This window comes from Rhizobium mesoamericanum STM3625 (genome assembly GCF_000312665.1).
Taxonomy (GTDB): Bacteria; Pseudomonadota; Alphaproteobacteria; order Rhizobiales; family Rhizobiaceae; genus Rhizobium; species Rhizobium mesoamericanum.
The window spans coordinates 464326-521996 of record NZ_HF536773.1; the positions used below are offsets into that span (position 1 = coordinate 464326).

Below are 57671 nucleotides of genomic sequence, written 5' to 3' on the forward strand. Positions count from 1 at the left end.
CTTTTCGCATCGGCTGACGGCGAGCCTCGGCGGCGCGCGTCTGCATGAGATGTTGCTGCGTGATGGGGATATCGCTGCCCTTCAGGCGCAAGGAATTGCCGCGTTACGCGAGTTGGAAGCGGGGCTCGTCGAACAGAAACTTCGCGGCAAGCCGTTCCTCGCTTCGGACCGTCCGACCGTGGCCGATATTGCCTGCTTCCCCTATGTGGCACTCGCGCCGGACGGTGGCGTTTCGCTCGATCCTTATCCAGCGATCCGTCTCTGGTCCCGCTCCATCCGCGCGCTCGATGCGTTCATCGAGATGCCAGGCATACACCGGCTGCACGAGTTGAAGTCCGAGCCAAATGTTCCAAAGGACGAGGAATGAAATGGCCGGCTACCTTTTTAAGAATTGCGCAGCCGTCATCGTGAACGAGGGAAAGGGACCAAAGGTTCATCGCAATGTCGATATTCTGACAGACGGCCCCGCCATAAAGGCCATCGGCGAAAATCTCAGCCTGGGCGAGCTACCGATCAGCACCACGGTGCAAGACGCTGCAGGCTGGTTTGTCTATCCAGGGCTCGTCAATACGCACCATCACTTCTTCCAGTGCTTCGTGCGCAATCGCGCAGATCTCGACTGGACAAAGCTGTCCGTTCTCGAATGGCTTGACCGCATCTATCCGATCTTCTCGCGGCTGAACGAGGATTGCTTCTATCATTCCTCGGTTACGGCGATGGCGGAGATGATCAAGCATGGTTGCACCACCGCCTTCGACCACCAGTATTGTTTCCCCCGGCATGCCGGAAAGCGGCTGATCGACCGCCAATTCGAGGCAGCTGACCTGCTCGCTATGCGCTTTCATGCCGGTCGCGGCGGCAACACCCTGCCAAAGTCCGAGGGCTCGACCATTCCGGATGCGATGCTGGAGACGACAGACGAATTCATTGCGGATTGCGCACGCCTGATTGACACCTACCACGACGCCAGCCCTTTTAGCATGCGCCAGGTCGTGGTGGCACCCTGCCAGCCGGTCAATTGCTACCGCGAGACGTTCGTCGAGTCCGTCGCACTGGCACGCGATCGTGGCGTCCAGATGCACACGCATGTTGGTGAGGGCGAAAGCGCGGTCATTGAAGCCCGCCACGGAATGCGCACGGTCGACTACTGCGCAGAACTCGGCTTTGCTGGTCCTGATACCTTCTACGCCCATTGCTGGGAATTGACGCAGGACGAACTGCGCAAGATGGCAAAAAGTGGCACCGGCGTCTCGCATTGCCCGGAACCGGTTTACCTCGTCGGTGCCGAGGTGACCGATATCCCTGCCATGGCTGCCCTTAACCTGCGGGTCGGGCTTGGCTGTGACGGAGCAGCGTCAAACGACAACTCGAACCTGATGCACTGCGTGCACTCGGCCTACATGCTGCAGTGCCTCTTCGCATCAAGTCGCGAGCGCCCTGTTCCACCTCCTGTCGACTTCCTCGGCTATGCAACAAGTGGCGGGGCGGCCTTGCTCGGGCGTCACGACATTGGTCGACTGGCGCCGGGTATGGCCGCAGACTTTTTTGCGATCGACACCCGGCGCATGGACTACGTCGGCACGCGACACGATCCGCTGAGCCTAATTGCCAAGGTGGGCATCGGCATGCCGACGGACCTGACCATGATCAACGGCCGCATCGTCTGGCAGAAGGGCGAATTTGTGGGGCTCGACGAAGCGCGGCTGTTTGCCGAGGCGGAGGCAGCTCTTGCGAGCTTGGAATTCTAAAACACCAAAAAGGGGAACCAAAACATGACAAAGATTACGCGCAGGACATTAATGCAGGGAGCCGCAGCCACCGGTCTCGTTGGCGCCTTTGGTGCTCGTGCAGCACTGGCGGCCGGCGAACCGCTGGGCATCACGCTTGTTGTTCCCTCTCCGATCGGTGACGTCGGTTGGGGGCACGCGCTGGCAGCTGGGCTCGATCCCATCAAGGCCGCCTACGGTGACAAGGTGAAAGTGACCGTCGTCGAAAATATTCCGGAAGGGCCAGACGCTGACCGGATCATGAACAAGACGGTCGCCGACGGCAACAAATTCCTCATCGCCGGCTCCTTTGGATATCAGAACGGCGCCCTGCAGATTGCCCGCCGCAATCCTCAGGTCAGCGTTCTACACGCCTCCGGATTCCAGGTGGCGCCTAATTTCTCGCCCTTTGCGGCCAAGTATTTCCAAGGAACCTATCTGCTTGGCATGGCGGCAGCCGCACTTTCGAAGACCGGCAAGCTCGGTTCTGTATCGGCCTTCGCCATCCCCGAACTCATCACCTCTATCAACGCCTTTACGCTCGGTGCCCAGGCTGTAAGGCCAGATATCGAGGTTTCGGTCGTCTGGGTGAATTCCTGGTTCGACCCGGCCAAGGAGCAGGAAGCGGCCAAGGCCCTGATTGCACAAAAATGCGACGTGATCTTCTCCAATGCCCAGGACACGCCTTCCGTCATTTCGGCCTGTGAAGAAGCCGGCGTCTATGCGTTCAACCTCAACTCCTCGATGAAGAGCTACGCCCCGAAAACCTATCTCGGTTGCGTTTCCACCGACTGGTCTCCGTTCTTCAAGGCCTCGGTCGATGCCCATCTCGCCGGAACCTTCAAGGGCACGAATGCCTTCCTTGGCGTTGTCGACAAGGTTGTGGAAGTGGTTGATTGGAACCCTGCCATTCCGGTCGACACGATGACCAGGATCAAGGCGGCAGAGGCAAAGATCGCCGAGGGAAGCCTTTCGCCCTTTACCGGGCCGATAACCAAGGCTGATGGCAGCGAAGGGGTAGCGTCCGGCAAAACCCTCGCGGATGCCGAGATCGTCGCTATGGACTGGCACGTCAAGGGTGTGACCACGCCCCTGCCGAAGTAACTCATGACCAGTCCGCTCCTGTCGCTTCGCGGTATTACCAAGAGCTACGGCCAGGTCCATGCCAATCAGGCCATCGATCTGGACGTGGCGCCGCGGTCGATCCATGCCATTCTCGGGGAAAACGGGGCGGGCAAATCGACGCTGATGAAGATGATCTACGGTGTCGAGCAGCCAGACGATGGTACCCTTGCATGGGAAGGTGAGCCCTTGACCTTCGCCTCGCCCGTGGAGGCGCGACGCAAGGGGATCGGCATGGTGTTCCAGCACTTTTCGCTGTTCGAAACGCTGACCGTCGTGGAAAATATTCAGCTGGTCGTCCCGGGCAAAAAGGCCGATCTCGTGGAGCGCATACGTACGCTTGGACGTGACTTCGGCCTCGAGGTCGACCCACTCGCTCACGTACACGTGCTTTCCGTCGGCGAACGGCAACGCGTGGAGATTATCCGCAGCCTCATGACCGATCCGAAGCTGCTGATCCTCGACGAGCCCACGTCTGTCCTGCCTCCACAGTTGGTCGAAAAGCTCTTCGACACCTTGCGCAGGCTGCGCGACGGCGGCGTGTCGATCCTCTTCATCTCCCACAAGCTCGAGGAAATACGCGCCATCTGCGACAGGGCGACGATTCTGCGCGGCGGGCGCGTTACCGGACATGTCGATCCGCGCGAACACGACGCACATGATCTTGCCCGCATGATGATCGGTCGGGACATGCCCGAACCCATGCCAGCGGCGCCGCTGTCTGGGGGTGAGAGGCGACTTGAGATCATCGGGCTGGACTATCGCCCTGAGGATCCCTTCGCCGTAGAACTGTCCGAGATCACGCTTTCGGTGCGTGCCGGCGAGATCCTCGGCATTGCAGGTATTTCGGGCAACGGGCAAAGCGAGCTCGCTTCGCTGATCTCCGGCGAAATTGTTCTGCCGAAGGATCAGCGCGATAGGATCTATATGATGGGGCAGGATGTGGGCAGGCTCGATGCAGCTGCCAGGCGAAAGCTTGGATTTGCATTCGTTCCGGAAGATCGCCTCGGGCGCGGCGCGGTCCCTGAAATGTCGCTTGTCCTCAACAGCTTGCTGACGGCTCATTCCTTGAATCTCGTGCGCCACGGCTTGATCGACAAGGACAAGGCAAAAGCCTTCACCGATGATTGCATTCGCCAGTACGATGTCCGTACGCCCGGCGCAGAAATTGAAGCCGGTGCCCTCTCAGGCGGCAATCTGCAGAAGTTCATCGTTGGGCGCGAGATCATGCTGGCGCCCAAACTGCTTTTCGTCGCGCAACCGACCTGGGGCGTCGACATCGGCGCCGCGTCGGCCGTGCGCAGACGGCTGGTCGAATTGCGCAATGAAGGCATGGCCATTCTCGTCATTTCCGAGGAGCTTGAGGAGCTTTTCGAGCTCTGTGATTTCATCCAGGTTCTGTACCGCGGCAGGCTCAGTCCGGCGCTGATTGCGCGCGATACCCGCTCCGAGGACATCGGTCGTTACATGATCGGCGCACAGCTCTCGCCCGAGAAAGGCACTGCATGAGCATCCTGTCCGTTGCCTTCCTGCCCACGCTTGTCCGCCGGCAGCGCGCTTCGCTTGCCGCAACCTTTGTCGCGCCTTTCGCTGCCTTGGCGGTGACCATCGGCCTCAATCTCGGCCTCTATGTGCTCATGGGCCGCAATCCGTTCGACATCGTCTACGCAATGCTTCTCGAACCGTTCCTCTCCTGGGCATCGTTTTCGGAAGTGCTGTTGAAAGCTGGCCCACTTCTGCTCATCGCGCAGGGCCTTGCGATCGGCTTTCGTGCGAAGGTCTTCAACATCGGCGCCGAGGGCCAGTTTATTCTGGGCGCGATCTTCGCCTCGGCAATTCCCATCTGGTTTCCGCAGGCGTCCGGGCAATGGATATGGCCCCTGATGTTGATCCTTGGCGTACTCGGTGGTGCCCTGTGGGCGTCGTTGACGGCATTCTGGCGCGTGAGGTTCAATGCAAACGAGATCCTCGTTTCGCTGATGCTCAGCCTCGTCGCTGCACAGCTTCTGAATTACCTGCTTCTTGGCCCCTGGAAGGACCCGAACGGCTTTAATTTTCCTCAATCGGTGATGTTCCAGTACGACGCGATGGTGCCGCTCTTGATTCCCGGCACACGGGTCAATGTCTCCCTCTTGATCACTATCGCCCTCTCCCTCGCCGCCTGGGTCTTCATGCAAAGAAGCTTTGTCGGATATAAGCTCCAGGTCGGCGGCCTGGCGCCGCGCGCAGCGGGCTACGCCGGGTTCAAGGAGAGCCGAGCAATATGGTGGTCCCTGTTGATCGGGGGTTGCGCAGCAGGCCTTGCCGGCGCAGCCGAGGTGGCGGGGCCCTTGGGGCAGCTGCAGCGATCAATTTCCACCGGTTACGGTTATTCGGCGATCATCGTCGCCTACCTCGGTGGTCTGCATCCGATCGGCATTGTCGTCTCTGCATTGTTCATGGCTGCTCTTTATATTGGCGGCGACAACGCCATGGTGTCGGCAAGTCTGCCGATCGCTGCGGTGCGCGTCTTTCAGGGAAGTCTCCTAATGGCCTACCTGGTTGCCATTGCCTTCGTTCGGTATCGCTTCGAGTGGCGACGAGCGGCCGCTCACAGAGGACAGCCATGAACGCCACCGAGTTCATTCTTGCGGGCATGCTTTCGGCCGCAACGCCGTTTCTCCTTGCCGCGCTCGGCGAGCTGGTGGTCGAACGTGCCGGGGTTCTCAATCTCGGCGTGGAAGGATTGATGGCCCTCGGTGCGGCTCTCGCCTTTATCGTTGTCTATCACGGCGGAGGTCACCTTCTCGGGTTCGTCGCGGCTGGGCTTGGCAGCGCCGTCCTTTCCCTGGCCTTTGCTGTGATTGCGCTCGGATTTCGGGCAAACCAGGTGGCCACTGGCCTGGCGATCGGCATCCTCGGCCAGGGGCTGTCTGCGCTCTTCGGCAAGACCTACGAGAGCTTGACGGTTAAGGGGCTTCCCAAACTCGCCCTCCCTTGGCTCTCCGAAATCCGCATCGTCGGGGGGCTGTTTGTGCAGGACATCGTCGTGTGGCTTTCGCTGGCGACAACCCTCGTCATTTGGGCGATGTTTGCCTATTCGAAGACCGGTCTCGTTGTGCGGGCTGTCGGCGAAAATCCCAAGGCTGCGCACGCTATCGGCTATCCCGTGATTGCCGTTCGCTTTGCTGCAGTCGCATTCGGCGGCGCGATGGCTGGCTTTGCGGGTGCCTATGCGGCCGTGGTCTACACGCCGCTCTGGGCAGACGGTATGATCGCGGGTCGCGGCTGGATCGCAATCGCTCTTGTCGTCTTCGGAACCTGGCTTACTGGTCGAATCTTCCTCGGCGCATGCCTTTTCGGAGCGGTATCCTTGATGGGCCTTGCCGCCCAGGCGAGCGGGATGAACGTTCCCTCCCAGCTGCTTGCAAGCTTGCCTTACCTCGTCACGATCATCGTGCTCGGCCTCATTTCAGCAGATAGTCGCCTGCTCAAGCTCAACGGCGTCGCCTCGCTCGGCGAACCCTTTGACCGGTAAGACTACAGCCTGTCGACTTTGTGCGTCGGCTTGCCGCAATGGGCTACTGCGAAAGAGAGCGCGGCCAGCGTGATCTCCGCAGCCACCAGTGTCGCGATGACGGTGGGCCGTTTGTCCCTTATCGCCGTGCCGCCGATAGGGCAGACGAGGCGATTAAGAAGTTCCGGCCTGCCCAAGTCGCGCGTCAGCCAGTTCTTGAAAGTTGCCCGCTTTGTTTTCGAACCGATCATCCCGACATAGGCGACATCGTCCCGCTGGAGAGCCTCCGCGGCGATCAGGAAATCGAGCGCGTGGTCATGCGTGAGAACAACGAAAGAACTGCCCGCTGGCGCACCGCGGACGATGGCCTCGGGCATCGCGGTCAGACAGGTTTCGACGCCACTGACGCGGGATGCCGCAAGCTCGTCTTCGCGGGTATCCACGAGGACCGTGTGCATTGGCGCGAGCGACAGTGCCCTGGCCAGCGCATTCCCTACGTGCCCGGCTCCAAAAATGTAGACATGCGGCCGTCGGGCAATCTCGGCATCGACGCGCGCAACCAGTTCGTCGGCGAGCTCGTGCGTTACCGCAGTGAAGGAAAGCCCAACCCGACCGCCGCAGCATTGACCGATCTCCGGCCCGAGGGGAATGCTCATTGCCGCGATCGACCGTGAATGACGAAGCGCCTGTCGCGCGTGGTCGATCGCCATGTACTCCAACTGCCCGCCGCCGATGGTTGAAAAAGAGCAGTTTTTGGAGACCACCATCCAGGCGTCGGTATCGCGCGGCGTCGAGCCGACTGCTCCCGTCACTTCGACGAGAATGCAATCCCGCTCTTCGCGCAGGAAGTCCCGCAAGTCCTCACGAGAGGCAAACATACCGGTCAATCTTTCCTTCAAAACGCATGCGTTCCATCGCCATCAGCGCGCACTCCGGCACAGCAGTCATATCGGAGGAACATAATAGTCCGCAATGGTTGCGGCGGCCATCAAGATCGTTTCAAGGGGCCACACGGCCCTCTCGTCGATACGCGTCAGGACTTTTCGACATCCATTTGCGAAAGGCGCGGAAGAAGGCGCTCGGCTCTGAATAGCCGAGCTGAACGGCGATATCGCCTGTCGTCTTCGACGTGTTAAGCAAAAGATCGACAGCAAGATCACGACGTACGTCGTCCTTGATGCCGGCATAGCTTTGCCCCTCATCCCGCAGCCGGTGACGCAAGGTCGAAGGCGGCATGCGCATTTCCGCAGCGAGCTCGGAGAAAGTCTTCCATGCGGCCGGTGGCGTCTTATCCAGCCGCCGCCTGACGCTGGAAGCGAGCCCCGCATCATAACGATAGCGCACCAGAATATTGGCTGGAGCCCCTCGCAAAAACTGCTTCAGCGCCTGCTCGCTGCGCATGACCGGCAGATCGAGCATCGCGCTATCAAAACCAAGGCGGCTGATCGGCTGCGAAAATCTCACCGGCGCACCAAAGAAGAGCCGGTAATCAGCCCCCTGCTTCGGTTCGCCGCAGCGGAAGTCGACCAGCCGGATCGGAATGCGTCGGCCCACCAGCCAGCAAGTGATCCCATGGATAAGGATCCAATAAGTGCGGTAGGCAAAGGCCGAACGTGGACCGCCGACATCCGTCAACTCGATCTTTGCAAGTCCATCCGCAACGACAAGTTGGCCGCGTGGATCGTCCAATACGACATCGAGGAACCGCAGAGCCCGGCGTAACGCATGGCCGAGCGTCGGCGCATGCAGCACGCAATGGCAAAGCAGCGTGAAGCTGCCGCTGCGCATCGGCCGCCCGCCCATGCCGAAAAACTCATCATCGAGTTCTTTGGCAATGGCAAGCCAGAGAGCGCCGTAGCTTTCTGCCGACACAGGTTGATCGATAACCGCCTGCAACCCGAGCGAAGAAAGAATTGGCGCTGTCGGCCGTCCCATACGCCGCAAGCTGTCCAGCGCCTCTTCGACGAATCCAGGTGCAATCATACGCCTTTCGATCTCAGCCACCCGCGCCTCCGACTATGGCAAAACTGTCCGAAACAATGCAGCACTTTTGTCATCGCTTGCAATAGAGCGACGGAATAGAATCCGGCGTTATTGGGTCGCGTAGGGAGGATGACGCAGTCCCAAGAGACGATCGCGAGGTGATGGGAGCAGACCGATGCTGATCCGTGGAGGAACCTTTATCGTCACCGGCGGCGGCTCTGGCCTCGGCGCCGCGACAGCGCACATGCTGGTTGAAAATGGCGCACGCGTGATCATCGCCGACCTAAATGATGCAGCCGGAGAGGCAGTTGCGGCAGAACTCGGCGCCGATGCCCGTTACGTCAGGGCCGACGTGACAAGCGCAGAGGACGGAGCCGCTGTGGTAGCGACTGCGCTTGGATCCTTCGGCGGTTTGAGCGGGCTCGTAAACTGCGCCGGCGTGGCGCCGGGCGAGAAAGTGATCGGTCGCGACGGCCCGCATAGTCTCGACAGTTTCGTGCGGACAATCGGCATCAACCTCGTCGGCACATTCAACATGATCCGCCTTGCGGCGTCGGCCATCCAGCATCAGCAGGCGGATGCAGAAGGCGAGCGCGGCGTTCTCATCAATACCGCCTCGATCGCGGCCTTCGACGGTCAGGTCGGACAAGCTGCATACGCTGCCTCCAAGGGCGGCATCGCCTCAATGACGCTTCCGATCGCCCGCGAGCTTGCCCGCCACGGCATTCGTGTGGTGTCGATCGCACCTGGCATTTTCGAGACGCCGATGATGGCTGGTATGCCGCATGACGTGCGGGAGGCGCTTGGTAAGAGCGTGCCCTTCCCGCCGCGCCTTGGCAAGCCAGCGGAATTTGCCGCGCTGGTGCGCCATATATGTGAAAACAGCATGCTGAACGGCGAGGTCATTCGCCTCGACGGCGCGTTGCGTATGAGTGCGCGCTAGAGCGTTCGGCACAGGAGGCTTGAACATGGCTTTGCAGGATCCTGTCGTCATCGTCGGAACGGCACGCACGCCGATCGGCGGTTTTCAAGGTGAGCTGAAGGAGGTAAAGGCGCCCGACCTCGGATCAGCCGCCATCCGCGCAGCACTTCAACGCGCTAAGGTGACCCCGGATGCCGTCGACGAGGTCGTCTTCGGCTGCGTGCTGCCAGCCGGCCAGGGGCAAGCGCCCGCCCGGCAGGCGGCGATCGGTGCAGGTCTGCCATTCTCCACCGGTGCAACCACCGTCAACAAGATGTGTGGCTCCGGCATGAAGGCCGTCATGCTGACACATGACCTCCTGGCGGCGGGAAGCGTCACCATTGGCGTCGCCGGCGGCATGGAAAGCATGACCAATGCGCCCTATCTTCTCGATCGTGCTCGCAGTGGCTATCGGCTAGGCCATGGTCGCGTCATCGATCATATGTTCCTCGACGGCCTGGAGGACGCTTATGACAAGGGACGGTTGATGGGCAACTTCGCAGAGGATTGCGCCGAAGCCTACCAGTTCACTCGCCAGGCGCAGGACCGCTATGCAGTGACGTCGCTGACACGAGCACAAAAGGCCATCGATGCCGGCTATTTCGACGCCGAGATCACGCCTGTCACTGTCGCTGCTGGAAAGGGCGAGCAGACGGTCAGCCAAGACGAACAACCCGGCAAGGCCAGGCTCGACAAGATTCCTCTCCTCAAACCGGCCTTCCGCGACGGCGGGACCGTGACGGCCGCCAACTCCAGCTCGATTTCCGATGGCGCGGCCGCTCTCGTCTTGATGCGTCGTTCTGAAGCCGAACGAAGGGGGCTCGCGCCTCTGGCGACAATTACCGGGCACACCACGCATTCGCAGGCCCCCAATCTCTTTGCGACGGCTCCGATCGGTGCCCTGCAGAAGCTTTCCGATCGAACCGGTTGGCCACTCGAAACCATCGACCTTTTTGAGATCAACGAGGCCTTTGCCGTCGTTGCGATGGCCGCAATGCGCGACCTCGCACTCCCCCATGAGAAGGTCAACGTGCACGGCGGAGCCTGCGCGCTAGGCCACCCCATTGGCGCGTCTGGCGCGCGGATTCTGGTTACGCTTCTTGCCGCACTCGAGCGCTACGGCATGAAGCGCGGCATGGCAGCTTTATGCATCGGCGGTGGCGAAGCAACCGCCGTTGCGATCGAGCGCCACTAGAGAAAGGAAGAAAGAGACAAGCATGATCCTTTCCGAACTGCAGCAGCAAATCCGCGATCTCGCCAGAGACTTCGCCCGCGAGCGACTTGGACCCGGAGCTGCTGCCCGCGATCGCGAGCACAGGTATCCAAAAGATGAACTCAACGAGATGGGTGAACTCGGCATGCTCGGCATGCTGGTTCCGGAGGAGTATGGCGGTTCAGAAACAGGCACGCTTGCCTATGCGGCCGCACTCGAAGAGATCGCAGTTGGCGACGGACCCTGCTCGACAATCATGAGCGTCCACAGCTCGGTCGCCTGCGTGCCGATCTTAAAGTTCGGCACTGAAGAGCAGAAGCAGCGTTTCCTGCCAAAGCTTGCCAGTGGAGAATGGATCGGCGGCTTTGCGTTGACGGAACCGCAGGCGGGCTCGGATGCATCCAATCTGCGCAGCCGCGCACGTCGCGATGGCGATCATTACGTCCTCGATGGCGTCAAGCAATTCATCACCTCGGGCAAGAACGGACAGATGATCATCGCCTTTGCGGTCACCGATCCGAGCGCTGGCAAGAAGGGGATTAGCGCCTTCATAGTACCGACCGACACACCGGGCTACGAAGTGATCCGCGTTGAGGAGAAACTTGGGCTACATTCGACGGATACCTGTCAGATCGCCTTCAACGCCATGCGGATCCCGGCCGAGTTGAGGCTTGGGGCAGAGGGAGAAGGCTACCGGATAGCGCTGGCGAACCTTGAAGGAGGCCGCATCGGCATCGGCGCTCAGGCTGTCGGCATGGCGCGCGCGGCGTTCGAGGCGGCGCGTGACTATGCGCGCGAACGTACAGCTTTCGGCAAGGCAATCATCGAGCATCAGGCGGTCGCCTTTCGTCTCGCCGACATGGCAACCCAGATCGAAGCTGCCCGTCAACTCGTCTTTCACGCGGCGGCGCTTCGCGACAATGGGGTGCCGTGCCTTTCGGAAGCATCGATGGCAAAGCTCTTTGCCTCGGAGATGGCAGAGCGCGTCTGCTCGGATGCGATACAAATACATGGGGGCTACGGCTATATGGCCGATTATCCAGTGGAGCGGATCTATCGGGATGTCCGCATCTGCCAGATTTACGAAGGAACAAGCGACGTGCAGCGGATGGTGATCGCGCGTAATCTATAACAAAAGAATGCGCTGGTCCGTTTCTAAAGGAGAGAAACGGACAAAGCGCAGCGGAGGGAAACACAATATGACGGACGCAGCTCAACTGAGCCTCCATGTTCCGGAACCTGCCGTCCGGCCAGGCGGCCAACCCGATTTCTCCAACGTCAAGATCGCCAAGGCCGGCCTTGTGCCGCGCCCCGAGATCGACGTTGCACCAGAGGACATCCGTGACCTCGCCTATTCCATCATCCGCGTACTCAATCGCGAAGGCGAGGCGGTCGGTCCATGGTCCGGTATGCTCTCCGATGAGGAGCTGCTGACTGGCCTACGCAACATGATGAAGCTTCGCGCCTTCGATGCGCGCATGCTGATGGCCCAACGCCAGGGCAAGACGTCCTTCTACATGCAGCATCTCGGCGAAGAGGCCGTCAGCTGCGCCTTCCGCAAGGCGCTGCGCAAAGGCGACATGAACTTCCCGACCTATCGCCAAGCAGGCCTCCTGATTGCGGACGATTATCCGATGGTCGAGATGATGAACCAGATCTTTTCGAACGAAAGCGATCCGTTGCACGGCCGCCAGCTGCCGATCATGTATTCGTCAAAGGAGCACGGTTTCTTCACGATCTCCGGCAACCTGGCAACGCAATATGTGCAGGCAGTCGGCTGGGCAATGGCTTCCGCTATCAAGAATGATCACAGAATTGCGGCTGGCTGGATCGGCGACGGCTCCACTGCCGAATCCGACTTCCACTCCGCACTGGTCTTTGCCTCCACGTACAAGGCACCCGTGATCCTCAATATCGTCAACAATCAGTGGGCAATTTCAACCTTCCAAGGCATTGCGCGAGGCGGCTCCGGCACGTTTGCCGCACGTGGGCTTGGCTTCGGTATCCCGGCGCTGCGTGTCGACGGCAACGATTACCTCGCCGTCTACGCCGTCGCCTGCTGGGCGGCCGAGCGTGCCAGGCAAAATCTCGGCCCGACGTTGATCGAATACGTCACGTACCGCGTCGGCGCCCATTCGACATCCGATGATCCGAGCGCCTATAGACCGAAGGCGGAGTCGGAAGCCTGGCCCCTCGGCGATCCCGTGCTGCGTTTGAAAAAGCATCTGATCGTCAGGGGTATCTGGTCGGAAGAGCGCCACGTCCAGGCCGAGGCCGAAATCATGGACGAGGTCATCGAGGCCCAGAAGCAAGCCGAGCATCACGGTACGCTGCATGCCGGCGGCAAGCCCTCGGTGCGCGACATCTTCGAAGGCGTCTATGCCGAAATGCCGCCGCACATTCGCCGCCAGCGGCAGAAGGCAGGTTTCTGACATGGCCAGAATGACGATGATCGAAGCGGTGCGTAGCGCCATGGACGTGTCAATGGCGCGCGACGACAACGTGGTGGTCTTCGGCGAGGACGTCGGATACTTCGGCGGCGTGTTTCGCTGCACCCAAGGACTGCAGGCGAAATACGGCAAGACACGCTGCTTCGACACGCCGATCAGTGAATCCGGCATTGTCGGTACCGCCATCGGCATGGCCGCCTACGGCCTGAAGCCCTGCGTCGAGATCCAGTTCGCCGACTACATGTACCCTGCCTATGATCAGATCACCCAGGAAGCGGCCCGCATCCGGTATCGTTCGAACGGCGACTTTACATGCCCGATCGTTCTTCGCATGCCGACAGGCGGCGGCATCTTCGGTGGCCAGACCCACAGCCAGAGCCCGGAGGCGCTGTTTACGCATGTCTGCGGCCTGAAGGTTGTCGTTCCCTCAAATCCCCATGACGCGAAGGGACTGCTGATTGCAGCGATCGAAGATCCGGACCCAGTGATGTTCCTGGAGCCGAAACGGCTCTACAACGGGCCGTTCGATGGCCATCACGAGCGCCCTGTGACGCCTTGGTCGAAGCACGAACTTGGTGAAGTGCCAGAAGGGCACTATTCCATTCCGATCGGCAGGGCCGCCATCCGGCGCTCGGGCTCCGCCGTGACCGTAATCGCCTATGGCACGATGGTCCATGTCGCGCTCGCAGCCGCCGAGGACATGGGCATCGACGCCGAAGTGATCGACCTGCGTAGTCTGCTGCCGCTCGATCTCGATACGATCGTACAATCCGTCAACAAGACTGGCCGCTGCGTCGTCGTTCACGAGGCAACGCTGACATCGGGATTTGGCGCTGAGATCGTTTCCCTTGTTCAGGAACATTGCTTTTATCGTCTGGAAGCCCCCGTCGTGCGCGTCGCCGGTTGGGATACGCCTTATCCACACGCACAGGAGTGGGACTACTTTCCCGGGCCCGCGCGTGTCGGGCGCGCACTTGCCGAAGTCATGGAGGCCTGACGCATGGGCGAATTCATAATCAAGATGCCCGATGTCGGCGAAGGCGTAGCCGAGGCCGAACTCGTGGAATGGCACGTCAAGGCGGGCGACCCGGTCAAGGAGGACATGGTGATCGCCGCCGTCATGACCGACAAGGCGACGGTCGAGATCCCATCGCCGGTGACTGGGACCGTCATCTGGCTAGGTGCTGAGATCGGCGACAAGATTGCCGTCAAGGCGCCGCTCGTCCGGATTGAGACGAGTGGTGGTGAGGCGAACAATCAGGTCGTCGAAGCGCCTCCTGCCAAGGCGCCCGCGAACGCTCTCGACGGTCCACCCGCCACCCTCGAGCCGGAGATTGCGCCTGCGACGAAGACCGTCAATGTCCAACGACCCGAGGCTCCGGTTCCAGCAGAAAAGCCACTGGCATCACCATCCGTACGGCTCTTTGCACGGGAAAATGGCGTCGATCTACGCCAGCTCAAGGGATCGGGGCCTGCTGGCCGCATCCTTCGCGAGGACGTCGAACAATTCATCGCACGTGGCGACAAGCCCTCTCTTCGACCGGCGATCGAGAAAAAGACCTCGACCGAGGAGGTCAAGCTCACGGGTTTGCGGCGTCGTATCGCCGAAAAGATGTCGCTCTCTACCTCCCGTATTCCGCACATCACCTATGTCGAGGAAGTCGACGTGACGGCATTGGAAGAACTGCGGGCCACGATGAACCGTGACCGCAAGCCGGAGCAACCGAAGCTTACCATTCTGCCCTTTTTGATGCGGACGATCGTGAAGGCGGTCGCCGAACAACCGAATGTGAACGCGACCTTCGACGACGAGAGGGGCATTCTCACCCGCCACGGCGCCGTCCATATCGGCATTGCCACGCAAACGCCCGCCGGGCTGGTGGTCCCGGTGGTGAAAAACGCCGAAGCGCGCGGCATCTGGGAATGTGCGGCCGAGCTGAACCGCCTGGCAGAGGCAGCACGCACCGGCACCGCGACCCGCGACGAGCTCGGCGGCTCAACCATCACCGTCAGTTCGCTTGGCGCCCTTGGTGGTATCGTCTCGACACCTGTCATCAACCATCCGGAAGTCGCGATCGTTGGCGTGAACAAGATTGCCGTGCGACCGGCCTTTGATGGCACGCAGTTCGTACCACGCAAGATGATGAATCTGTCATCGAGTTTCGACCATCGCATCATCGACGGATGGGATGCAGCAACCTTCGTCCAACGTGTCCGGGTTCTTCTCGAAACCCCCGCCCTCATCTTCATCGAAGGCTAGGATCCATGAAAGAGATCGTCTGCAAGCTTCTCGTCATCGGCGCCGGGCCGGGCGGCTACGTCTGCGCCATCAGGGCAGGACAACTCGGCCTCGACACCGTCATCGTTGAAGCCGACAAGCCAGGCGGCACCTGCCTGAACGTCGGCTGCATCCCGTCAAAGGCGTTCATTCACGCTGCCGAGGAATTTGGCGCCACAAGGCAGATGCTCGCCGGCAAGAACGCAATGGGCATCCATGTCGAGGCTGCCTCGATCGACCTTGCAAAAACCGTCAGTTGGAAGGACGGTATCGTTGGCCGGTTGAATGGAGGCGTCTCCGCCCTGCTGCAGAAGGCAAGGGTCAAGATCGTTCATGGCCGCGCAGCCTTCCGCGACGGTAAGACCGTCGAGGTCGAGACCGAAGTGGGCATACAAGTCATTCGCGCCGAAACCGTGGTTATCGCCACAGGCTCCGAACCCGTCGAACTCGCTACACTTCCCTTCGGAGGCCCAGTCATTTCATCCACCGAAGCGCTCTCGCTCGCAAAGCTGCCGAGGAAGCTGGTTGTTATTGGCGGCGGCTATATCGGCCTCGAACTTGGCACGGCCTTCGCCAAGTTGGGCTCGGAGGTAACGGTCATTGAGGCTACGCCGCAGATCCTGCCGCAATATGATGCCGACCTCGTGCGGCCGGTTGCGCGACGGCTTGGCGAACTCGGCATCCGCGTCCTGACGGAAGCCAAGGCGCAAGGCCTCTCGGACGACGGCAATGCCTTGGTGGTCGAGACCTCCGACGGGCAGCAACAACTGCTGCCTGCCGACCGCTTTCTGGTTACTGTCGGACGGCGACCGCGGTTCACCGGATCGGGTATCGAAGAACTCGACCTCGATCGCAACGGGCCGTACCTTCGCATCGACGATCGCTGTCGTACGTCGATGCGGGGCGTTTATGCGATCGGCGACATCACCGGCGAACCGATGCTCGCGCATCGCGCGATGGCACAGGGGGAGATGGTCGCCGAGATCCTGGGCGGCAGGAATCGTGCCTGGGACAAGCGCTGCATTCCGGCGATCTGCTTTACCGATCCGGAAATCGTGACGGCTGGGCTTGGCCCGGATGAGGCACGCGCTCAAGGCTACGCGATCCGCGTTGGACAATTTCCGTTCAGCGCAAATGGCCGCGCGATGACGATGCTGTCGGAGGAAGGCTTCGTTCGTGTTGTCGCGCGCGCTGATACCAATCTCGTCCTTGGCCTGCAAGCCGTCGGGGCCGGCGTTTCCGAGCTCTCGGCCGGCTTTGCGTTGGCAATCGAGATGGGAGCACGCCTTGAGGATCTCGCCGGCACGATCCATGCCCATCCCACGCGCAGCGAGGCTGTCCAGGAAGCAGCTTTGAAGGCGCTCGGGCATGCGCTGCATATCTGACGCCGATTTGAAACAAGATTTGCTGCAATAGAGCAATAGCTGTTTACATGCCGCTTTGTCTGCTAGCTAGCGCTGCAATGAAGACCGGAGCAATTGAGAATGGCCGCTGCATTCTACAAAGACTACATCGCCGACTTGAAAGCCAGGATCGACGACCTTCACGCCAACGCCGACCGCTACCAGACCTACGAGCTTACGATGGAACTTCTGGCACAGAAGAACCTCGTCAGCTACTCCGAAAAGAAGGCCAAAGGACTTCAAGAGGGCTTGTCCTACCGTCGCGACTTCACGACGGGGCAAGCCGTCCAGATGCAGCAGCAAAGTGCCTATCAGCTGTTCAACGGATTTTTCAAGCTCGGCCAGTTCCTGGCCTTTACCGGGCTTGGAGAGAAACCGGGTGCGAAGCAGTTTGCCGAGTCTCTCACGGACAACTGGCAGTACCCGACCTGCGCTGTACACTTCATCTGCCGCCAGAAGGGGCAACCAAAAACAGCATCGACCAGGATGCATTTTGTCGGATTGAATGGAGAGGCAGACGCCGCTGCCTACGAGCAGAAGATTGCTCAGGAAAAGAGCCTCGTGCAGCACCGCCCCTTCTCGTCCGATCTTTTCTGGGAATGGAAGCAATAGTTGCGGACGTGATGTTAGAGATCGGCCAATCCGCTGACCTATTTAGCCGCCCCGGATCGAGCCTCGCCATACCAGCTCGGCATGAAGTCTGATGGACTGCCCCTGACTGGTACTATCATCCTCCGGCTGGGGATGAGAAAGCCATTCGACCGCCTTCGAAGCAATTGCTGAAACCGGTTGGGCGAAGGTTGTCAGATTATAGGAGGACCATGAAGCCTGCTCAATATCGTCAAAGCCGGCGAGGCACAGCTGGTTCGGCACCGAGAGCGCGAACTGGTGGCGGGCGGTGTCCATGAAGCCGCAGGCCAGAAGATCCGTCGCGCAGAAAACCGCGTCGGGGCGTTCGGCGCGCGTCAACATTCGCTGTGCAATGGCTTTCCCGGCTTCATACCCTGTCCAGCCGTGGCGTTCGACAAAAACCTCGATCCCAAGGGCGCTGGCGGCTGCAACGAAACCGCGCTCTCGTGCCATCAGACTGGGCGTTCCCGCTTCCGAATTGGCAAAAGCAAGCCTTCGGCATCCGGCCCTGACAAACGCCGTCACGATACGTCCCGCCGCTTCGTAATCGTCAAGGTTGATCCGCAAAGGGCCGGGCTCCTCGTCGTCGCGATTGATGAGCACAAGCCGCTGCCCGCTGCGCAGGCAAAGTTGCGCGATGGATTTGTCCGGCATTCCCGAGAGGATGATTGAGGCATCGGCACGATAGCGGATCGCCTGGCGAAGCGCGCGATCAACACTCCCGTTCGAGCGATCTGTATTGATAAGCATCGCGACTTTGCCGGCGTTCTGAAGCAGCAGCGTCAACTCACACAGCAGATGAGAGCGATAGGGTGTTGCAACGTCAGACACGATGAGACAGACAATGCCGCTCTCGTTGCGCATAAGACCGCGAGCAAGCTCATTGACATGATAGCCAAGCGCCTCGGCTGCCTCTAATACCCGACGGCGGGTTTCCGCCGATACGCTTGCGCCGGGCGTGAAGGTTCTTGATACCGCCGACCGCGACACGCCTGCCCGCGCGGCGACTTCTTGGGCGCTCGCAAACACCTTTTCAGACACACGCAATCTCCGTTTCAATGCGTTTTGTGCACCTTGCTGCAACAGCGTGCAAGCCGGGTTGCTCTGCATTGCTCATGAAGTTTTTATGACGACGATCGCAAGTTTGCACGCGATTGCAGAGATCGAGCTATCCCTCCGCTTTCAGATCGCTGAAGTCACGTTTCGTGAGCCACGGAAGCTCCCGGTAACTGGCACATGAGCCCGTATGCTCCAACTTCTGCTGCAGCCACGGCTGACCCCGCGACCAAACACTCAGCAACTCGTGAAAGGTGCAGAACTGGAGGATGATCCCGGCGCTGCCCCCGCGCCACACGCGCTAGTAATCCTATCGGGGTATGTTCCACCGCATCGTATACTGCTGATTACTATCGTTTTCTCTCACAGCAAAGGTGACAGGATAGCGTCTCAAGAGATGTGCGCATTGCCATTGAGGGGCGTCTGTAATGTTAAGGATCCGCGTCAAGAACCGCGATTATTTAAGCGCTTACGGTGGCACATCGACTGTTTACAGCGCAGCGACAGCGGGCAGTGCTCTCCTCGTCACCGCGACAGTCGTCACTTCCCCTGGAGACCAGCCAGTTGCCGCTCTCAGCGCTGATGGGTCGGCGACCGGCTCACTCGCGGGATTTCAGACCACGACATCTGCTTTGATGGTTAACGCCACCGCGCCACAAATGTCGCCCGCGGCAGGTGCGGCCTCCCCTCTTGACTCAATCAGCGGCGCCAAATTCGCTTTGGCTGACGCAGCAACGTCGACGCCGACGACCGATTCACAAACGGAAGCAAAACCTCGTACTGTCCTGCCGCCCGACCCCTCCGCGACCATTGTCTCAACGTCCTTAGAGCCCGCTTTGTTGGACGCTCCCACTGCCACAGTGACAGCATCACCCGTCAGCGACACATCGACTACTCCGGTCTTGAGCTTTGCGACGATAAGTACCGCAACAGCAGGGGAAGATAGTTCATCCGCGTCGGCGCCGACGACCATGACAACAACAGCCTCTGCGGCGACCCTGACAACGACGACGACAGCGGCCGCAGTTGCCGTCCCCATTCTGAACATTATCGCCCTTGAAAACATGAAGAAGGGCAACCCAATTAGCGAATGGGGCCTCGATGGCGACGGCGGTGGCACCATTCAGGGCTTTGCAACCGACATCAGCACCGACGTCGGCCAGACGGTCAACTTCAAGATCGCCACAGACTCGACCCACTACCGTATCGACATCTATCGCCTTGGCTACTATGGCGGAGATGGAGCGCGCAAAGTCGCCTCGATCGACAAGTCGCTGACGACGGCGCAAATCCAGCCACACCCGATCGTTGATATGTCGCTTGGTCTGATCGACTGCGGCAACTGGTCGGTTTCGGCAAGCTGGGAGATTCCGGCGGACGCCGTATCCGGTGTTTACATAGCCAAGCTGGTCCGCGAAGACGGCGTCGAGGACGCCAGTATCATTCCGTTTGTTGTGCGCGACGATGCCTCAAAGAGTAACATCGTTTTCCAAACCTCAGATACGACCTGGCAGGCCTACAATGCATGGGGCGGCGCGAGCCTCTATTACGGAGAAGTTCCGGTCGATCCGGCGAACATGATCGGTTACCTGCCGCCCAACTGCAGTTGCGGTTTGACCGCGATCGGTCGTGCATCGGCGATCAGCTACAATCGTCCGATCATTACGAATACCAGCCCTGTCGGTGGCACGCACGACTTCATCTTCGGCGTCGAGCATTCCGCGATTCAGTGGCTCGAGCAGAACGGATATGACGTATCCTACATCTCCGGAGTCGACGCGGCCCGAAATGGCAATCTGTTGCTCAATCACCAGGCTTACCTCTCGGTCGGTCATGACGAATACTGGTCGGCAGAACAACGCGCCAATGTTGAGGCAGCTCGTGACAACGGCGTCAACCTTGCCTTCTGGAGCGGCAATGAGTGCTACTGGAAAGTGCGCTGGGAAAGTAGCATCGACGGCAATGGCCAGGCCTATCGGACAATGGTGTGCTACAAGGAGACTTGGGGAACGAGCACTGATCCGAGCAACATTGGAACTGGCACATGGCGCGATCCGCGCTATGCAGATCCGGGACAGCAGCCGGAGAACTCGCTAACCGGAACGATGTTTACGGTCGACAGTTATCGCTCCGATACGATTACCATTCCTTACGACTATTCGAATCTGCGCTTCTGGCGCAACACCGACGTTGCCAATCTGCAGCCGGGCCAAAGCTACAATCTCGTCCAGAATCTGCTCGGCTATGAATGGGACTCCGACGTTGAAAACGGCTTCAGACCGGCAGGCCTCATCGATCTGTCGCTCTCTTCCGTCGCCGTCAATACGTATCTCCGGGACTATGGCACCACTATTGGCGACGCTGTCGCAAGTCACAGCCTGACAATGTACCGAGCCGCAAGTGGCGCTCTGGTGTTCGGCGCTGGTACCGTCTTCTGGTCATGGGGTCTGAATGACCAGCACCTCGGCGCGCCCACCCCGACCGACCCGAACGTTCAGCAGGCGATGGTCAACATGTTTGCAGACATGGGAATCCTGCCAACGACGCTGGACGCTTCCCTCATCCTCGCGACGCAATCGACCGACAGCCTCAAACCGACATCAACAATTACGTCCCCAATCATCGGCGCAAGCTTTGTTGAAGGCCAGCACGTTACGATCACTGGCACCGCTCAGGACTTCGGCGGGGGCATCATCGCCGGGATCGAGGTATCTACGGACGGCGGGCAGCACTGGTTCAAGGCCACCGGCCGCGAAAACTGGAGCTACAATTGGGTCGTTCAGGCTAGTGGCACCTACACGATCATGTCGCGCGCTGTCGATGACAGCGTGAACATGGAGGCACCATCGGCCGGAAAGCAGGTCACCGTCGTCCTGCCATCGACATCAAGTCTCTGGACGCTGGCGTCCAAGCCGGCGCTCGAGACTGCGATTGACCGCGACGGCGTTGAACTCGGAGTGCGCTTCCAGTCCACGACCGGCGGCTCAATCGAAGGAATTCGTTTCTACAAGGGCTTCTACAACGTCGGAGACCACGCCGTCAGCCTATGGGATTCAAACGGAACGCTGCTTGCAACCGGTGTATCGACGGGCGAATCTCTTTCGGGGTGGCAAACCGTCATGTTTTCCTCGCCCATTCATATCTCGGCTGGAACGACCTATGTCGCCTCCTATCACAGCAATGGCTATTACTCTGTCACCGAGAACTATTTTACCTCGGGGTCAACCTACAGCAACGGCGCGCTGAAGGCAGTCGATGGTGGCGGTGTCTATGCCTATGGCTCGACCAGCACTTTTCCGGGCAACAATCCAGGCGGGTCCAATTACTGGGTCGACGTCGTATTCGACGCAGGCCCGAACAGCGCCCCCGTTGCCACCGATGACAGTGGTTTTACAATCTCGCGCAATGGCACGCTGGCGATTTCCATCGCCTCCCTTGTTGCCAACGACGTCGATCCGAACGGTGACGCGCTCACCATCTCGGCTGTCGGCAATGCCACAAATGGCACCGTCGCGCTCGATGCGCAGACTGGCAATGTCATTTTCACGCCCAACGCGAACTACACGGGTCCGGCGAGTTTCAGCTACACACTTTCTGATGGGCGTGGCGGCACTGACCAAGGTGACGTCAGCCTGACCGTAGACGAGGGACCAGTCGGCCAGACGCTGTTCCAGGCCGGAGAGGGCCCGAGCGGCGCCGGCTTCAACGACCATGCTCCAATGGAACTGGGCATGAAGTTTACCGCCTCGACAAGCGGCACGCTCACCGGCATCCGCTTTTATAAGGCCGCAGGCGATACAGGCTCCCACACCGGCTCGATCTGGGCTGCGGATGGGACCCTGATTGCCACGGTCACATTCACGAGCGAGTCCCTGAGCGGCTGGCAGACAGCAAAGTTCTCCTCGCCAATCCAGATTACTGCCGGAACGACGTACGTTGCCTCCTACCACACCACAGGCAGCTATGTCGCAACCGCCAATTATTTCTCGACGGCTCACACCAGCGGGGCATTAACGGGCTTGTCCAGCAATACCAGTGGTGGAAACGGCGTCTTCTCCAATGGCACAGGCACGACCTTCCCCACATCAAGCTACCAGGCATCGAATTACTGGGTGGACGTCGTCTTTAATCAATCTACGGTCAACAATGCGCCAGTTGCGGCCAATGATAACGGGTTCACCACCTATTCGAACACGGCCCTGTCAATCGCGGCGGCAAGTCTGCTTGTCAACGACACCGATCCTGACGGCGATCAGCTGACAATCACGGGGGCGAACGGTGCAACCAATGGCACTGTTACCTTTGATAGCCAAGCCAACTCCGTCATCTTCACACCAACGACGGGTTATACAGGCGCTGCAAGCTTCAGCTACTCGATTTCCGACGGTCGCGGCGGAACCTCGACTGCAACTGTCTCTCTCAACGTTGCCCAACCCAGCGGCGCGGGCCTGTTCGCAACCTCAGACACGCCGAGCATTGCGGCGAACAGTGACCCCTCCTCTGTGGAATTGGGCGTCAAGTTCATCGCATCTGCGCGTGGCGAGATCACCGGCTTGCGCTACTATAAGAGTGCTCAGGACGTCGGTACCCACGTTGGCTCACTATGGAGCAGCACCGGCCAGCTTCTGGCGACGGCAACCTTCACCAACGAAACGGCAAGCGGCTGGCAAACCATCACTTTCTCGCAGCCGGTGAGCATTTCTGCAGGCACAACCTATGTGGCAAGCTATCATTCGAATGGCTTCTATGCGGCGACGCCCAACTACTTCACGACAAGCCACAGCAACGGTGTGTTGACAGCGCCGTCCAGTTCGGCCAGCGGCGGAAATGGCGTTTACGCATACGGAAGCGGCAGCCTGTTTCCAACTGCGACTTATAATTCGGCCAACTACTGGATCGACGTCCTCTATCAACAGTCGCCGCAAAACACTGTGCCGGTCGCCGTCAATGATACTGGAATTTCCACAGGTGTCGGCACGCCTGTCGTCATCCAGGCATCAAGTCTGCTTGCCAATGACAACGATCCCGACGGAGACCAGATCTCGGTTGCAAGCGTTGGAAACGCGATCAACGGCACGGTGGCCTTCGATAGCCAATCTGGCGCGATCACCTTCACTCCCATGACCGGATACGTCGGCGCAGCAAGCTTTGACTACACGATCAAGGATACCCAAGGAGCATCGGCAACGGCCAATGTCTCGCTCAATGTGACCAACGAGGGGCCCGAGCAGAATGTCTTTGCCGCCGGGACGACGCCTGCGATCGCCTCGGTCAATGACAACAGCCCGGTCAACCTCGGCATGAAGTTCCAATCGGATGCAGCGGGATGGATAACCGGTATCCGTTTCTACAAGAGTGCGGAAAATACCGGGGCCCACACAGGCTACCTCTGGACGGCAAACGGTACGCTGCTCGCAAGCGCGACATTCACAAACGAGAGCGCAAGCGGCTGGCAGTCGGTCAACCTCTCGCAGCAGGTCGCAATCGACGCCGGCACGACCTACGTCGTCTCCTACAGCACGAATGGCAATTACTCGGCAACGGGCAACTACTTCAGTGACACGACGACCAACGGCGATCTGCAGGGCATGTCGTCGGCGCTGAGCGGTGGCAACGGCGTCTATGCATATGGCTCCAGCGGGCTGTTCCCGACGAGCACATACAACAGCACCAACTACTATGTGGACGTGGCATTCAGGCAGCAGCTCGCAGCGTAACAGCGGGTGGGGGAGTATCAATGACAGGCGGCGACATGCGCCTCCCAGTAACGGTTTTGGCGGGTTTCCTAGGCGCGGGAAAGACAACCATCCTCAACCATGTATTGCGTAACCGGGAAGGACGCCGGGTTGCCGTCATCGTCAACGACATGAGCGAGATCAACATTGATGCCGAGCTCGTTCGTGATGGCGACGCCAACCTTTCGCGCACCAATGAAACGCTGGTTGAGCTGACCAACGGCTGCATCTGTTGCACGCTTCGTGACGATCTCTTGAGCGAAGTCCGTCGGTTGGCTGCCGATGGTCGCTTCGACTACCTGCTGATCGAGGGCACCGGGATAGCCGAGCCTCTACCGATCGCCGCCACATTCTCTTTTCACGACGAAAACGGCAGCGCGCTTTGCGATGTCGCGCGGCTGGATACGATGGTCTCCGTCGTCGACGCGGCCAACCTTCTGGCGGATTACTCAAGCGCAGATTTCCTCAGCGATCGTGGCGAAAGCCGGGACACCGATGACGAACGAACCCTCGTCGATCTCCTCGTGGAGCAGATCGAGTTTGCCGACGTGGTCGTGATCAACAAGATTTCGGAGGTCAATTCGGAAACACGCGCGACGGTGCGCCAGATCGTTGCTGCGCTCAATCCCGATGCCCGTGTCATCGAAACGGATTTCGGAGACCTGCCACTTTCCACCATTCTGGATACCGGTCTCTTCAGCGAGGCGAAGTCGGCCCGTCACCCCTATTGGCACAAGGAGCTCTACGGCTGGGGCAATCACGTTCCGGAAACCGAAGAGTACGGCATTTCGAGCTTCGTCTATCGGGCACGCCGTCCTTTCAATCCTACCGCGCTCGATCGCTTTCTCGCGCAACAATGGTCAGGCCTCATTCGCGCCAAGGGACACTTCTGGCTGGCAACGCGTCCGAACGAAATCGGCATGCTTTCGATTGCCGGCACACAGAGGCGCATGGACACCAAGGGATTCTGGTGGGCGAGCGTCTCTAAGGCGTATTGGCCACGCTATCCGCAATTCCGCCAGTTGCTCGACCGTCACTGGGACCCAGTCTGGGGCGATCGACGCCAGGAACTGGTATTCATCGGCGCGGGTATTGATCAGCAAGCCATCAGCACCGCGCTCGACGACTGCCTGATCGGGGAAGAGGCAAGCTTTGACCCCGATCTCGGCAGAAGCCTCACGGACCCGTTCCCGGCTTGGCAGCACACACAGCATCACCATCCATGATCACTCATCAACTCGAGGAGACGACAATGAGCAATGAACTTTATGCAGACGGAATTGGCGAAATCACAGTCACCGGCACCATCGTGCGCATTGATCTGATGTCGCTGTCTGCCACCGAGCGCGATCAGAGCAACAACCCAAAGCCAGTCTTCCGCCAGCGCATCATCATGCCGGTCGATGCATTTGCGAACGCTGTCGACCTCATGCAGAAGGCGCTAAGTGGATTGGTCGAGGCCGGTGCAGTGCGCCGCATCAACGATCTGCCATCAGGCCAGAAGGCTGAAATCATCCAGCCGTCCGGCTCATCGGCAAACGCCTCACCGAATTTCAACTGACCAACAGCTCTTCTTCAACGCAGACACCCGGGTGGGCCATGAGTACATTTTTGCACACCAATCTACACTGCCTTGCTCTCGTCGCGCGCCATCACGGTGTCGATCTGTCACCGGAGCGCTTGCAGCACGACTATGCGGTCGATGAGCGGCCGGTCGAAATCCGGCAGTTGCTGCGCATGGCCAAGGACGCAGGACTGCGCGCACGACAGATTAACCTCTCCTGGACGTCGCTGCTCCAGTTGGGCGAGGCCTTCCCGGTTCTGGCGGAACTCGAAAACGGCAACTGGGTGGTCATTGCCGGCCCCGCCATGGGCGAGGAAGAAGCAAAGATCAGGGTTCTCGACCCGCTGGCCGAGCGCCCTGACTTTATTCTCCTGAACGAGGAGCAGTTCACCAGGTCCTGGCGTGGATCCGTGGTGATGCTGAAGCGAAACTTCGGCATCAATGATGCCGACCAGCCGTTCGGCTTCCGCTGGTTCATTCCCGAGATTATCAAGCAGCGCAGCTTCTTCCGCGATGTTGCCCTTGCCGCCATCGTCCTCTACGGCCTTGGTCTGATGACACCGATCTTCTTCCAGCTCGTCATCGACAAGGTGCTTGTCCATCAAAGTTACGCGACTCTGACCGTCCTGACCATCGGCATCGGGATTGCGCTCGTCTTCGATGCTGCCTTCAGCTTCCTGCGCCGCTATCTCTTGCTCTATGCCACGAACAGGATCGATATCCGCATTGCGACACGCACATTCGGGCATCTGCTCAATCTTCCAATTGCCTTGTTCGAGCAGGCGTCCGCAGGGGTTCTCGTCAAGCATATGCAGCAAACAGGCAGGATTCGCGAATTTTTGACGGGCCGCCTGTTTCTCACCCTTCTCGACGGCGTGTCCTTGCTGGTCTTCATTCCGATCCTTGTTCTCTACAGCGTCAAGCTGACGCTCGTCGTCATCGGCTTTGCCGCGCTTGTCGGCCTCGTCGTCATGCTTCTCGTTGGCCCCTTCCAACGCCGTCTTCAAGCGCTCTACAAGGCCGAAGGCGACCGGCAGGCCCTACTCGTTGAAACCGTCCACGGCATGCGCACCGTCAAGTCGCTTGCGCTTGAACCGCGCCAGCGTCGCGCCTGGGACGACTATTCGGCACAATCGATATCGGTGCGGTTCCGTGTCGAGAAGATATCGACGGCCGCTCAATCCATGACCGGGCTTCTCGAGAAGTTGATGAGTGTCGCCATCATCGGCCTCGGCGCACTCGATGTCTTCAGCGGCGCCATGACGATTGGCGCTCTGGTCGCATTCAACATGCTTGCGGGACGGGTCTCCGGCCCGCTCGTACAGATCGTGACGATGGTGCACGAGTACCAGGAGGTCGCGCTTTCCGTCCGCATGTTGGGCGAGATCATGAACCAGCGCCCGGAACAGGCCGGTCGCGGTCGCGGTATCCGCCCGCATCTCAGAGGCAATATCGAGTTCGACAAGGTGACATTCCGCTACGGACCGGATGGCCCACCAGCACTCGACAATGTCTCCTTCAGCATTCCCGCCGGTTCGGTCTTCGGCGTTGTTGGCAAAAGCGGCTCGGGCAAGACCACGATTACCCGTCTGATCCAGGGCCTCTATCAGAACCAGCAGGGCATCGTCCGGATGGACGGTTATGACAGTCGCGAGATCGATCTCGTGCATCTGCGGACAAGTACCGGCGTCGTGCTTCAGGACAACTTCCTTTTCCGCGGCACCGTGCGCGAAAACATCGCGGCAGCAAAACCGGATGCAAGCATCGAGGAAATCATGGAGGTAGCCCGCATCGCCGGCGCCGAGGAGTTCATCGAGCGGCTTCCGCGTGGTTTCGACACGATGCTCGAGGAAAACGCATCGAACTTGTCAGGCGGTCAGAAACAGCGCTTAGCGATTGCCCGAGCGCTCATCACCGATCCGAAACTCCTGATCCTCGACGAGGCAACGAGCGCGCTCGATCCCGACAGCGAGACAATCATTCGACAGAACCTAAGTCAGATCGCGGCCGGGCGAACGGTGGTGATCGTTTCGCACCGCCTTTCCACGCTCGTCGATGCCGATGCCATTCTCGTCGTCGAACGCGGCAAGATCGCCGATATCGGCAGGCATGATCAGCTGGTGACGCGATGCATGACCTATCGTCACCTATGGTCGCAGCAGATGAGGCAGGTAGCATGAACGCGCGCGCTGAAAAACCAAGAGAGAACCTTCCTGTTCCAACGACGACCCCGCTCACGCAACCAGCCCTCAGACGCTCCTTGCCAGCAGCGATCGCGGAGTTCCAGTCAGATGCCGTGGAACTTGAGGAGCGCGCTCCGCCAAGGGTCGCCCGCATGACGCTCTACGGCATCACCGCGCTAATTGCCGCGGCAATCGTCTGGGCGTCCGTTTCGTCGATCGACGAGGTCGTCGTGGCGCCGGGCAAACTGATCACGACGCAGCCGACGATTGTGGTTCAGCCATTGGAAACATCGATCATACGCACGATCAGCGTCACGGCCGGCGAGATTGTCCAGAAGGGCCAGGTGCTCGCCACGCTTGACGCGACATTCAGCCAGTCTGACGTCGATCAGCAACGGGCAAAGTTCGTAGCACTTGATGCCCAGGTGAAACGCCTGGAGGCCGAGCTTTCCGGCACGGATTACACCCAGACGGCGGGCGGATCGCGCGATGAACTGCTTCAGATGCAGTTGTTCGGGCAGCGGCGCGCCTACTATATGGCACAGTTGCAGAACTACGACCAACAGATCGCGGCTCAGGCGGCGACGATTGCTTCAAGCCGGAACCAAGAGGCGGTCCTTACCAACCGCCGCGAAACGCTGTCACAGATCGAGGGCGCCAGAGAACGGCTCTATAATCGCGAGAGCGGGTCCTTAATAACTCTGCTTGGCTCGCGTGACGCCCGCCTCGATGTAGAGACCAGTCTTTCGGCCGTCCAGGGCAAGGCCGATGAGGCCGAGCACACCTTTGCCAAGCTTAGAGCGGATCGCCAGGCGTTCATCGAGGACTTCCGCCGGGCCGCCATGGAGCAGCTTGTTGACCTGCGCAGCCAACGCGACACTGCTGCACAGGAACTGAAGAAGATGGAGCTTCGCCGTGACATGGTGGCCTTGACGGCGCCGGCCGATGCCGTCGTGCTTGATCTTGCCGCACGTTCCGTCGGCTCGGTGGTTCGCGAGGCCGAGCCTATCGTCACACTGGTTCCTCTCAATGTACCGCTTGAAGCGGAGGTCTCGGTCAATACGCGCGACATCGGTCGCATCACCACGGGCAAGGAGGCGCGGATCAAGTTCGATGCCTATCCATTCCAGAAGTTCGGCACCGCATCTGGAACCGTCCGAACGGTGAGCCGTGACGCGTTCACGCCATCTCAGCAAGAGGCAGCAACCCAGACAACAGCGCCTTATTTCAAAGCGCGGATTCCGTTGGTCGACCCGAAGCTCAAGGGGTCGGACGAGCCCGTGCGACTGCTTCCTGGCATGACCGTTTCTGCAGAGATCATGGTTGGTCGTCGCACCGTCATCTCGTATTTCCTCTACCCCATCCTGCGAGGACTGGATAGCGCAATCCGGGAGCCATGAGACGATCGGAGCCACCATTGGTGGCTTTTGAACAATGGCTTTACGCGATTTCGCCAGGAGCACTCCCACCTCGTGCTGGGGGTGCGGTGGCCTGCTGAATATGATAGATCGCACCGCCACCATCCAAGGAGGAGCCGGTGACGGCAGCGACCAATCATGCAGATGCCCGGGCCAGCCAACTGATCCGACAGATTCTTGCCGAGACTCCGCTCAAGGCTGCCGGCTTTATCGTGACGATCTACGGGGATGTCGTCGAGCCACGTGGAGGTGTTGCCTGGATTGGCAATCTGATCGAGATCTGCGCCCAGGTCGGCATCAGCGAGACCCTCGTTCGCACTGCCGTCTCCAGGCTTGTCGCCGCCGGTCGGCTTTCCGGTGAGAGAGAGGGCCGGCGCAGCTATTACCGGCTGTCGAAATCGGCCGGCAGCGAGTTTGCGGCTGCAGCCCGCATACTGTTTGGCATTCCTCAGGAGGGCAATTGGCAGTTTGTCCACGTCTCCGGGCCCTCCATCGAAGACGACATGCAAACGCTCAAGCGCGCCGGCTACGCTCGCCTTGGCAGCCGCATCGTGGTCGGGCCTGCAAGGCTTCCGGCTGAAGCAGTTCCTGGTCTGATATTTCACGCAGACATGCCCGAGGATCACGACGCCCTTAAGGCCTTTGCCTTGGAATATTGGGACCTGCCTAGCTACGCGCGCGCCTATGAAACATTCCTGGAGCAGTTCGGCCCGTTGTCCGCTCTGGTCGAGATCCCCGGGATTTCACAGGCGACGGCGCTTATAATTCGGCTTCTTCTGGTCCATCGGTATCGCACTGTCCATCTTCACGATCCAAGATTGCCGGCTGCTGCACTACCGGACAACTGGCCGGGCAAAGCGGCGCGACGACTGTTTTCACACCTCTATCTACGGCTCTCGCCCGCAGCGGATGCGTTTGTAGCCCGAACATTCCTGACAGCGTCCGGCCCGCTGCCCGCCTCGACGCCAGCAACCAACATTCGCATTGAAATGCTGACGGACGGGGCCGTCTAGCTCACTGTTTCTGGTACTTTTCAGGCTGGTGTGCGGCTTTTGTGCTAGAATTTTCCTGCGAGTATCAAACATCACACATTTACATAAATTTTCCATTGATCCGTGACATATCACATGCTAAATACATGACCGATCGGTCGGTTAATCAATATTGGTTGATCGTCTCTGCGGGAGCAGGAGGAAATCTCGCATGTCGGAAGCGTTCATCTGCGACGCCGTTCGCACACCCATCGGCCGCTATGGCGGTGCGCTTGCAACGGTGCGCGCGGACGACCTGGCGGCCCTGCCCCTTACTGCCCTGATGCAACGCAACCCTGATGTCGACTGGAGCAAGGTCGACGATCTCATCTACGGCTGCGCCAACCAGGCGGGCGAGGACAACCGCAACGTCGCTCGTATGGCCGTGCTCCTTTCGGGTATGCCCCTTACCGTTCCAGCAACCACCGTCAACCGCCTTTGCGGATCCGGCATGGATGCTGTCGGAATGGCAGCAAGAGCCATCCGCGCCGGCGACTGCGACCTCGTAATCGCTGGCGGCGTGGAAAGCATGAGCCGCGCGCCTTTCGTGATGCCGAAGGCAGACAGCGCCTTTTCCCGTGCCAACGCCGTCTACGACACGACGATCGGCTGGCGCTTCATCAATCCGAAGATGAAGTCTGAGTTCGGCGTCGATTCGATGCCTGAGACAGCCGACAATGTGGCGGCCGATTTCGGCGTCAGCCGCGCCGACCAGGATGCATTCGCGGCCCGCAGCCAGGCGCGTTGGGCGGCTGCCCAGGAAGCGGGCCTGTTTGCTGACGAACTGGTCGCCGTCGAGGTCGCGCAGAAGAAGGGGGATCCGGTGGTCGTCGATCGCGACGAACACCCGCGCGAAGGCACGGCGATCGACCAACTTTCTAAATTGAAGGGCGTCAATGGCCCTAATCTCAGCGTCACAGCAGGCAATGCGTCGGGCGTCAATGACGGTGCAGCAGCTCTTGTCGTTGCGAGCGAGGCAGCTGCAAAGGCTGAGGGTCTGACACCGAAGGCGCGTATCGTGGCGATGGCGGCTGCAGGCGTCGAGCCGCGCATTATGGGCGTCGGTCCAGCACCCGCGGCGCGCCGCGTGCTGGAGCGCGCTGGGCTCTCGATTGGAAAAATGGATGTGATCGAGCTGAACGAGGCATTTGCCGCCCAAGCGCTCGCCGTGCTGCGCGATCTGGACCTCCCTGACGATGCGCCCCATGTCAATCCGAATGGTGGCGCCATCGCCATCGGCCATCCGCTGGGCATGAGCGGCGCCCGACTGGTCACGACGGCAACCTATCAATTGCACCGCCAGGGCGGTCGCTATGCGCTTTGCACGATGTGCATTGGCGTTGGCCAGGGCATCGCAATCATCCTCGAGCGTGTCTGACGCGCGAAGGCAAAGGAGACGAACCATGTACGCACAGATGGTCAAGACCGACAGCGCCCGCGTCAAGACGCTCGATGAGATGGATCCGGTCGAACGTGCCTTCCAGGAGCGCATCGACGCCGGCCAGAAGATAGAGCCGAAGGAATGGATGCCGGAAGGCTATCGCAAGACGCTTATGCGCCAGATTAGCCAGCACGCTCATTCCGAAATCGTCGGCCAATTGCCCGAAGGCAATTGGATCACCCGCGCCCCAACGCTCGAGCGCAAGGCGATCTTGCTTGCCAAGGTGCAGGATGAAGCCGGTCACGGTCTTTACCTTTACTGCGCTGCCGAGACGCTCGGCATCAGCCGGGACGAGATGTATGAACAGCTGCACAGCGGCAAGGCGAAGTACTCCTCGATCTTCAATTACCCGACCCTGAGCTGGGCCGATATCGGCGCGATCGGCTGGCTGGTCGATGGCGCAGCGATCATGAACCAGGTGCCGCTGCAGCGCTGTTCCTACGGGCCTTACGCTCGCGCCATGGTTCGCATCTGCAAGGAGGAGAGCTTCCATCAGCGGCAGGGTTTCGACATCCTGATGAAAATGGTCAAGGGCACGCCCGCCCAGAAGGAAATGGTCCAGGACGCGTTGAACCGCTGGTGGTGGCCATCGCTGATGATGTTTGGCCCCTCCGACGACGCATCGGTTCACTCGGCCCAGTCGATGTCCTGGAAGATCAAGCAGAACTCGAACGACGAGCTGCGCCAGAAGTTCGTCGACCAGACAGTTCCGCAGGCTGAATATCTCGGCCTGACGGTGCCCGATCCCGATTTGAAGTGGAATGAGGAAAAAGGCGGCTACGACTTCGGGGAACCTGATTGGACCGAGTTCTTCGCCGTCATCGCCGGCAATGGCCCCTGTAATGCCGAGCGCCTTGGCGCCCGCCAGAAGGCATGGAACGACGGTGCGTGGTTCCGTGATGGTCTCATGGCCCATGCTGAAAAGATGAAATCACGACGCGACGCCGCAGGGATCGCAGCTGAATAACTATCAAGGCGCCAAAGGGCGCCGCTCTGAGCAGTTGCTATTGTAACAAGTACGCGATTTTCCGGTCTTCGATCGAGGGATCGCAAGCAGGGAGAAACACCGATGTCCAGCGAATGGCCCCTCTGGGAAATCTTCATCCGCGGCCAGCACGGCCTCAATCACCGGCATGTTGGCAGCCTTCATGCACCCGATGCCGCGATGGCCATCAACAACGCGCGCGACGTCTACACCCGTCGAAACGAGGGTGTGAGCATCTGGGTTGTTCGTTCCAGCGACATCACGGCCAGCGCACCGTCGGAAAAGGGCCCGCTGTTCGATCCGTCGAACTCCAAGGTCTATCGCCATCCGACATTTTTCGACATTCCCGATGAAGTAGGGCATATGTGATGAGCGCGATCCCCAATACGTCAGTCAGCGACACGGCGCTTTTCGAGTTCCTGACCCGCCTCGGCGACAATGCGCTGATCCTTGGCCATCGCGTGTCCGAATGGTGCGGGCATTCCCCGGCCCTCGAAGAGGACATCGCGCTTTCCAACACTGCACTTGACCTGATCGGCCAGACCCAACTCTGGCTCGGCCTTGCTGGCGAAATTGAAGGTCGCGGTCGCAGTGCCGACAATCTCGCTTATCTGCGCGATGCCCGTGACTTCCGCAACGTTCTCCTCGTCGAACGACCAAACGGTGATTTTGGCAAGACGCTAATGCGTCAGTTCCTGTTCGATGCCTGGCACTTCCTGATGCTGAAGGCACTTTTGCCATCGACTGACAAGCGCATCGCCGACATCGCCGAAAAGGCTTTCAAGGAAGTGGCCTACCATCTCGATCGCAGCCGCGATCTGATCATCCGTCTTGGCGATGGCACTGTCGAAAGCCACCGCCGAATGCAGGAGGCACTTGACGAGCTGTGGGCCTACACAGGCGAACTCTTCATCGGCGACGCGATCGACGCCGAGCTTTCTTCAGCAGGCATTGCACCACAGCCTGAAAGTCTGAAAGCCAAATGGGATGAACTGGTTGGCGAGGCCCTGACCGAAGCGACACTCAAAAAGCCAGCCGATGGTTTTATGCACAAGGGCGGCAAGCGTGGCGTTCACACCGAGCACATGGGCTTCATTCTGGCTAACCTGCAGTTTCTGCAGCGGGCCTATCCAGGCGCGACCTGGTAACGGAAGGAGGCGGTTATGACGACCGCAACTTTGCCATCTACGGCCGATATCTGGCAGTGGCTTGGGGAGGTTCCGGATCCTGAGATTCCGGTAATCTCGCTTGTCGATCTTGGCATCATCCGCGATGTCACCTTTGAGGACGACACGCTGGTTGTGACGGTGACGCCGACCTATTCCGGCTGTCCGGCAACCGCGATCATCAACGTCGAGATCGAGAGGACGCTAAGCGAAAAGGGGATCGAAAAGCTGCGGCTGCAACGCCAGCTTTCGCCCGCATGGACGACGGACTGGATCAGCGCGGACGGTCGCGACAAGCTGCGCGCCTACGGCATTGCGCCGCCGGTCGACGGCACCGCAATAGACGGCATCCTGCGCCAGCGCATTGACCGGCTTTCCGACCGCTCCAATCTGACAATCGCATGTCCGCGCTGCGGATCGACGAACACTGAAAAGATCAGCCAGTTCGGCTCGACACCATGCAAGGCAAGCTATCGCTGCACCGATTGCCTGGAACCTTTCGATTATTTCAAGTGCATCTGACCCTTTGCCTAGTGAGGTCCGCAATATGGCACGTTTCCACTCCCTTCAGGTCACCGACGTCAGGCGCGAAACGCGCGACGCCGTGGTCGTCACCCTCGCTCCGCAAGACGAGGACCGCGGTGCGTTCGATTTCACGCAGGGCCAGTACCTGACGTTCCGCCGCAAATTCGATGGCGAGGAGCTACGCCGCTCTTACTCGATCTGCGCCGGGCGCGACGAGGGTGTTTTGAAGGTCGGCATCAAGCGGGTGGACGGCGGTTGCTTCTCGACCTGGGCGAACGAAGAGCTGCAAATCGGTGATACGCTGGAAGCGATGCCGCCGATGGGTGCGTTCTTCACGGCGATCGAACCTGAGGTTTCCAAGAGCTATCTCGGCTTTGCCGGCGGCAGCGGCATCACGCCGGTGCTGTCAATCATCAAGACCACGCTTGCGCGCGAGCCCGGCTCGCGTTTCACGCTCGTCTACGCCAACCGCCAGATCAGTTCGATCATGTTCCGTGAGGAGCTGGACGACCTGAAGAACACCTACCTTGGACGGCTCTCCATACTGCATGTGCTGGAAAGCGAAGCCCAGGATATCGATCTTTTCACCGGCCGCATCGACACGGAGAAATGCGCAGCACTCTTCAAATACTGGATCGATCTGAATTCAGTCAACGCAGCCTTCATCTGCGGTCCGGAACCGATGATGCTGACGGTCGCAGCCGCTCTTCGCGATCACGGCCTGCGCGACGAGCAGATCAAATTCGAGCTCTTCGCCTCCTCGCAACCCGGCCGCGCACGCCGCAAGACCGACAGCGCATCTGCCTCCGACAGGCAGGCCGCATGCGAGGCGACGGTGACGCTCGACGGTGCGACGCGTGTCTTCAGGATGCCGAAACAAGGACAAACGCTGCTGGAGGCGGCTCTCGACAACAAAATGGACGCCCCCTACGCCTGCAAGGCAGGCGTCTGTTCGACTTGCCGGGCCAAGGTGCTCGAGGGCGAGACCGAGATGGAGGTCAACCACGCACTCGAGGACTATGAGGTCCGCCAGGGGTACGTTTTGACCTGCCAGTGCTATCCGCTGAGCGACCGGGTCGTGGTCAGCTACGATCAATAGATCCGCGAAGCGGGGGAGGAATCCGATGTCTGATACGATGCCGATCGAGGAATATCTGCTCAAGGGTGGCATGCTCACGTCGCCTGACAATGTGCCCCCGCGCTATCGCGGCGAGCTTTTGCGCCTGATGGCGAGTTTCGTCGATAGCGAGCTTGCTGGTGCCGCCGGCTTTGCCGACACGATCAACGATGCGCCGGGCATCAAGGAGCGCATTGCGTCGGCCAAGATCGTGCTCGAAAAAACTGATCATGCCGGTCGCGTGCTCGAGATCATGGGTAGCTTCGGCGCCGATACCGGCCGCTATGCCGTCCACCATCCGTGGGATGCGCGCGTGACGCGCGAGACCGACGTCGGTGCAGCGCGCCAGGGCGGGGACATGCGCCTTTCCGTTTTCCACTATCCGCTTCAGGGCTGGATCGACGCGGTCGTCATGAACGTGCTGATGGGCACTGCAAGCACTATCCAGCTGCGCGAACTCACCCACATTTCTTATCAACCGCTAGCCGACGTGTTCCGCGCGATCCTGCCGCGAGAGGCGCATCACACCGAACTTGGCATCGAAGCGCTGAAGCGGATTGTCGAAACCGACGAGGGATCGAAGTCCGCACGTGAAGCGATCGCCTATTGGCGTCCTCGCGTAGCAGCAAGCTTCGGACTGGCCGCCTCGGCCCGCTACGAGACGCTGGCGCGTTTTGGCCTTCGCCATGCCCCCAACGAGGCATTGCTGTCCGAATGGCAGGCAGCGGTTAACGCGCAGCTTGCGGCGCTCAATCTGAACTGACCCGGAAGGATGAGACGATGAACGTTCTGGTAAACCCACCGCGCCGCCTTGAAAGCTATGTCTCTGGCCGCTGGGTTCCCGGCACTAAGGATGGGACCCCGTTGCTCGACGCCTCGACAGGCGTGCCGGTGGCTTTGATCGATTCCACGGGTGTCGACTTTGCCGCGGCTTTGGCCTACGGCCGAAAGAAGGCCGGTCCGGCGCTGCGTCGCATGTCGTTTCACGAACGCGCCGCTATGCTGAAGACCCTCGGTCAGGCGCTGATGGACCGCAAGGAAGAGTTTTACGCGCTTTCGTCGGCGACCGGTGCGACGAAGGCAGACAGCTGGATCGATATTGACGGAGGTATTGGCACCTTACTGTCCTATGCCTCGAAGGGTCGGCGCGAGCTGCCCAATACGCGCGTGCTCGTGGATGGCGATGTGGAAACCTTGTCGCGTGACGGTACCTTCTCGGCCCGGCACATCCTGTCGCCGCTGCAGGGCGTCGCCGTCCATATCAATGCCTTCAACTTTCCTGTCTGGGGCATGTTGGAGAAGCTTTCGCCGACGCTGCTTGCCGGCATGCCGGCGATCGTCAAGCCGGCGAGCCAGACGGCCTACCTGACCGAACTGGTGGTCCGCCGCATGGTTGAAACTGGTTTATTGCCGGAAGGGGCTGTGCAACTTGTCTGCGGTTCCGTGGGCGATCTTCTGGACCATGTCGATGGACAGGACGCCGTCACGTTCACCGGCTCGGCCTCGACCGGCCGCAAGCTGAAAACGCATCCGGCGATCATCGAGAATTCCGTGCGTTTCACGATGGAGGCAGACAGCCTCAATGCCTCCGTTCTCGGTCTCGATGCCGCTCCCGCTACCGAGGAGTTCGACCTTTTCGTCAAGGAAGTCTCCCGAGAAATGACAGCAAAGGCCGGCCAGAAGTGCACGGCCATTCGTCGGGTCATCGTACCCCGCGCCTATTGCGATGCGCTGATCTCCGCGCTTGGGGAACGCCTTGGCAAGACAGCACTTGGCAACGCGGCCGACGACACCGTCCGCATGGGACCGCTTGCAAGCCTTGCCCAGCGTGACGAGGTCCGCGCGCGCATCCGCGATCTTCTCGCTGATGCCGAAATTGTCGCCGGTAATCCGGATAATCCGCAGCTTGTCTCGGGCGACGCGGGAGCCGGCGCCTTCCTTAATCCAGTGCTGCTTTATTGCGACAAGCCGTGGGAAGCAAATGCGGTTCACGATGTCGAAGCCTTCGGCCCGGTCAGCACGGTCATGCCCTATGACACCGCTGAGGAGGCCGTCGATCTTGCCCGCCGCGGCAAGGGAAGCCTGGTCTCCTCTGTCTTCACCAACGACCCCGCCTTTGCAGAGGAGGTGGTCCTTGGCATGGCGCCGTTCCACGGTCGCGTGCTGATCGGCAACCGCGTCAGCGCCAAGACGTCGACTGGCCATGGCTCCCCGCTGCCGGGTCTCGTGCATGGTGGCCCCGGACGTGCGGGCGGCGGCGAGGAGCTCGGTGGGCTGCGTGGGGTGAAGCACTACATGCAGCGAACTGCCGTGCAGGGTTCGCCCACACTTTTGTCGGCTGTCACCGGCCGCTGGGTTTCGGATGCCGCGGTGCGCAAAACTGGCGAACATCCGTTCCGCAAGTCGCTGGCCGAATTGCGGATCGGCGACCAGCTCGTCACCGGCACCCGAACCGTCACACTTGAGGATATCGAGCATTTTGCCAATTTCACCGGAGACACCTTCTACGCCCACATGGACGAGGATGCCGCCCGCGCCAATCCTTTCTTCGACGGACGCGTTGCCCATGGCTATCTGATCGTCTCCTTCGCTGCCGGCCTGTTCGTCGACCCAGCACCTGGCCCGGTTCTGGCGAATTACGGGGTCGACAACCTGCGCTTCCTCACGCCGGTCAGTCCCGGCGACACGCTGCAGGTGCAACTGACCTGCAAAGAAATCAATCCGCGCATCGGCGCGGAGCATGGCGAAGTGCGCTGGGATTGCAGGGTTACAAACCAGCATGGTGCGACGGTCGCGCAATACGACGTGTTGACGATGGTCGCCAAGACAAGGGACTGACCGAGGTGGGGAGACTGACCGAGATGCGGTCTGACTGAGATGGGGAGTGACTGAGATGGCGCAGGTCTATTCTTACGATGGCGTCGTGCCCGTCATCCATCGGGCGGCGTTCGTTCATCCGGCGGCGGTGGTGATCGGCGACGTCATTATCGGTCCGGCCTGCTATGTCGGGCCCTGCGCCGTATTGCGTGGCGACTTCGGCCGGATCATCCTGGAACGTGGTTCGAACGTCCAGGAGACCTGCGTCGTACACAGTTTTCCCAATGTCGAGGTGGTGATCGGGGAAGATGGCCATATCGGCCACGGCGCTGTGCTACATGGATGCCGGATCGGCCGCAATGCGATGGTAGGAATGAATGCCGTCGTGATGGATGAGGCTGTCATTGGGGAAAATTCGATCGTCGCCGCCATGGCCTTCGTCAAGGCAGGCGCTGAAATCCCGGCAAACAGCCTGGCGGTCGGATCACCAGCAAGGGTCATTCGTGAACTCAGCGACAAGGAGATCGCATGGAAACGTCAAGGAACGGGCGTCTATCAGCGCCTTGCGCTGGAAGCCAGGGACAAGCTTCGACCCGTCGAACCGCTTAGCGAACCGGAGGCCGATCGTCGGCGGATCCGGGCTCCCGAATATGACCCGCTGATCCTGGAGCGGCTGAAATTCGGTGATTGAGCCAAGCCGTGTCTGCCCAAAATGGACTGGTCTTGGGATAGTGCCTGCGAAACAAAGACGAAAGCACAGCAACCGAAATCTGAAGGGTGGGCGCGATCGCGGCAGAACAGGGTGCCCACAGTCAGCGAGCAGCTTCGCGCGTCAGAATATAGAGGTTGCCGTCCAACGCGGAGACGACGATCCGCTGCTCGTCCCAGACCAGCACTGACACCGGCCGGGTCAGGCCCTCAAGAATAACCTTAGGTTCCCGCATCATTTTATTGAACTTGAGCAATCTCCCACTCTCATTCCGAAAGCCGTCTTTCTGGTCATAGGTGCCGTGTTCGAGGACAAGCATCTCTCCGCTGCTTTCAAAAGCGATATCGAGGGGCGCATTGAGCGCTTCGACGTCGATCTCAGGCGTCGCCTGATCGCCGGCCTCGGGAATCGAAACGATCCTTCCGGCACCGGCAAGGAAGGGAAAGCCGCCGAACAGCGCTATATAGAGGCGCCCCCCGTAAAGGGCGATACCGGTCGGTACCGCATCGGTTTCGTAGCTGTTACCTTCCGTGAACTCCGTCGGGGAAAGACTGCGGAGTGCGGTGGCTGCCTGCCCGACGCGACGAAATGTCAGAAGCGTGCTCTTGCTGCCATCGGGCAGTACCCTTTCGATACTGTTTCGAGCGGAGTCTACCACGTAGTAACCTCCGTTCGCCGCAACGAAGTCGAACGGATTCCAGAAATCGCTATTGATGACCCGGATTTGTCCGGCCGGGTCAAGCGCAACGAGCGCATGGTCAACCTGATCTTCCTTGGAACTCACTGGCGTCCATCCCTGAGCGACGACAAGGCCATCATCGGTGCGCACCACACGATAAGGACCGGTTGGGTCGCCGATCACGTCGAGACCATGGGGGAATATCGGGCCGAATGCGACAAGCTTGCCGTCGGCGCCACGTCTGAAAAGCCGGCCACTGGCGAGATCACTGACGAGCAGGCCTGCGGCGTCGTAAGACAGGCCGGCGAAGGCAGCACCAGGCGTGTTGAAGGTCTGAAGCGTGTAGCCGGGCGCCGCCGTCGGCTCAGCACCGGCACCGGCAGCTAGGAGCAGAAAATCGGTGACGACAATCAAGGTGCAGAACGGACGCATCTGAAGCCACCATTGGCTGAAAACCGGAATTCAGGATCATAGGCGAGCCGATAAGTCGTTGTCAGGTGGCTTGGGTCGCTGTTCCAGGAGCCACCACGAAGCACGCGGTAGAGCCCGGCACTCCTCGCCGCCGCCCCGGCTTCATATGGCGCGTAGACGTCACGGGTCCACTCCCAGACATTGCCGACAAGATTGAGGACGCCCTCTTTGCTTGCGCCATCGGCGAAGGAGATCGCCGGTGCGGTCATCGCATAACCGTCGCGCGTATCACCCGAGCAACAGATATCTGCTCCAGAATTTGCTCGCTCATTGCCGGGTGGGAGCTCGCCCCATGGAAACGCGCTGCCCGTCGTTCCTCGGGCCGCCCGCTCATATTGCTGTTCCGATGGGAGGTCCAACCCATAGTGACGGCAAAATGCATCGGCGTCTGCCCAGCTCACACCGACGACCGGCCGGTCATCCAGGCCCAAGATTGGATGATTGGCGTAGAAGGCACCACGATGGCCGGTCTCCTTGACGAAGAGGCCATACTGCTGGTTTGTGATCTCGGTGCGATTGATCGCGAACGCCTGCCCGGAAAGTTCGCGCCGCGGGCGTTCGTTTGCAGGGCCATCGTCACGGCCGAAGATGAACATGCCGGCAGGAATTTCAATCAGCGGATTTCCAGCGATTGGGCCGTCATCGGCTGCGGCCGCAGTAAATGCGAAGATGAACACTATCACCGCCGCCCAAAGGCTAGAAATAGACACGGTCTTTGGTCTCGCCATTGAACAGAAAAACGCGATCCGTTGCGACCTTGACGCCGATCTGCTGGTCGATCTGACCCGTGAAATTCTTGTCGGCACGCAAGGTCATCAGTTGACCTCCCAACCTTAGGCTCACCAGCGTGTTCTCGCCGGTAAGTTCCGCCGAATAGATCGGCGCGACCAGATTGACGTCTGCATCACCGGCATCGGTCGGATGGACGTCCTCCGGGCGGACTCCGAGGACAGCTCCAGAGACGTTTGCGCAGCCGATGCCCCCTACCCTGAGGCCGGCACTAACGAACACACCGTTTCTCACTTCTCCCGGAATCAGGTTCATCGGCGGCGAGCCGATAAAACCGGCAACGAAGAGCGTGCGCGGATCGTTATAAATCTCCCGCGGTGTCCCAAGCTGCTCGATAACGCCCTTGTTCATCACCGCCACGCGATCGGCAAGCGTCATCGCCTCTATCTGGTCATGGGTGACGTAAATCGTCGTGACCTGCAGCTCGTGTTGCAGGTGCTTCAGCTCGGCGCGCATCTGTGTGCGCAGCTTCGCATCGAGGTTGGACAGCGGCTCGTCCATCAGAAAGACACGTGGTGTGCGCACGATCGCCCGGGCAAGTGCCACGCGCTGACGCTGGCCGCCAGAAAGTTCCTTCGGCAGCCGCGACAGCATGGAGTCGAGTTCCACACGGCGTGCGACCTCGGCTATCCGTCGCTTGCATTCATCGGGCGGCACTTTGCGGATCTTCAGCGGGTAGCCGATGTTGTCTTCGACGGTGAGGTGCGGATACAAAGCATACGACTGGAATACCATTGCAACGTCGCGATACTTGGGAAGGACACCGTTCACGCGGTCCTCGTCGATGTAGATGTCGCCGAATGTCGCCTCCTCCAGGCCCGCGACCATCCGCATGGTCGTTGTCTTGCCGCAACCGGAAGGTCCAAGCAAAACGAGAAACTCCTTGTCCCTGATCTCGAGGTTGAAATCATCAACCGCAACGAATTCGCCGAACTTCTTGCAGACCTTTTTGAATTCGACAGACGCCATATGTCTCAACCTTTGACGGCACCCAGGGACAATCCCCGGACGAGATGCTTCTGGACGATGAAAGCGAAGATGACGATTGGCAGGCAGGCCATGAAGCCCGCCGCACTGATTTCGCCCCAATAGGTGTTGTACTGCGTAACGCGCCCGGCAATGCCGATCGGCAGAGTCTGAGACTGCTCGGTGAGCGTAATGATGAGGGAAAGCAGAAACTCATTCCACGAGATGATCAGACAGAAGATCGCGGTGGCTGCAAGCCCAGGCCGGGCAAGTGGCAACGCCACATGCAGGAATGCGCCCCAGCGTGTATCGCCGTCGACGATTGCCGCCTCCTCGAGCTCGACAGGAAGATCCTGGAAATAGCTCTTCATCATCCATGTCGCGAACGGCAGATTGAAAGCAGTGTAGGCGACGATGAGAGCCGACTTCGTGTTGAGCATGTCGAAGTAGTTGAAGAACAGGTAGAGGGGGATGATGCTGACGATGGGCGGCATCATGCGCGTTGACAGGATCCAGAACGAAATCTGCTTGCGCCACTGCCAGGGATAGCTGAACCGTGCCAAGGCATAGCCGGCCATTGTGCCGAAGGTCACCGAAACGATCGTCGTCCCTACAGAGACGAGAAAGCTATTCAACGCGTAGCGCAGGAACGGACGCTGGATAAACGCTTCGTTGTAGTGCTTTAGCGTGGGATTGCGGGGGAGCCACTCCGGCGGCACTGCGAAAATGTCGATATCATACTTAAAAGAGTTGGTCGCGATCCAATAGATCGGAAAAAGTGTGACGACCAGCGCGACAACGATCGTCAGATAGGCCAGCAGGCGGATCAGCACCTCTTTGGTCCGGTTGCGCGCGTGTATGGTTCTGCGCAGTGTCATGGTCATTCCGCCAATCGCATGCGTTTCATGAACCAGGTGCTTAAAACAATGGTCACAAACAGCACGAAAAGCGACATCGCCGCCGCGTAACCTGGATCGGCAAAGCGGTAGGCGACCTGATAGATATAAAGGCTCAAGACCTTGGTCCGGTCAGCCGGACCACCTCCCGTCAGTATGAAGACGAGATCGAAGAGACGCAGCGCATCCATGACACGCAGGAGAAGCGCAATGGCGATGACCGGCTTGAGGAATGGCAGCGTCAGATCCCGGAATTGCTGCCAGCTCGAGGCTCCGTCGAGTGCGGCGGCCTCATAGGGCTCTACAGGCAGGCTGGCTAACCCTGCCAACATTAGAAGGAATATGAAGGGTGTCCATTGCCACACATCGGCGACGATGATCGAAAACATCGCAAGGTTCACGTCGCCCGCCCATGCCTGCAGAGGCAACCCGAGTCGGAACATGATTTCGTTCAGAACACCGAACTGAGGCTCATAGATGAGCTTCCATGTGATCGCGACCGCGATCGGCGGCAGCATCATCGGGATCATCAGGACTGTCTTCAGAAATGTCAGCTTGCGAATGTATTTATCGAGGAGCAGCGCCAGACCGAGACCGAGGACGAATTCCGCTGTCACCGCCGCAATGGTAAATACGGTGGTATTCCATAGTGCGACGTGAAACTGCGTGTCGGAAAAAAGCCGCACGAAATTGCCCGCGCCGACAAACGTCCAGGGCAGATCGGGATTCGGGCTGATTTTGTGAACCGCAGCGTAGAACATGTAGATGCTGGGAAAGATCGTCAGGCCAAGGAGTATTAGTACTGTCGGCCCAAGCATGAGGAAGCGCAAATGCCGCTCTACCCATCGCTCCAGACTGCCGCCTGGTCGAAGCGGTGCGGCCGCGGTTCCGCTTTCCGACGTCAACATTGACCTCTCCCGTAAAGCCCTGCCCCGGCGCGACTGAACTCTTGGGTTTCAGGCCCATCGGACGCGATTGCCGGCGCAGCAAGGGAGCGGGGTCCGAAAACTCCGCTCCGACCAGCTCTTGCCTAGTAAAGGTTGGTAATCCGTGAGACCGCCTCCTGCGAGTTCTTCAGAGCTTCTTGCGGTGTGATCGTGCCGGCGACCGCCTTAGAAAGCTCGATGCCGAAGGCATTCTCGATTTCTGGCCACTTCGGGTGACGCGGACGCGGAGTCGAGGCCTGGATTGCCGCCATCAACACGGGATAGTGCCTGAACTTCTCTTGCGAGGTCAGTTCCGGATCGGTGAAGACCGAGGCGCGGACAGGCGGATTGCCTCGCAAGGCAGAAATTTTGATCTGTTCGCGCGAGGTCGCCCACATCATGAAGTCGAAAGCTTCCTGCTTATTCTTGGACGCCGACATGATGCCCATGGTCCAGTGACCGATTTCCGAACTACCAGGTTTGGTTCCAGCAGGAATGGGACTGTAGGAGATTTTGCCGACCATCTTCGATTGGGTGGGATCTTCAAAGGTCGCAACCCAGTTTGGCCAGTTAATCGATGACGCAGCAGTACCGGCGGCGAGCGCCGTGCCAACCTCGTTGGCGTTATAGCTCTCGACGCCCTTCGGCGAGACATCGCGTAGTGCCATGAAGGTCTTCATGGCAGCGGCCCCTTCAGGCGTATCGATCGTTACCTTGGTTCGGTCGGCGTTGAACATGTCAGCGCCATAAGACCAGAAGATCGGCATGAAATCGGCGACCACCGGATTTCCCTGGCCGCCTCGGAATACGTAACCGAAATAACGGCCACCTCCGCTTTCAGTCAGCTTCTTGCTCGCCTTCAACACGTCGTCCCAAGTCTTTGGAACGTCGACGCCAGCTTCCTTGTACTTGGCTGCGTCATAGAAGAACATCTGCGCATTCCCGACATAGGGCAGACATACGTAGGGGCCGGTATTATAGGGATTGCGGCAGACCGCAAGCGACTTCGAAAGGAAATCGCTGTCTGGCCCCTCCAACCCGGCCTTCTTGAAGTAAGCGGTCAGATCTTCCAGGTGCCCGTTCTCTGCGAAGAACGGAATCCACGGATCGTCCATCAGGATAATGTCGAAGACACCTGACTTGGTCGCGCCGGCATTGGCGCCCTGTTCGAATTCGTTGGCATAGGGCGCCTGGACAGCCTCAACCTTCGTGCCCTTCAACTTTCCATAATCTTGGGCTGCGGCCCTCAGACCATCGCCCTCGCTGCCCGAGGGCACGAGGATCGTGATGTCAGCCCATGCGGCTCCGTTGATCGCCAGCGCGGATGTCGCAATAGCCAAGGTGAGAAGCAATCTGTGAAGCATTGTATACCTCCCATTCCGAGATGTTATCCCGAAGCTCCTTGATCGGGGGTCATCCTTTCCGGCATAGCGGAAACGCTTTTCGACACCCATGCGAACCACACTGCGAAAAGTCGAACCATCGCCCGGCATCTCATCCTCGAGCGAGTTGCAAATTTTATCATATTGGAAGCTATATTTAGAGTGGCTGCATTAGCATTTCCTTATTTTTCGGGTGGTTCCGGAAGCCAGTTTCGCGCCGTCCGAAGCTTTCTGATGAATTGTTGCGGCAACAGTCGTCATTGCGCTCAAGAGCCCCATCCGAGGCTCAAGGCGAGCGAACGCATTCGTCCCTTTGGACGTACCTTGCGATGCGTTCCTTTCTCTTTGTGATTTCTGGCATATATTAGAAATCATGCGCGTTCCGCAGGTCGTAGCGCTGAACTTGAAGCGTTGGCGGTGGCTATCGCCAATCCTGATCTTGTTGTTCTCAGTGCTATCAACTCAGGCCATTTTTACGCTATCGGCGTCGTCGCAGCCCAACCGCGCTGCCGTTGTCATGAAGGTGAACGGCGCCATCGGACCAGCAACAGCAGATTATGTGATACGGAGCCTCCAACGTGCCGGCGGACATGGGGTGGGCTTGATTATCCTACAGATGGACACACCCGGCGGCCTCGACACCTCCATGCGCGAGATAATTCGCGCCATCCTTGCCTCGCCCGTGCCTGTCGCGGGCTTCGTTGCACCGAGCGGTGCACGGGCTGCCAGTGCCGGCACCTATATTCTCTATGCATGCCACATCGCGGCCATGGCGCCAGGCACCAACTTGGGCGCGGCAACACCGATCGCGATTGGCGTAAACCCGTTTGGCGGTGATACGAAACCCGAAAAAGAACCGGGCAAGCAAGATGACAAGCAAGCTGAAGCTCCAGGCAGCGCCAGCGACAAAAAGATCATCAACGACGCGGTAGCCTACATTCGCGGGCTTGCGGAATTGCGCAATCGCAACGCCGACTGGGCAGAGAGGGCCGTTCGGGAAGGCGCAAGTCTTTCATCGACTGCAGCCGTGCGCGAACATGTCATTGATTTCACGGCAGTTGATGTGAACGATCTCCTTGCCCAGGCCCAGGCCCGCATGGTGCGGGTCGGCCAAACAGACGTCCGACTCGATACTGCCGGTTTAACCGTGCAGGAATTCGAACCGGACTGGCGCACACGTCTGCTCTCGGTGATCACCGATCCGAACATTGCAATCATCCTGATGATGGTTGGCATCTACGGGCTGATCTTCGAATTTCTTGCACCTGGGACGATGCTTCCTGGGACGATCGGCGGCATCTGCCTGCTTCTTGGTCTCTATGCCTTGGCATTGCTTCCGGTGAGTTTCGCAGGCATTGGCCTTATTTTCCTCGGTGTGGGTCTGACGGTCGCTGAGATACACTCGCCAAGCTTCGGCGCCCTTGGCATTGGTGGCGGCATATCCATAATCCTCGGCGCAACCATTCTGTTTAATGCGGATATGCCGGGCCTGGAAGTTTCGCGCCCTGTCCTGGGGGCAATTGCTTTTGCATGCCTCGCTTTCAGCCTTCTCGTTGCGCGCTTGGCATTTACCTCGAGGTGGCGAAAAGTCGCCACCGGCGCCGAGCAGATGATTGGGATATCGGCGCAGGTCGAGAGTTGGGCCGGGGCTACGGGCTACGTCATCGCCCATGGCGAACGCTGGAAGGCGATATCCACCGAAACGCTTACCGCTGGCGACGCTGTCAGTGTGATCGCCCGAAACGGGCTGACGCTCAAGGTCGAGAGGCGCGCCAACGCGACTTAGCGGCCTTCAGAAGCAGGAGAAGATGTCATGGCTATGCTTGCAGATCTTGCCTTTTATCTTGTGGCGATCCTGATCCTGCTCGTCATCCTCGCATCCGCGGTCAAGATCCTGCGGGAGTACGAACGCGGCGTCGTCTTCACACTCGGTCGCTTTACCGGCGTCAAGGGACCGGGCCTGATACTCCTCATTCCCTACGTCCAGCAGATGATACGGGTTGACCTGCGCACGCGCGTGCTCGATGTGCCAAGCCAGGATGTCATTTCTCATGACAATGTCTCTGTTCGCGTCAGCGCAGTGATCTACTTCAGGGTCATCGACCCCGAGAAATCGACGATACAAGTCGAGGACTTCATGATGGCGACAAGCCAACTTGCCCAGACGACATTGCGCTCTGTACTTGGCAAGCATGACCTCGATGAGATGCTGGCGGAACGTGACAGGCTCAACTTGGACATTCAAGAAATCCTTGACGCTCAGACGGATGCCTGGGGCATCAAAGTCGCCACTGTCGAGATCAAACATGTCGACATCAACGAATCGATGATCCGCGCAATTGCCCGTCAAGCGGAAGCCGAACGCGAACGCCGCGCAAAGGTCATCAATGCGGAAGGTGAACAGCAGGCAGCTGCAAAACTCCTCGAGGCGGCTGAAATACTCGCCAGGCAGCCAGAGGCCATGCAACTTCGTTATTTGAGCACTTTGAACGTCATTGCCAGCGAGAAGAGCTCAACGGTCCTGTTCCCCTTTCCGATGGAACTCGGCAACCTCATGTCAGCCAAACCGAAATAATCAACCCTTTAGGTTCCCCCGCCGGTCCTTACTAGCGCACCGCCTTGACGCCCTCGAGGATCAGGGTAGTGGCGATGTCAGCATACTCGTCGCGACTGACGGGGCCGCCGGGGCGAAACCACATATATACCCAGTTCATCATCCCGAAGAGCGACATCGTCACGGGCATCAAAAGTGGCTTGTTCGTGTTGAGATCCGGGTTGATCTCGATGATCGTGTTGGAGAACCGCTTGACGATCCGACGCTCGATAGCCCGCAGTTCGTCGAGCTGCTCAGGCGAAAGCGCGCTGGTGCCGTTCAACTGAACCTTGTGCTCGTTGTCCGCGTCCCGATAGTTTTCCAACACCTGCCGCACCAAGAGCCGCAGTCTCTCCTGAGGCGTCGCTCCAGGTTCGTCGGCGGCCGCCACGGCGGCTTCCAGTTCCTCGAGATGGTTGCGAATGATGTCGAAAATCAGGGCGTCCTTGCTTGGATAGTAGTGATAAAGCAAGGCTTTGGAGACGTTGCTGCGCGAGGCTATGTGAGCCATCGAGGCTTTTTCCATCCCCATCTCGGCAAAAACGGCAGCGGCGCTGCTCAGAAGGCTGCGTTGTTTCTCTTCAAAGTCGATTGCGCGCGTTCGTGCCATATCGTCCTGCGTTCCTGTTCTACCTCCGCGTCCTCCACGCGACGAGCTCGTGTAACTCGTGTTTGTCGCTTCCCGGAATGTGCAACATCCGGGAAGCAATCGCCCCTATTGCTTCGGCCGGTTGTCGACGACCCGCTTGGCCTTGCCTTCGGACCGTGCGACTCCACCAGGGTCGCGAATCTCGATCCTTGTGGTAACACCAACGACGCTCTTGATGTAGTGGGCAAGGGATTTTGCCGAGGAGGCGCGTGCAATTTCGTCGGCAGCCTCGGGTGTACACTCGACCTGAACCGTCATCTGGTCCATGCGACCGGCACGGCTGAGTTCGATCTGGAAATGCGGCGCAAGCCCATGACACTTCAGGATCTGTTCTTCGATCTGCGTTGGGAAGACATTGACGCCACGCAGGATCATCATGTCGTCGCATCGGCCGGTGATCTTTTCGATGCGCCGCATCGAGCGGGCCGTGCCGGGCAGCAACCGCGTCAGATCGCGGGTGCGGTAGCGGATGATCGGCAGGCCTTCCTTCGTCAGTGTGGTGAAAACCAGTTCGCCCATTTCGCCATCGGGAAGAACCTCACCGGTGGCCGGATCGATGATTTCCGGATAGAAGTGGTCCTCCCAGATATGCAGTCCATCCTTGGTCTCTACGCATTCGCTAGCAACGCCGGGCCCCATGACCTCCGAGAGGCCATAAATATCGACCGCATGCATGTCGAAGGACTGCTCGATCTCCTGGCGCATCGCATTTGTCCACGGTTCGGCGCCGAAGATACCGACCGCCAGCGAGCTCTCGCGCGGGTCGATCCCCTGCCTGCGGAACTCGTCGAGGATGGAGAGCATGTAAGAGGGCGTCACCATGATGATGCGCGGCCTGAAATCCTCAATCAGCGTCACCTGCCGCTCGGTCATGCCACCCGACATCGGCACGACCGTACAGCCGAGCCGCTCGGCCCCATAGTGGGCGCCAAGGCCGCCGGTAAAGAGCCCGTAGCCGTAAGCGACATGCACCATATCGCCGGGCCGTCCGCCAGCGGCATTGATCGAACGGGCCACAACATCCGCCCAGGTGTCGATATCCTTCCTTGTATAACCGACGACAGTCGGTTTGCCTGTCGTGCCCGAAGACCCATGGATGCGCACCAGCTTTTCGCGCGGCACGGCAAACATGCCGAACGGATAGGTGTCGCGAAGGTCCTTCTTTGTGGTGAACGGGAACTTTGCCAGATCGGCGAGCGATTTCAGATCCGACGGATGCACACCCACCTCATCGAAGCGCGCGCGGTAGAAGGGCGAGTTCTCATAGGCGTGGTTCAGCGACCATTTCATCCGGCCAAGCTGAAGCGCCGCAATCTCGTCACGCGAGGCGGTTTCGATCGCGTCGAGATCGCCTGGGCGGGGTGATAGGTCTTGCATCTGTCTGTCTCCTCCGAATTTAACAGCCGGCGGCTAAGCCTGTTCCGGCAAAATTGTGCCCTTCACGGTGCGCGAGTGGCCGCGGAATTCGGCAATGTGCTCGCCGTTCTGATTGGTCACATTGATATCGTAAATGCCGCCGCGGCCGCGCCGCGAAACCTCGCGGGCCGTCGCCGTCAGCCGGTCTCCGGCCAAGGCAGGCGCGATATAGGTCACCGAGCAATGCTGCGCGACGGCCCGCTGGTTGTAGCTGTTGCAGGCAAAGGCGAAGGCGGAATCGGCCAGCGCGAAGATGTATCCACCGTGGCAGGTTCCGTGGCCGTTGGTCATGTCAGGCTTGATGACCATCGAGATGACCGCCATTCCGGGCGCCACGCGTTCCATCGTCATGCCGAGATGACGGGTGGCATTATCCTCGCGCCACATTGCATCCGCGCAAGCATCGGCAAGCTCCTGCGCCGTCAGAACGACCCTGTCCGTCATTGTCCCCTAAACTCCGGCTTGCGCTTCTCAAGAAATGCGGCGACGCCCTCCGCATAGTCCGTGCTGCGTCCGGCCTCGCGCTGCAGGTCACGTTCAAGCTCGAGCTGCTCATCCAGTGAATTGGTTGCCGCTGCCTGGATGGCGCGCTTGGTCATGCCGAGGCCCTTCGTCGGTCCGGCTGCGAGTTTCGTGGCAAGAGCTTTGGCTTCATCAAGAAGTGCCGCATCGTCGACCGCCTTCCAGATCAGCCCCCAGCTTGCGGCAGTTTCGGCATCGAGCGGCTCGGCCGTCAGCGCCAGCGCTTTTGCGCGCGCTTCACCGAGCAGACGCGGCAGGCTCCAGGTACCGCCGGAATCGGGCACGAGGCCGATCTTGGCGAAAGCCTGGATGAAGCGCGCCGAGCGCGCGGCCAAGGTGATATCGCAGGCAAGTGCAATGTTGGCGCCAGCGCCTGCGGCAACGCCGTTTACGGCGCAGATGACCGGCTTTTCCAGTATCCTGATCAGACGGATCAGCGGATTATAGAAAAGCTCGATCGTGCGTCCGAGGTCTGGGGGCGCCCCACCCTTGCGCGGGTCACGATCGCCAAGATCCTGCCCCGCGCAGAAGCCGCGACCGGCGCCGGTCAGAAGCACAGCCCGAACGGATGCATCTGCATGCGCACGTTCGAAGCCTGCCCGTAGCACCAGGTGCATTTCTTCGTTGAAGGCGTTGAGCTTGTCTGGACGGTTGAGCGTCAGCGTAAGGACGCCATCGGCAAATGCCGACAGGACGGTGTCGGATTCGGACATGTTTCCTCCAGTTCCGCCGGGATCAGGCGGTTCACGAAAAAACTCTTGCATAAACCGACCGGCCGGTCAATTATAAATCCACAGCATGAGAGGAACATGTGATGGATGCCCTTTTCGACCGCCACCAGCCGACACTTGCCGCAGCTCTGAAGGCGGCAGAAGTACGCGGCTATTGGTCCGCGTATCCGGAAATCCCGAGTGGCAAGATATACGGCGAAAGCGCCAGGGACGACGGTCTGGCATCCTATAACGCCCGGCTCGGAAGGCACTTTGAGCTGCCCGGTCATCCCGCGACGACACAGGTCGGCGCGGAAGTCTCGCCGTTCGGCGCGACCCTTGGCATTACCTACCCGGCTGCCGACGCTGGCATGCTGATTACCGCCTCTCAGGCTGCCGGATCTGCATGGGCAGCTGCCTCGGTTAAGACACGCATTGGCATCTGCCTGGAAATTCTTGCCCGGCTCAATCGGCTGAGCTTCGAAATGGCGCACGCCGTCATGCACACGACAGGGCAGGCCTTTGCCATGGCATTCCAGGCCGGTGGACCGCATGCCCAGGATCGCGGCCTGGAGGCCGTTGCCTATGCCTTCGCGGAAATGACGCGAACGCCGCCGCAGGCCGTCTGGAACAAGCCGCAAGGCAAGGGAGATGCCATCATCCTGGAAAAACACTGGCGGATCGTGCCGCGCGGCATCTCGCTTGTGATCGGCTGCCAGACGTTCCCAACCTGGAACAGCTATCCGGGCCTGTTTGCCAGCCTTTCGACGGGCAACACCGTTATCGTCAAGCCGCATCCGGGCGCAATCCTGCCTTTGGCGATCACGGTTTCGGTCATCCGCCAGGTTCTGAGCGAAGAAGGATATGCCGCCGACATCGCGCTCCTTGCCGCCGATGCCTCAGGCGCCGAAATCACCCGCGATCTTGTGGAAAATGATGCCGTCTCCATTGTCGACTACACGGGATCCAGCAGCTTTGGCGAATGGGTGCGCAAGCATGCGGGCTCGGCTCAAGTCTACACGGAAGAGGCCGGCGTCAATTCGATCGTGATTGCCGCCACCGACGACTTTGCCGGCATGTGCGCCAATGTTGCCTTTTCCCTTTCCCTCTACAGCGGCCAGATGTGTACCGCCCCACAGAACATCTACGTTCCGAAGGGTGGCATCCAGACGAACGAAGGCCACAAGAGTTTTGACGACGTGGCAACGGGAATTGTCGCGGCAATCGACGATCTGCTTGCCAATCCGGTGCGAGCCGCTGGTGTTTGTGGCGCGATTGCCAACGCCGCAACCGTCAGCCGTGTCGAAGCGGCACGCAGTCTCGGAAGAATCATTCGTGATTCTGCTCCGATCGCCGCAGTAGAAGCGCGTACTGCGACCCCCCTTATCCTTGCTGTCGATGCCGAGCAGACGGACGCACATGAGGAAGAGCGCTTCGGTCCGATCGCGTTTGTCGTCGGGGTAGCGGACGCGACCGCGGGTATTGCGCAAGCGGTATCGCTGGCCCGCCAAAAGGGCGCGATCACCGCGGCACTCTATGACGTCCACGATGGCCGAATTGAAGCAGCCGTGGACGCCTTCGCCGCAGCCGGCGTCAACCTCTCGATCAACCTTACTGGTGGGATCTTCGTCAACCAGAGTGCTGCGTTCAGTGATTTCCACGTGACCGGTGCCAACCCGGCCGGCAATGCCAGTCTGACCGATACTGCTTTCGTGGCAAACCGATTCCGCACCGCCATGTGGCGTCGCCCGAAGACGGCGTGATGGCCTTTGACTAAACTTCGCTCTCTTCGGAGGAGAGTGACATGCGATCTGCGACCGCGCTGGAACGCACTTGCCTGGATTTCGGCCGTCCACCTCTTGCCAGCCTGAGCGATGTGCAGACTGGTCGGATTCGTGTCGCGGACCGATGCAGGACGTGATCGCGGACGAACATATTCGTGAAGCCCAGTTAGGGAATTTGACATCATGACCCTGATCATCGAACGCAAGGGCGACGTCGCCCTCGTCACCATCGACAACCCGCCCGTCAACGCGCTGTCGCAGGCATTGCGCCAAGATCTGTGGGACGCAGCTGAATCGCTCGACGCCGATCCGTTGGTGGGCGCGGTAGTGCTGATCTGCGAGGGACGTACATTCATCGCCGGCGCCGACGTCATCGAATTCGGCAAACCGCCGATGCCCCCTCACCTACCGGATCTCGTTGCACGCATCGAAATGGCCACCAAACCATGGACTGCAGCCATTCACGGCAGTGCGCTCGGCGGAGGACTGGAAGTCGCGCTCGGTTGCCGCTTTCGCGTGGCCGTGCCGAAGGCGAGTATCGGCTTGCCCGAAGTCCGCCTCGGCATTGTTCCTGGCGCAGGGGGGACCGTGCGGCTGCCAAGGCTGGTCGGGCCGGTACTCGCCGCAGAAATGGTCACAACAGGTACGCCGGTTACGGCACAAAAGGCGCGTTCGCAGGGGCTGATCGACGCAATCATCGAGGGTGATCTGGAGAAGGGAGCGATCGACTTTGCCCGCGCAGCATTGGACCAATCCCTTCCGCTTCCGCTCAGCCAGCGGGGCGTTCCCCCCGTGGACGCGGCGTTCTGGGAAACGACCTCGAAGACCGTTGCCAGTCGTGCCAAGGGTGAGGACGCGCCGCTTCGGGCGCTCGGCTGCGTTCGCAAGGCGACCGAAGCCGATTTCGAGACTGCAATGGCCTTCGAGCGCCAGACTTTTCTCGAATTGCGCGGCTCGCCCCAGGCTGCCGCGCTGCGCCATGTCTTCTTCGCTGAACGGGCAGCTCTAAGGCCACCGGAGCTTGCAGGCGTCGAGCCACGCTCGATCCGTTCTGCCGCCGTTATCGGCGGCGGCACAATGGGTGCAGGAATTGCCGCCACCCTTCGGGAAGCTGGGCTTCCCGTCACCCTTGTCGAGCGCGACGAACCAGCCGTAGATCGCGGGCTATCGAACCTGCGTTCGATTTTTGAAAGCGCGGTCAAGCGCGGCAAGATCAGCCCCGAGACCGCGGCGGAACGACTGTCCGGCATAGTCGGCACGACCGATTACAGCCTTCTTGCTCGGATCGACGTCGTCATCGAGGCGGTTTTTGAAGACGTCGACGTCAAGCGTGAGGTCTTCGGCAAGCTCTCTGCGGTCTGTCGCCCCGACGCGGTGCTCGCCACCAACACCTCCTACCTCGATCCCCAACAGATCGCTGCGCACATCAAATGCCCCGAGCGTTTTATCGGGTTGCACTTCTTCAGCCCGGCCCACGTCATGAAACTTCTCGAGATTGTGCCGACAGCTAAAACTGCACCCGCGACACTCGCAACTGGTTTTGCGCTCGCCCGCATGCTAAGCAAGATTCCGGTGCGCGCCGGCATTTGCGATGGTTTCATTGGCAATCGGATCCTGAAAGTCACCCGCGCCCAGGCCGAACGCCTGTTGCTGGCGGGCGCGACACCACAGGCGGTCGATCAAGCGATGCGCAGCTTCGGGCTGCCCATGGGCCCATTCGAGGCCCAGGACCTCGGCGGCCTCGACATTGCCGCTTTCCAACGCAAGGCGGCGCGTGCCCGCGGCGAGACCCCTTTCGCTCCGATCGCGGAACGGCTTTGCGCACTGGAACGCTTTGGCCAGAAAAGCGGTGGCGGCTGGTTCGATTACGCCAAGGGCGATCGCACGCCTAAGCAGTCGGAAGTCGTCGCTGACATTATTGCCGGGGAAGCCCGGGAAACACCGCAGAGAGCGTGGGATCAAGCCGGCATCATCGACTGCGTCGTCCTGCCAATGGTCAACGAGGCCTCAAAGATCCTCAACGAGAAAGTCGCGCTACGAGCGGAAGACATCGACCTTGTTGAAATCCACGGATATGGCTTCCCACGCTGGCGTGGTGGCCTGATGCATTATGCTGAAGGGCGCGGAATTGCCGACATTGTTGCCTCACTTGAGGAACTAGCCGCCGAAGGCCTTGCCGAACCGCCCTCTGATCTGTTGTGCAGATGCGCTAAAAGTGGTCAGTTCGTGTTCACAGACTAATGCCCAGCACCATGGCGCGTGGATATGCTTTGAACCTACGTGATTTCCTTGGCGGAATATCCTCGTTTGCATTGATAGGGAGAAAACGAAACCTTAGTGAGGCCCCAGGGCTCATAGGTCAGTTCGGCCGTTTCGTTGGCGAGGTTCAGGATGATCTTGTATTCGCCGCGATCCGTCTTGATCGAGCAGGCCTCGAAGGGATACGGCAAAGACGTCGGGCCATTGCCCTTGCCGCGGGCCGACTTCCGGAGGACCCAAGGACGGCGACCGCCTTTGTCTTTGTCCATCAGGATGGGTTCAATCTCATCAATCTGCGCATGAAGCATCTTGATTTCGTCAATGAGGTTTTCCGGCGTTGCGTCATAGGAAAACTGCGGCGAGAACATGAAAGAGAAGTAGATTATGCCCGTCGCACCGTGAATGATCGATGACCAGGCCTGCAGACGAAACTCCTCCGGCGTCGTGTCTCGGCCCACACCGGCGTTAAACTTGGTGACGCCCAGGAAAGAGAATTGCGGCCGCCCACCGCTCCATCGCAACAACCGATCGATCGAGTGACCCTGCGGTGTGGAAGCGTAGTCGTCAAGATCGAGAGTTAGATCCTCGCCGTTTGCGACAGGATAACTGTCCTGCGCGAGCCAATCGACATAAGGGCTGTCAGCGTAGTCGCTCATGATTTTTTCGAGATAAACATTGTTGATGTGGTTTCCGACATGGTTGATCCAGAGGGGCTTTCCACCACTGGACAACTCTCGCGCAACCACATCGACCGCGGCAGGTGGCACCGTCACGTCATAATAGGTAATGCCTGCGCCGCCGGGCTTGAGATTTGATGGCTCGTCGACAAGCGCAATTGCCAGAAGAAGGGGATTGCGGAGATCTTGCTCGAATGCCGCCCGATCAATGACTCGGTATTGGTCGTCGACACCTGCAGGAGCACGAACGACGTAAAGGCCCTGCTTCATTGCCTCGTTCGTCCATGTGGTGAAGTTCGCGCCGCCGTTTACTGTAAAGATGGTGTTTACCCCACGGTCACGCCATTCCGCCATCTTCTCAACGGGTTGCTGGTAGACACCTTTGACAAAAAAGGAAGGTCCAGGGAAAAGTGGGCGCTCATTTGCAGTTGTCGACCTGGTTCTGGTGAACGCCAACGCTCCTGTCCCGACCGAGGCCAATGCAGCAAGCTTGAGAGCATCCCGGCGGCGGAGCTTGCTCCAAGATCGTTTCATGAGCATAGATGCCTCCTTCAGTCGACCCTTGTTCGACAGCCCCGAACTGCCATTTTGATTAGCGACAGGATGGAGCAGGCAGGAACCATTGAGAAGTGCGCCTCTTGCAACGAAGCATAAGCTTTCAGGCTGACCGCCCAAAGAGGTACCGGCTCTGGCGGCTTTCACGCATTGGCGAAATCGCAAGGCAAGCACGCGCGAAATCGCCAGGCGCGCCGGGCCTTCAGTACACTGACGTCCTCATCCTGCACTCCGCCAATCATCGCAGCCGCGAGAAAATCCTCGAAATAGAGGGCACGCATGTCGTGACCTATGCGGTGGGGAAGCAGCAATCCCTTGGCCTGGTCGCAAGAAAGGATCTGCCGGCGTTACCATGAACGCACGAAGCACTTCTCGTATCAGAAGTGGTCGTTGGCACTCGATGAAGGCGCTGTCGGTCGGCTCGCGGCTCTGCTGCGGCTCCCTACCGGTCAGTACGATCAAGCTGCGCGTAGCGCAGTTAGTTTCTGAGACGATGTGCGATAATGATGGTCAGCCTGGATGATCGCGTCGTTCCCGGTCAGTCCTCACCCAGGCATCGTTTCTTGCCGCGATGCTGGGATAGAGCCTGATCTTTGACATGGCATAAAGTGGCACTTGGGCCAAGTTTCGCAACGGAAGAACGGAGCGGCCATGTACAGCCCACGCAAGGCCAGCCGAACACAAAAGTATCAATGAATTTGCTAGTGCAGCCACAAGGGGCAGCGTTGGACCGCCGACCAAGGCCAGCAAGCCTGAGAACAACGTCATTGCAAACGTCGCAGCGCACAGAAGCGTGAGTGGCGGCACAAGAATATCGAAGAGTAGGACCATATAGCCGAACTTCGTCCAGTTTGCCGGCCGTATAACAGCCTTGCTCGCATAGAGTATCATCGAAAGATGGCCACTCTCCCACCGCCTGCGCTGGGTCTCCGTACCTTCTTTTGAGTGGGGGAAGTAACTCGTTACCAGCGCTTGCGGGCAAAACCGTGCGGTATGACCCTGTCGTGCCAGGTCGAGACTGAACTTCACGTCCTCAACTTGATGACTGCTCGCCAGCCGCGCGTCCTCGAGCAGCGACCACGGGATTGCCATGCCGGTTCCCATGAGTGGACAGGGCAAACCAAGTCGCAAGAGTCCGAGAGGGCGAACATGATTCTTGACCAGGTAGGCGAATTCCGCGGCCGCGATTTTGTAACCTGAACCCGGAGGCGCAATTTGAAGATTGAGAGCCTGTGCGGGACGTCTATTTGCCACGACAGAGCTCGCCAGATGATCCAACGCTCCACTGCCAATGCGGCAATCGGCGTCTATGACAACGACAATTTTCGGTGGCGTTTGGCTCAAATAT

General features: G+C 59.7%; 49 protein-coding genes (2 of these 49 only partly in view). 33 read left to right on the top strand and 16 right to left on the bottom strand.

Annotation, left to right across the window (positions count from 1 at the left end; translation table 11 throughout):
- The 6 genes in view from BN77_RS22495 to BN77_RS22520 are tightly spaced (at most 24 nt apart) and all read left to right on the top strand, a layout consistent with a single transcriptional unit that may run on beyond the window.
- Positions 1-367, top strand: the 3' portion of a protein-coding gene (locus tag BN77_RS22495; protein ID WP_007536357.1) for a glutathione S-transferase family protein. Its footprint begins 290 nt before the window's first position; the window shows 367 of its 657 coding nt (coding positions 291-657); its start codon lies off the left edge, out of view; its stop codon occupies positions 365-367.
- A 1-nt stretch (position 368) separates the two neighbouring features.
- Positions 369-1748, top strand: coding sequence for an amidohydrolase (locus BN77_RS22500; protein ID WP_007536359.1), 1380 nt, complete (start codon positions 369-371; stop codon positions 1746-1748).
- Between the two features lie 24 nt (positions 1749-1772).
- Entirely contained in the window at positions 1773-2870 is a 1098-nt protein-coding gene (locus tag BN77_RS22505) for a BMP family ABC transporter substrate-binding protein (RefSeq protein ID WP_007536361.1), read from the top strand.
- Positions 2871-2873: 3 nt separating this feature from the next.
- Complete coding sequence (locus BN77_RS22510) at positions 2874-4397, top strand: ABC transporter ATP-binding protein (protein ID WP_007536363.1); 1524 nt, start codon at positions 2874-2876, stop codon at positions 4395-4397.
- A complete protein-coding gene (locus BN77_RS22515; protein WP_007536365.1) occupies positions 4394-5497 on the top strand; it encodes an ABC transporter permease in 1104 nt (367 codons plus the stop codon). The genes BN77_RS22510 and BN77_RS22515 overlap by 4 nt, the downstream gene beginning before the upstream one ends.
- The gene (locus BN77_RS22520; protein WP_007536366.1) at positions 5494-6405 is read left to right on the top strand and encodes an ABC transporter permease; all 912 of its coding nucleotides are present in this window, start codon (positions 5494-5496) and stop codon (positions 6403-6405) included. The genes BN77_RS22515 and BN77_RS22520 overlap by 4 nt, the downstream gene beginning before the upstream one ends.
- Positions 6406-6407: 2 nt before the next feature.
- Here BN77_RS22520 and xdhC read toward each other — a convergent pair whose 3' ends face one another.
- Positions 6408-7262, bottom strand: a complete 855-nt coding sequence (gene xdhC, locus BN77_RS22525) for a xanthine dehydrogenase accessory protein XdhC (RefSeq protein WP_007536369.1) — start codon at positions 7260-7262, stop codon at positions 6408-6410.
- Between the two features lie 121 nt (positions 7263-7383).
- A complete protein-coding gene (locus tag BN77_RS22530) occupies positions 7384-8388 on the bottom strand; it encodes an AraC family transcriptional regulator (protein WP_007536371.1) in 1005 nt (334 codons plus the stop codon).
- Between the two features lie 154 nt (positions 8389-8542).
- Here BN77_RS22530 and BN77_RS22535 point away from each other — a divergent pair, with 154 nt between their 5' ends.
- The 8 genes from BN77_RS22535 to BN77_RS22570 all read left to right on the top strand — a co-directional run bounded on the left by BN77_RS22535 (position 8543) and on the right by BN77_RS22570 (position 17284).
- On the top strand, positions 8543-9310 hold the full coding sequence (locus tag BN77_RS22535) for a 3-hydroxyacyl-CoA dehydrogenase (protein WP_007536373.1): 768 nt from the start codon (positions 8543-8545) through the stop codon (positions 9308-9310).
- A 25-nt stretch (positions 9311-9335) separates the two neighbouring features.
- Positions 9336-10523, top strand: a complete 1188-nt coding sequence (locus tag BN77_RS22540; protein WP_007536375.1) for an acetyl-CoA C-acyltransferase — start codon at positions 9336-9338, stop codon at positions 10521-10523.
- 22 nt (positions 10524-10545) lie between these two features.
- Positions 10546-11673, top strand: a complete 1128-nt coding sequence (locus BN77_RS22545) for an acyl-CoA dehydrogenase family protein (RefSeq protein ID WP_007536377.1) — start codon at positions 10546-10548, stop codon at positions 11671-11673.
- A gap of 67 nt (positions 11674-11740) precedes the next feature.
- Positions 11741-12973, top strand: a complete 1233-nt coding sequence (locus BN77_RS22550) for a 3-methyl-2-oxobutanoate dehydrogenase (2-methylpropanoyl-transferring) subunit alpha (protein ID WP_007536379.1) — start codon at positions 11741-11743, stop codon at positions 12971-12973.
- Between the two features lies 1 nt (position 12974).
- A complete protein-coding gene (locus BN77_RS22555; protein ID WP_040678326.1) occupies positions 12975-13988 on the top strand; it encodes an alpha-ketoacid dehydrogenase subunit beta in 1014 nt (337 codons plus the stop codon).
- Between the two features lie 3 nt (positions 13989-13991).
- Entirely contained in the window at positions 13992-15251 is a 1260-nt protein-coding gene (locus tag BN77_RS22560) for a dihydrolipoamide acetyltransferase family protein (protein WP_007536384.1), read from the top strand.
- Positions 15252-15256: 5 nt separating this feature from the next.
- A complete protein-coding gene (lpdA, locus tag BN77_RS22565; protein ID WP_007536386.1) occupies positions 15257-16654 on the top strand; it encodes a dihydrolipoyl dehydrogenase in 1398 nt (465 codons plus the stop codon).
- A 99-nt stretch (positions 16655-16753) separates the two neighbouring features.
- Positions 16754-17284: a hypothetical protein gene (locus BN77_RS22570; protein WP_007536387.1), complete on the top strand. Its 531-nt coding sequence runs from the start codon at positions 16754-16756 to the stop codon at positions 17282-17284.
- Between the two features lie 42 nt (positions 17285-17326).
- On the opposite strand, the gene BN77_RS22575 is transcribed toward BN77_RS22570, so the two are convergent.
- Together BN77_RS22575 and BN77_RS34960 are read right to left on the bottom strand one after the other, a co-directional pair.
- Positions 17327-18343: a LacI family DNA-binding transcriptional regulator gene (locus tag BN77_RS22575; RefSeq protein ID WP_007536389.1), complete on the bottom strand. Its 1017-nt coding sequence runs from the start codon at positions 18341-18343 to the stop codon at positions 17327-17329.
- Between the two features lie 628 nt (positions 18344-18971).
- Complete coding sequence (locus BN77_RS34960) at positions 18972-19331, bottom strand: hypothetical protein (RefSeq protein ID WP_244426229.1); 360 nt, start codon at positions 19329-19331, stop codon at positions 18972-18974.
- Between BN77_RS34960 and BN77_RS22585 the strand changes: the two genes are divergently transcribed.
- The 15 genes from BN77_RS22585 (at position 19330) to BN77_RS22655 (ending at position 39031) form a co-directional block, all read left to right on the top strand.
- Complete coding sequence (locus BN77_RS22585; RefSeq protein WP_341872166.1) at positions 19330-24075, top strand: DUF4082 domain-containing protein; 4746 nt, start codon at positions 19330-19332, stop codon at positions 24073-24075. The genes BN77_RS34960 and BN77_RS22585 overlap by 2 nt on opposite strands.
- A 20-nt stretch (positions 24076-24095) precedes the next feature.
- On the top strand, positions 24096-25319 hold the full coding sequence (locus BN77_RS22590; RefSeq protein ID WP_007536397.1) for a GTP-binding protein: 1224 nt from the start codon (positions 24096-24098) through the stop codon (positions 25317-25319).
- A 26-nt stretch (positions 25320-25345) separates the two neighbouring features.
- Positions 25346-25654: a hypothetical protein gene (locus BN77_RS22595; RefSeq protein WP_028745703.1), complete on the top strand. Its 309-nt coding sequence runs from the start codon at positions 25346-25348 to the stop codon at positions 25652-25654.
- 38 nt (positions 25655-25692) lie between these two features.
- Complete coding sequence (locus BN77_RS22600; protein WP_007536401.1) at positions 25693-27837, top strand: peptidase domain-containing ABC transporter; 2145 nt, start codon at positions 25693-25695, stop codon at positions 27835-27837.
- Positions 27834-29240 carry an HlyD family type I secretion periplasmic adaptor subunit gene (locus BN77_RS22605; RefSeq protein WP_007536403.1) on the top strand — a complete coding sequence of 469 codons (1407 nt, stop codon included), beginning with the start codon at positions 27834-27836 and terminating at the stop codon, positions 29238-29240. Before BN77_RS22600 ends, BN77_RS22605 begins: the two co-directional genes overlap by 4 nt.
- Before the next feature lie 137 nt (positions 29241-29377).
- Positions 29378-30271 carry a PaaX family transcriptional regulator C-terminal domain-containing protein gene (locus tag BN77_RS22610; RefSeq protein WP_007536405.1) on the top strand — a complete coding sequence of 298 codons (894 nt, stop codon included), beginning with the start codon at positions 29378-29380 and terminating at the stop codon, positions 30269-30271.
- A 190-nt stretch (positions 30272-30461) separates the two neighbouring features.
- Complete coding sequence (gene pcaF / locus BN77_RS22615) at positions 30462-31667, top strand: 3-oxoadipyl-CoA thiolase (protein WP_007536407.1); 1206 nt, start codon at positions 30462-30464, stop codon at positions 31665-31667.
- A 25-nt stretch (positions 31668-31692) separates the two neighbouring features.
- Positions 31693-32697, top strand: coding sequence for a 1,2-phenylacetyl-CoA epoxidase subunit PaaA (paaA, locus tag BN77_RS22620; RefSeq protein WP_007536409.1), 1005 nt, complete (start codon positions 31693-31695; stop codon positions 32695-32697).
- A 102-nt stretch (positions 32698-32799) separates the two neighbouring features.
- Positions 32800-33084 carry a 1,2-phenylacetyl-CoA epoxidase subunit PaaB gene (paaB, locus tag BN77_RS22625; RefSeq protein ID WP_007536411.1) on the top strand — a complete coding sequence of 95 codons (285 nt, stop codon included), beginning with the start codon at positions 32800-32802 and terminating at the stop codon, positions 33082-33084.
- Complete coding sequence (gene paaC / locus BN77_RS22630; protein ID WP_007536413.1) at positions 33084-33863, top strand: 1,2-phenylacetyl-CoA epoxidase subunit PaaC; 780 nt, start codon at positions 33084-33086, stop codon at positions 33861-33863. The genes paaB and paaC overlap by 1 nt, the downstream gene beginning before the upstream one ends.
- Before the next feature lie 15 nt (positions 33864-33878).
- Complete coding sequence (gene paaD, locus BN77_RS22635; RefSeq protein WP_007536414.1) at positions 33879-34403, top strand: 1,2-phenylacetyl-CoA epoxidase subunit PaaD; 525 nt, start codon at positions 33879-33881, stop codon at positions 34401-34403.
- Positions 34404-34428: 25 nt separating this feature from the next.
- Positions 34429-35505 carry a 1,2-phenylacetyl-CoA epoxidase subunit PaaE gene (gene paaE, locus BN77_RS22640; protein WP_007536416.1) on the top strand — a complete coding sequence of 359 codons (1077 nt, stop codon included), beginning with the start codon at positions 34429-34431 and terminating at the stop codon, positions 35503-35505.
- Positions 35506-35530: 25 nt separating this feature from the next.
- Positions 35531-36286, top strand: coding sequence for a Phenylacetic acid catabolic protein (locus BN77_RS22645; RefSeq protein ID WP_007536418.1), 756 nt, complete (start codon positions 35531-35533; stop codon positions 36284-36286).
- A 17-nt stretch (positions 36287-36303) separates the two neighbouring features.
- Positions 36304-38361: a phenylacetic acid degradation bifunctional protein PaaZ gene (gene paaZ, locus BN77_RS22650; RefSeq protein ID WP_007536420.1), complete on the top strand. Its 2058-nt coding sequence runs from the start codon at positions 36304-36306 to the stop codon at positions 38359-38361.
- Between the two features lie 55 nt (positions 38362-38416).
- Positions 38417-39031, top strand: coding sequence for a transferase hexapeptide repeat family protein (locus BN77_RS22655; RefSeq protein ID WP_007536422.1), 615 nt, complete (start codon positions 38417-38419; stop codon positions 39029-39031).
- Positions 39032-39152: 121 nt separating this feature from the next.
- On the opposite strand, the gene BN77_RS22660 is transcribed toward BN77_RS22655, so the two are convergent.
- The 6 genes from BN77_RS22660 to BN77_RS22685 all read right to left on the bottom strand — a co-directional run bounded on the left by BN77_RS22660 (position 39153) and on the right by BN77_RS22685 (position 45140).
- Positions 39153-40160, bottom strand: coding sequence for a ScyD/ScyE family protein (locus BN77_RS22660; RefSeq protein WP_040678331.1), 1008 nt, complete (start codon positions 40158-40160; stop codon positions 39153-39155).
- Complete coding sequence (locus BN77_RS22665; RefSeq protein ID WP_007536427.1) at positions 40139-40876, bottom strand: formylglycine-generating enzyme family protein; 738 nt, start codon at positions 40874-40876, stop codon at positions 40139-40141. Before BN77_RS22665 ends, BN77_RS22660 begins: the two co-directional genes overlap by 22 nt.
- A 19-nt stretch (positions 40877-40895) precedes the next feature.
- Positions 40896-41957, bottom strand: a complete 1062-nt coding sequence (locus BN77_RS22670; RefSeq protein ID WP_007536429.1) for an ABC transporter ATP-binding protein — start codon at positions 41955-41957, stop codon at positions 40896-40898.
- Between the two features lie 5 nt (positions 41958-41962).
- Entirely contained in the window at positions 41963-42838 is an 876-nt protein-coding gene (locus BN77_RS22675; RefSeq protein WP_007536431.1) for a carbohydrate ABC transporter permease, read from the bottom strand.
- Positions 42835-43758, bottom strand: coding sequence for a carbohydrate ABC transporter permease (locus BN77_RS22680; RefSeq protein ID WP_007536433.1), 924 nt, complete (start codon positions 43756-43758; stop codon positions 42835-42837). The genes BN77_RS22675 and BN77_RS22680 overlap by 4 nt, the downstream gene beginning before the upstream one ends.
- A gap of 122 nt (positions 43759-43880) precedes the next feature.
- Positions 43881-45140 (bottom strand): ABC transporter substrate-binding protein, encoded by a 1260-nt coding sequence (locus BN77_RS22685; RefSeq protein ID WP_007536435.1) that lies wholly within the window; start codon positions 45138-45140, stop codon positions 43881-43883.
- Between the two features lie 391 nt (positions 45141-45531).
- On the opposite strand from BN77_RS22685, the gene BN77_RS22690 reads away from it, so the two are divergent.
- Together BN77_RS22690 and BN77_RS22695 are read left to right on the top strand one after the other, a co-directional pair.
- Positions 45532-46944, top strand: a complete 1413-nt coding sequence (locus tag BN77_RS22690) for an NfeD family protein (protein ID WP_007536437.1) — start codon at positions 45532-45534, stop codon at positions 46942-46944.
- Positions 46945-46971: 27 nt separating this feature from the next.
- The gene (locus BN77_RS22695) at positions 46972-47733 is read left to right on the top strand and encodes a slipin family protein (protein ID WP_007536439.1); all 762 of its coding nucleotides are present in this window, start codon (positions 46972-46974) and stop codon (positions 47731-47733) included.
- A 31-nt stretch (positions 47734-47764) separates the two neighbouring features.
- Here the strand turns inward: BN77_RS22695 and BN77_RS22700 are convergent, their stop codons facing one another.
- From BN77_RS22700 to paaG, 4 genes are all read right to left on the bottom strand, one after another.
- On the bottom strand, positions 47765-48361 hold the full coding sequence (locus BN77_RS22700; protein WP_007536441.1) for a TetR/AcrR family transcriptional regulator: 597 nt from the start codon (positions 48359-48361) through the stop codon (positions 47765-47767).
- 105 nt (positions 48362-48466) lie between these two features.
- On the bottom strand, positions 48467-49777 hold the full coding sequence (gene paaK, locus BN77_RS22705; protein ID WP_007536443.1) for a phenylacetate--CoA ligase PaaK: 1311 nt from the start codon (positions 49775-49777) through the stop codon (positions 48467-48469).
- Between the two features lie 33 nt (positions 49778-49810).
- On the bottom strand, positions 49811-50260 hold the full coding sequence (paaI, locus tag BN77_RS22710; RefSeq protein WP_007536445.1) for a hydroxyphenylacetyl-CoA thioesterase PaaI: 450 nt from the start codon (positions 50258-50260) through the stop codon (positions 49811-49813).
- Positions 50257-51051 (bottom strand): 2-(1,2-epoxy-1,2-dihydrophenyl)acetyl-CoA isomerase PaaG, encoded by a 795-nt coding sequence (gene paaG / locus BN77_RS22715; RefSeq protein WP_007536448.1) that lies wholly within the window; start codon positions 51049-51051, stop codon positions 50257-50259. The genes paaI and paaG overlap by 4 nt, the downstream gene beginning before the upstream one ends.
- Positions 51052-51152: 101 nt before the next feature.
- On the opposite strand from paaG, the gene paaN reads away from it, so the two are divergent.
- Positions 51153-52811 carry a phenylacetic acid degradation protein PaaN gene (paaN, locus tag BN77_RS22720; RefSeq protein WP_007536450.1) on the top strand — a complete coding sequence of 553 codons (1659 nt, stop codon included), beginning with the start codon at positions 51153-51155 and terminating at the stop codon, positions 52809-52811.
- Positions 52812-53015: 204 nt separating this feature from the next.
- Positions 53016-55073, top strand: coding sequence for a 3-hydroxyacyl-CoA dehydrogenase NAD-binding domain-containing protein (locus BN77_RS22725; protein ID WP_007536452.1), 2058 nt, complete (start codon positions 53016-53018; stop codon positions 55071-55073).
- A 35-nt stretch (positions 55074-55108) separates the two neighbouring features.
- Here the strand turns inward: BN77_RS22725 and BN77_RS22730 are convergent, their stop codons facing one another.
- Positions 55109-56302 (bottom strand): hypothetical protein, encoded by a 1194-nt coding sequence (locus BN77_RS22730; protein ID WP_157224498.1) that lies wholly within the window; start codon positions 56300-56302, stop codon positions 55109-55111.
- A gap of 531 nt (positions 56303-56833) precedes the next feature.
- A protein-coding gene (locus BN77_RS32420) for a glycosyltransferase (protein WP_040678336.1) crosses the window boundary here: on the bottom strand, positions 56834-57671 show its 3' portion. Its footprint extends 353 nt past the window's final position; only the last 838 of its 1191 coding nucleotides appear in the window; its start codon lies beyond the right edge, outside the window; it ends in the stop codon at positions 56834-56836.

Excerpts from the sequence above, each read along its gene's own strand:
- BN77_RS22500 (WP_007536359.1), top strand. The coding sequence starts at position 369 with ATGGCCGGCTACCTTTTTAAGAATTGCGCAGCCGTCATCGTGAACGAG.
- BN77_RS22505 (WP_007536361.1), top strand. The coding sequence starts at position 1,773 with ATGACAAAGATTACGCGCAGGACATTAATGCAGGGAGCCGCAGCCACC.
- BN77_RS22510 (WP_007536363.1), top strand. The coding sequence starts at position 2,874 with ATGACCAGTCCGCTCCTGTCGCTTCGCGGTATTACCAAGAGCTACGGC.
- BN77_RS22515 (WP_007536365.1), top strand. The coding sequence starts at position 4,394 with ATGAGCATCCTGTCCGTTGCCTTCCTGCCCACGCTTGTCCGCCGGCAG.
- BN77_RS22520 (WP_007536366.1), top strand. The coding sequence starts at position 5,494 with ATGAACGCCACCGAGTTCATTCTTGCGGGCATGCTTTCGGCCGCAACG.
- xdhC (WP_007536369.1), bottom strand. The coding sequence starts at position 7,262 with ATGTTTGCCTCTCGTGAGGACTTGCGGGACTTCCTGCGCGAAGAGCGG.
- BN77_RS22535 (WP_007536373.1), top strand. The coding sequence starts at position 8,543 with ATGCTGATCCGTGGAGGAACCTTTATCGTCACCGGCGGCGGCTCTGGC.
- BN77_RS22540 (WP_007536375.1), top strand. The coding sequence starts at position 9,336 with ATGGCTTTGCAGGATCCTGTCGTCATCGTCGGAACGGCACGCACGCCG.
- BN77_RS22545 (WP_007536377.1), top strand. The coding sequence starts at position 10,546 with ATGATCCTTTCCGAACTGCAGCAGCAAATCCGCGATCTCGCCAGAGAC.
- BN77_RS22550 (WP_007536379.1), top strand. The coding sequence starts at position 11,741 with ATGACGGACGCAGCTCAACTGAGCCTCCATGTTCCGGAACCTGCCGTC.
- BN77_RS22555 (WP_040678326.1), top strand. The coding sequence starts at position 12,975 with ATGGCCAGAATGACGATGATCGAAGCGGTGCGTAGCGCCATGGACGTG.
- BN77_RS22560 (WP_007536384.1), top strand. The coding sequence starts at position 13,992 with ATGGGCGAATTCATAATCAAGATGCCCGATGTCGGCGAAGGCGTAGCC.
- lpdA (WP_007536386.1), top strand. The coding sequence starts at position 15,257 with ATGAAAGAGATCGTCTGCAAGCTTCTCGTCATCGGCGCCGGGCCGGGC.
- BN77_RS22570 (WP_007536387.1), top strand. The coding sequence starts at position 16,754 with ATGGCCGCTGCATTCTACAAAGACTACATCGCCGACTTGAAAGCCAGG.
- BN77_RS22585 (WP_341872166.1), top strand. The coding sequence starts at position 19,330 with ATGACAACAACAGCCTCTGCGGCGACCCTGACAACGACGACGACAGCG.
- BN77_RS34960 (WP_244426229.1), bottom strand. The coding sequence starts at position 19,331 with ATGGTCGTCGGCGCCGACGCGGATGAACTATCTTCCCCTGCTGTTGCG.
- BN77_RS22590 (WP_007536397.1), top strand. The coding sequence starts at position 24,096 with ATGACAGGCGGCGACATGCGCCTCCCAGTAACGGTTTTGGCGGGTTTC.
- BN77_RS22595 (WP_028745703.1), top strand. The coding sequence starts at position 25,346 with ATGAGCAATGAACTTTATGCAGACGGAATTGGCGAAATCACAGTCACC.
- BN77_RS22600 (WP_007536401.1), top strand. The coding sequence starts at position 25,693 with ATGAGTACATTTTTGCACACCAATCTACACTGCCTTGCTCTCGTCGCG.
- BN77_RS22605 (WP_007536403.1), top strand. The coding sequence starts at position 27,834 with ATGAACGCGCGCGCTGAAAAACCAAGAGAGAACCTTCCTGTTCCAACG.
- pcaF (WP_007536407.1), top strand. The coding sequence starts at position 30,462 with ATGTCGGAAGCGTTCATCTGCGACGCCGTTCGCACACCCATCGGCCGC.
- paaA (WP_007536409.1), top strand. The coding sequence starts at position 31,693 with ATGTACGCACAGATGGTCAAGACCGACAGCGCCCGCGTCAAGACGCTC.
- paaB (WP_007536411.1), top strand. The coding sequence starts at position 32,800 with ATGTCCAGCGAATGGCCCCTCTGGGAAATCTTCATCCGCGGCCAGCAC.
- paaC (WP_007536413.1), top strand. The coding sequence starts at position 33,084 with ATGAGCGCGATCCCCAATACGTCAGTCAGCGACACGGCGCTTTTCGAG.
- paaD (WP_007536414.1), top strand. The coding sequence starts at position 33,879 with ATGACGACCGCAACTTTGCCATCTACGGCCGATATCTGGCAGTGGCTT.
- paaE (WP_007536416.1), top strand. The coding sequence starts at position 34,429 with ATGGCACGTTTCCACTCCCTTCAGGTCACCGACGTCAGGCGCGAAACG.
- BN77_RS22645 (WP_007536418.1), top strand. The coding sequence starts at position 35,531 with ATGTCTGATACGATGCCGATCGAGGAATATCTGCTCAAGGGTGGCATG.
- paaZ (WP_007536420.1), top strand. The coding sequence starts at position 36,304 with ATGAACGTTCTGGTAAACCCACCGCGCCGCCTTGAAAGCTATGTCTCT.
- BN77_RS22655 (WP_007536422.1), top strand. The coding sequence starts at position 38,417 with ATGGCGCAGGTCTATTCTTACGATGGCGTCGTGCCCGTCATCCATCGG.
- BN77_RS22660 (WP_040678331.1), bottom strand. The coding sequence starts at position 40,160 with ATGCGTCCGTTCTGCACCTTGATTGTCGTCACCGATTTTCTGCTCCTA.
- BN77_RS22670 (WP_007536429.1), bottom strand. The coding sequence starts at position 41,957 with ATGGCGTCTGTCGAATTCAAAAAGGTCTGCAAGAAGTTCGGCGAATTC.
- BN77_RS22675 (WP_007536431.1), bottom strand. The coding sequence starts at position 42,838 with ATGACCATGACACTGCGCAGAACCATACACGCGCGCAACCGGACCAAA.
- BN77_RS22680 (WP_007536433.1), bottom strand. The coding sequence starts at position 43,758 with ATGTTGACGTCGGAAAGCGGAACCGCGGCCGCACCGCTTCGACCAGGC.
- BN77_RS22685 (WP_007536435.1), bottom strand. The coding sequence starts at position 45,140 with ATGCTTCACAGATTGCTTCTCACCTTGGCTATTGCGACATCCGCGCTG.
- BN77_RS22690 (WP_007536437.1), top strand. The coding sequence starts at position 45,532 with ATGCGCGTTCCGCAGGTCGTAGCGCTGAACTTGAAGCGTTGGCGGTGG.
- BN77_RS22695 (WP_007536439.1), top strand. The coding sequence starts at position 46,972 with ATGGCTATGCTTGCAGATCTTGCCTTTTATCTTGTGGCGATCCTGATC.
- BN77_RS22700 (WP_007536441.1), bottom strand. The coding sequence starts at position 48,361 with ATGGCACGAACGCGCGCAATCGACTTTGAAGAGAAACAACGCAGCCTT.
- paaK (WP_007536443.1), bottom strand. The coding sequence starts at position 49,777 with ATGCAAGACCTATCACCCCGCCCAGGCGATCTCGACGCGATCGAAACC.
- paaI (WP_007536445.1), bottom strand. The coding sequence starts at position 50,260 with ATGACGGACAGGGTCGTTCTGACGGCGCAGGAGCTTGCCGATGCTTGC.
- paaG (WP_007536448.1), bottom strand. The coding sequence starts at position 51,051 with ATGTCCGAATCCGACACCGTCCTGTCGGCATTTGCCGATGGCGTCCTT.
- paaN (WP_007536450.1), top strand. The coding sequence starts at position 51,153 with ATGGATGCCCTTTTCGACCGCCACCAGCCGACACTTGCCGCAGCTCTG.
- BN77_RS22725 (WP_007536452.1), top strand. The coding sequence starts at position 53,016 with ATGACCCTGATCATCGAACGCAAGGGCGACGTCGCCCTCGTCACCATC.
- BN77_RS22730 (WP_157224498.1), bottom strand. The coding sequence starts at position 56,302 with ATGAAACGATCTTGGAGCAAGCTCCGCCGCCGGGATGCTCTCAAGCTT.